This is a genomic window from Maribacter sp. UBA3344, from assembly GCF_002362375.1.
Lineage (GTDB): Bacteria > Bacteroidota > Bacteroidia > Flavobacteriales > Flavobacteriaceae > Maribacter > Maribacter dokdonensis.
In genome coordinates this window covers 1-57,671 of record NZ_DERI01000011.1, presented here as the reverse complement: position 1 = coordinate 57,671, position 57,671 = coordinate 1, and the positions used below count along the sequence as shown (strand labels likewise).

Sequence of the window (57,671 nt, the reverse complement as noted above, 5' to 3'; positions counted from 1 at the left end):
AGCGCATTATACCAGTATTTTAGATATGAGCAATGATGCGTTGTTAGCTTCTGAAAAAGGATTCAATAAACTTATGGAGGCTTTTAATTCGTTGAAATCTTTACAAACGGGCAAAACTACCGATTTTGATGTTAAAGGTTGGAAAGCAACTTGCTATGCCGCCATGAACGATGATTTTAACACGCCTATTTTAATAGCAAAGCTTTTTGATGCTGTTAAGCATATTAACTTAATAAAAGAAGGCACTGAATCTATAACCGAAACAGATAAACAAGAATTAGAACAAACCTTACAAAATTTTGTTTTTGATGTTTTAGGCCTGGAGAACAAAAACAGTTCAGACGCAGATACTGAAAAACTGGGAGGTGTTGTAGAATTATTGATCGAGTTACGCAAAGCGGCAAGGGAAAATAAAGACTTTGCTACTTCAGATAAAATACGAGATCAATTGGCAGAATTGGGTATTCAATTAAAAGACGGTAAAGAAGGTACAACGTATAGCCTTTAATCTAAATATTTTGATTTTTGAATTTTAGACTGGTATTCACCTGGCGCTAAATGCTGTCTTGTTTTAAAAACCCTATTGAAATAAGATCTACTTTCAAATCCGCAGTCAAGATATACGTCTTTTATGCTTCTTTTAGGATCTTGCAATAGACCTACCGCTAATTTTATACGCTCGTTATTGATAAACTCCACGGGAGATATCCCTAACTCTTGCTTAAAAGTCCTATAAAAGTGAGAGGGACTCATACAAGCCATCTTACTAAGGTCATCTACATTTAAAGATTTATGAACGTTATTTCTAATATAACGTATAACCTCGGTCAACCTACTTTCCTTTTTAATGGACAATGTAGTATTACTATAAATTTTACGTTCATTGGTCTGTAAAATACGAATGATCAACTCTCTCAACATATTATCCACAAAAATATCTTTTGATGGGTGGTCTTCTGAAAACAAAAACAACAATCTCTGAATGATTTGGTATATACCCCTATCATTTACAAAATGAAAATTATAGTCCATTAATCCCCATGCCTCTTTGGTACTTTTTGGCATATTCTCATTCATGAACTGTAATACCTTATTTATCTTATCTTCTGAAATAGCCATTGCCAAACATCTTGTAGGATTTTTTGCCATAGCTTCAGGAAAATCAATACACATACTTTCGTTTGCAGGTAGAACCAAAGATTCTCCAGGTAAAAAATCAAATGCCTCATAATCTCGTAAATGCATAATCTTTTTCCCTTGGATCATACTGGCCAAAACTGGCTGTTCAAATTTTAAAAGAACACTAGCTGCTTGTTCATGGGTTTCAAAAACATGCATGGCGGCATTGTTCATTGTGTAAGATGTCTGGTTCTCCACCATGGTCTCTAAACGCCTTCCTTCTAGGAAATTATCTGATAACTTAATCACAACTATTTTGATTTTATTTTAAGGAATTTACAAAAATATATACTTAAAAAAATCATAAAATCAATAATTGATAGGATTGTTCATATTATTCGTAGAATCCGTCAGACAAAAGATATAAGCGTAGGGTACATTTAGAATATCGTATTGACTAGCTACCAATACATACATTTCTAATATTAACTTAAATCATATACTATGAGCACAACAGCAACTGTAGAAAAAGACGTACTTCAAAAACCCAAATTTAAAAATCAATATGAAAATTATATTGGTGGCAAATGGGTAGCCCCAAGTAAAGGAGAATACTTTGAAAATATTTCTCCGGTAGACGGTAAATCGTTTACAAAAATACCGAGATCAACATCTGAAGATATTGAAAAGGCAATTGATGCCGCATGGGAAGCTGCACCTTCATGGAATTCATCTTCTGCGACCGAAAGAAGCAATATGCTATTAAGGATTGCCGATAAAATAGAACAAAACCTTGAGGTGTTGGCTAGAGCCGAAACTTGGGACAACGGTAAAGCCATTAGAGAAACACGCGCTGCAGATTTACCTTTGGCCGTAGACCATTTTAGATATTTTGCAGGTGTCATTAGAGCAGAAGAAGGCTCGGTCAGTGAATTGGATGCTAACACTGTGGCATTGAACGTTACTGAACCATTAGGAGTCGTTGGTCAAATTATCCCTTGGAACTTCCCTCTACTAATGGCTACATGGAAACTGGCTCCGGCTTTAGCTGCAGGTAACTGTGTAGTATTAAAACCAGCAGAGCAAACACCCGTGGGAATCTTAATATTAATGGAAATTATTGAAGGAATATTACCTGACGGAGTACTTAATATTGTAAACGGATTTGGTGCTGAGGCAGGTAAACCTTTGGCATCTAGCCCTAGAATAGACAAAATAGCCTTTACCGGTGAAACAACAACAGGTCAATTAATTATGCAATACGCATCAAAAAACATTACCCCTGTTACTCTTGAACTTGGTGGAAAGTCACCAAACATTTTCTTTGAGAGTATTATGGATGCCGATGATGAATTCTTTGACAAATGTTTGGAAGGTGCCAATATGTTCGCCTTAAACCAAGGCGAAGTCTGTACTTGTCCTTCTAGAATGTTGGTACAAGAAAGTATTTACGAAAAATTTATTGAACGTGTAATTGAGCGCACTAAAGCTATTAAAATGGGGCATCCTTTAGATCCCAATACCATGATGGGCGCACAAGCATCAAACGATCAATTTGAAAAAATACTTAGCTATATCAATATAGGAAAAGAAGAAGGTTGTGAAGTTCTTACAGGAGGCGCACAAGCCTATAATGAAGGCTTGGAAGGTGGATATTACGTACAACCCACAATTCTAAAAGGAAATAACAAAATGCGTGTTTTTCAAGAAGAAATTTTTGGTCCCGTACTTTGTGTAACCACTTTCAAAGATGAAGCAGAGGCCATAGAAATTGCAAATGACACCCTATATGGATTGGGTGCTGGTGTCTGGACACGTGATACCCACCAGGCATACCAGATTTCAAGAGCCATAAAAGCCGGTAGAGTTTGGGTAAATTGCTATCACCTATATCCTGCACATGCACCATTTGGTGGATACAAAAAATCAGGTATCGGTAGGGAAAACCATAAAATGATGTTGGCACACTATCGCCAAACCAAAAACATGCTTATTTCCTACGATAAGAAAAAAATGGGATTCTTCTAAAAACGAAATACGATGAAAACAAAAAGAGTTTTGGTAACTAAAAAAGCCGCAGAAGTAATTGCACAGCTAAAAGAGAAACACGGTGAGCTAATGTTCCACCAAAGTGGCGGTTGCTGTGACGGTTCCTCACCCATGTGTTTTGAAAAAGGCGATTTAATGCTGGATGATAACGATGTTTGGCTTGGCACTATTGAAGGTTGCGACTTTCATATGTCAAAAGATCAGTTTGAATATTGGAAACACACCCAGCTGACTGTTGACGTTACCCCAGGTATTGGCTCTAGTTTTTCATTGGAAATCCCGTTAGGTCTTCGATTTTTAATCAAATCTAGGTTATACTCCGAAGAAGAGGCCGAACATTTAGAACCCATAAGAATAGGAGCCTAAACAAAAACCATTTTAATTTTAGAAGTCCGGATGCAAACCATCCGGGCTTCTTATTTTATATAGTTAATCCTTTTATAGTAAATTTGGGCTATTAATTTATCATCGTGAAAATTTCCTTTAAAAAAATCCTTATTGCTCCTTTCGTATTTCTAGTCCGGTTTTACCAAGTGGTAATTTCCCCTTATACCCCAGCAACATGTAGATACTCCCCTACTTGTTCTCAATACACGTTAGAAGCATTAAAAAAACATGGTCTTTTTAAAGGAGGATGGATGGCAACAAAGCGTATTTTTAGCTGCAATCCTTGGGGCGGAAAAGGCTACGACCCAGTTCCTTAAATAAGGATCAAATTCAAAATTCGAGTTCAAGCTCAAAAAAACTAATAAAATTTAAAGGTTTCGTTGGTCAAAACTTTGACTTAGACAAATCACCAAATATTGCTATTTTCCCACCTCTATATTCCATTTCCTATTCTCCATTTTCTCTCATTTACATACTTAACTCTCTTTTAACTCATAACAAAACCAATTTCCCAAATCTTACGGCTAGGTAGATTTCTATTTTATTATCTTAGCCATTCAAAATTCAACACATGCATTTCTTAGGAATTACTTGGAATCCGAACGAGACACTTTTCAATATTGGTTTCATTCAAATAAAGTATTACAATCTACTTTGGATAACCGCCTTCGCCTTAGGTTGGTTTCTTATGAAAAAGATTTTTCTTAACGAGAAAAAATCGGTAGAACAATTAGATTCCCTATTCATATACACCGTTCTAAGCACCATGCTAGGGGCAAGATTAGGTCATGTGTTTTTTTATGACTGGGCATATTACTCTAATCACCTTATTGAGATTTTAATACCTGTACGGGAAAGTGATACTGGCAGTCTACTTTTTGGCTTAATAGATGGTTATGAATTTACCGGCTTTACTGGTCTAGCCAGTCATGGAGCTACACTTGGTATTATAATTGGCACCTATTTGTATACAAGAAAATATCCTGAATTTAACATGTTATGGATTTTTGACAGAATGGTAATACCTGTTGCCATAGGGGCTTTTTGTGTTCGTTTAGGTAATTTTTTCAACTCTGAGATCAACGGCAAAGTGGTAGATGAAAATTTCATTTTTGCCACAAAGTTTATTCGGGATTCAGATGACTTACACCCATCAAAAGCATTGGGTATTACCCAAGAGAAAACACTGAACGCCGCTTATGCCGCTATAGAAAACAACCCACAGTTTTCTCAATATCTAGCAGAAATTCCATACCGTCATCCAGCACAATTATATGAAGGAATAGGTTATATTTTCATTTTTATTCTGTTGTATTTTCTATATTGGAAAACAGATAAAAAGAACAAAACCGGTTATTTATTCGGGTTGTTCTTCGTATTACTTTGGACAGTTCGTTTCTTGGCTGAATTCGTTAAGAAAAGTCAAGGCGGATTTGAAGAATCGTTAGGTTTACTATCTACCGGTCAATGGTTAAGTATCCCCTTTATACTAGTAGGTTTCTATTTCATGTTCAGAAAAACAAAAACTGCGTAATGTTCAGTAAAATAAATAAAGGCTTGATAGTAGTGGCTACCATAGCTACTTTAGCTTTTTCATGCAAGGAAGAATCTAAAAAGACCATAGCTACAGAAACTATTGATTTTTCACATGAAGGAGATTTAACTATTTTTCTAAACTCCAGTGACACCGTTAAAACCAAATTCAATATTGAATTTGCCGAGACAGATTATGAAACCCAAACCGGACTAATGTACCGAAAAGGTATGGCAATCAATGAAGGTATGTTATTCATTTTTCCTGATGAAAGAATGCATTCTTTTTACATGAAGAACACAGAGTTTCCATTAGATATCATCTATTTAAAAGAAAATTTGAAAATTGCCAGTTTTCAAGAAAATGCACAACCACTAAATGAAGATGGTTTATCTTCACAAGTACCCATAAAATACGTACTAGAGATCAATGCAGGTCTATCACAAGAATTGGGCTTATCTATTGGTGATAGCATTAGTTTTAGCAGAAAGTAATGTCTTAATCCTGCGTTTAATTAAAAGAGAATAATGCCAGCATATGTTTTATTCAATGAAGAATCTGATCGTTTACTTTTTAAAGAAGTTAAACCATTAGATTTTGAACACTGGCTACCATTTCATGAAGAACCATTAAGCAGCCAATACTGGTCTGGACTACCAAACGACCCTAGAGTTGCCTGCGAAGAACAATTTCAAAGAATCTTTGAGAGATATAAGGCAAACCTAGGTGGTTTAAATGCTTTATTTTTAAAAGGCACCAACACCTTGGTTGGACTCTGTGGTGTTCTATTACAACAGGTAGATGGTAAACAAGAGTTTGAAATTGGTTATTCCATTCTACCAGAATATTGGCGAAAAGGTTTCGCCTTTGAGGCTGCAGAAAAGTGCAAACATATAGCATTTGAAAAAAAATGGACAAACAGTTTAATTTCAATTATACAGGTAGATAATATTCCATCGCAAAAAACGGCATTGAAAAATGGTATGATTATAGATTTTACCACCACTTACCATAATAACACAGTTCATATTTATAGAATAAACGCAAAATGAATCATTGGGTAATATATTTAGACAACAACTCAAACAAGAAAGGTTTCATTAAAGATTTTCAACAAGGAAGAACACCTATTGAACTCCAATATTTTAAACAAAAAACAGGAAGACTTTTCTCTCATTTTACCCTAGAAAAATTAATAGACGAGGAAGATAAACATGACATTAAGATAATTAGTAGTTTTGGGCAATCGTTAAAAACCATGTCTAGTGGAGAGCAAAAAAGAGCCTTGTTACATTACTTGCTTAATGAACGGCCAGATTATATAATACTAGATAATCCTTTTGATAATTTGGACATTTCCTTTCAAGAAAATCTTAAAACCATACTTGAAAATCACTCAAAGCATATTTCCTTTATTCAACTGGCCAGTAGAAAAGAAGACACTCTTTCTTTTATCAACCATTATGGCAGTATTATAAAGAACAACTTTCAAGTTATAGAAAATCCGCTTTCTGCCGAAATCCAAATCCCAGAAAGCTTTACAACCATCACCGTTCCACAATCGGGTATTGACTTTATTAACTTGCCTAATATGTTGATCAATTTTAAAGATGTAAGTATTTCCTATGGTGAAAAGAAAATATTGAACAGTATAAATTGGACAGTGAACAAAGGTGACTTTTGGCAACTATCAGGCACCAATGGCAGTGGTAAATCTACTATACTTTCCATGATTTTTGGTGACAACCCAAAAGCCTATGGTCAAAACATTCACCTATTTGGCAGTAAAAAAGGTAGTGGTGAAAGTGTATGGGACATCAAGAAAAAGATAGGTTATTACGCCCCTGCAATGACCGATAAGTTCAGCGGAAGACACTCAATAGAAAATATGCTTATCTCCGGTTTAAATGATTCTGTAGGCTTATATGTAAAACCAACAGCGTTTCAGCAAAGAATAATAAAGCAATGGTTGGCGCTATTAGACCTTAGTGATATTAAAAACACTTTTTTCAATGCTTTATCTACGGGTAAACAAAGACTGGTCATGACGGCACGCGCCATGGTAAAACAACCACCATTATTAATATTAGATGAACCCACAGCAGGTATGGATGATGATTCCGCTGCATTGTTAGTAGCTTTGGTCAACAAATTTGCAGAAGAGACGGACACCGCGATCATCTTTGTTTCCCATAGAAAAGAAAAAGGTCTAAAACCAAAACAAACCTTTTACCTTACCCCACATGAAACTGGTTCAACCGGTAGTATAAAATAGAAAAAGCCGTTCATTTCTGAACGGCTTTTATATTTGAGTTAGTTAAACTCTTGATTACTCTTTACCAGAAGTAATTTTCTTGCTCAACGCATCGAACATTACAGGAGTTGCAATAAATACAGAAGAGTAAGTACCTACAACAACACCTACGATCATTGCGAACATAAATCCTCTTAATGATTCTCCACCAAATATGAAGATGGCCAAAAGTACAATTAAAGTAGTTAAAGAAGTATTCAACGTTCTACTTAACGTACTGTTTATTGCATAGTTAATGCTAGAACCGCCTTTCCAGCCGCGTTCTGCCAAAGTCTCACGAATACGGTCAAATACTACCACCGTATCATTCAATGAGTAACCGATTACTGTCAAAATAGCCGCTATAAATGCTTGGTCAATTTCCATATTAAACGGCATTAGCTTTCCAAATATAGAGAATACACCTAAAACGATCAATACATCATGGAATACCGCAACAACGGCACCCAATGAGAACTGCCATCTTCTAAATCTGAATAAGATGTATAAGAATACTACCGCCAATGAACCCAGAATTGCCAAAAATGCATTATTCTTAATATCATCTGCAATGGTAGGACCAACCTTAACAGATTGTAATATTCCTACTGCCTCATCATCAACACCTCCTAAAACAAAAGCATCTTTACTTATACCGTCTGGCAAGTATTTTTGTAAAGAAGTGTATAACTTATCTTGAATTTCAGTATCTACCTCAATTCCTTCAACATCAACTTTATAAGGAGTAGTTATTTTTACTTGGTTAGACTCTCCGTAAGTTTTCACGTTAGTTCCACTACCAAATACGGTATTTAATTCTGATGCAATTTCAGAAGGGTTAACAGGCTGCTCAAAACGAACAGTGTAGGAACGACCGCCCACAAAGTCAACACCTTGTTGCAATCCAGGACCAAAGAACAAAGAGAATAAGCCTACGGCAACCAATATTCCAGAAACAACATAAGCTATCTTTCTCTTGATCAAGAAATCGATATTGATTCCCTTGAATAGGTTTTTTGTAATTCCGGTTGAGAAATCCAAGCTTCTACCTTTTCCTCCAATATACCAATCAACCAAAAGACGGGTGATGAATATTGCGGTAAATAAAGAAGTTATAATACCGATCAATAACGTTGTTGCAAAACCTTTAATTGGTCCTGATCCAAAAACGAATAATATGATTGCAGTTAAACCTGTAGTAATATTCGCATCTAAGATTGATGACAATGCATTACCAAAACCATCTGCAACGGCTTGACTTTTACCTTTACCTTTTGCCAATTCTTCTTTAATACGCTCAAAGATAAGTACGTTGGCATCAACAGACATACCGATCGTTAATACGATACCTGCAATACCAGGCAAGGTCAACACAGCATTCAAACTGGTTAACACACCAAAGATCAACAAGATGTTCAATAACAAAGCAACATCTGCGAAAGCACCTGCTTTACCATAATATGCAATCATCCATAATAGAACAATTGCCATAGCGATCAAGAAAGACATAAAACCACTATCAATAGCTTCTTGACCTAAAGAAGGACCAACAATCTCTGACTGAATAATTTCTGCAGAAGCAGGAAGTTTACCGGCTCTAAGTACGTTAGAAATATCTTTTGTTTCGTTTACGGTAAAGTCTCCGGTAATTTCTGAACGACCACCAGAGATAGGACCAGAAGAAACACCAGGAGCAGTGTACACTTTGTTATCCAAAACAATAGCTATACCAGTTTGATTGCTATAAGCATCACCCGTTAATTTTTCCCATTCTTTAGCTCCTTTGGTATTCATGGTCATTGAAACTGCAGGCTTACTGAACTGATCAAAATCCGCTCTAGCATCACTTACAACATCACCACTAATTCTTGGCGTACCATCGCGGTTAGATTTTAATGCATATAAATCAATAACCTCGGTATCTTCTGAAGATGGTCTTTCCCATACAAACTTTGTAAACTGGATATCAGCAGGCAACAATCTTCTAATTTCTGGCATTCTAAAATAAGAACCAATAGTAGCAGTATCTTTTATAGCTGCACGAAACATTGCATTTGAACCTGGGTTAGCAGGAATCAATAACTCATACAAAGGATTCACCTGTGTTGCCAAATCCAAAGAATCTGCAGAAACATCGGACAACAAAGAATCTAACTCTGACTCTTCTTTAACTTGCTCTGGTTCTTCTACTTCAACTATTTCTTTTAGCTTTTCATTCGCTTGAATTAAGAATGTACTAAAACTGGTATTGCTTTGCTTATACGTTTCCCAAAACTCCAATTGAGCAGTACTTGATAAAAGATCTTGCGCACGAGCAATATCTCTTGCACCTGGTAACTCTACCAATATACGACCAGAATTACCTTCTCTTTGAATGTTTGGTTGTGTAACACCAAAACCATCAATACGCTCTCTTAACACTTCAAAAGCAGAAACGATGGACTCATCTATTTTTCTACGGATAACAGATTTTGCATCACTATCAGGCATGTTAGGAGTAATTTCATTACCATCAACCAAACTTTTTGTGGCAAAGATATCTGGTGAAGCCAATTTAGTATCTCCCTTTATAGCGTCAAAAGCTTCAAAGAAAAGTTCAATATACGTATCATCGCTATTTTTAGAGGCTGCATCGGCATCTGCCAAAGCCTTGTTGAAAACAGGACTCTTTGTATTATTAGCCAATCCTTTTAGGATGTCCTTTACTGAAATTTGAAGGGTAACATTTATACCCCCTTTAAGGTCAAGACCTTTGTTCAATTCTTTCTTTTTAGCCTCATTATAATTGGTGTAGCCAAAAACGGTATTATTACCGATAGAATCAAGATAGCTTGCCGCTACCATTTCTCGCTTTGCCACGTAACCCTCTTCTTCCTCAGACACACGACTGGCCGCGAAGGTATTCGCTTCTTTTTCTACTTTGCTTGTAACAAAAGTATAGGATAGCTGGTAAATACTAACTAACCCGAATAATAAAGCAAATAGCTTTATAAGTCCCTTATTCTGCATTTTTATTTATTTAATTTATGTTGATTATACTTATTAAGTAGTTTAAAAATCTAGGCGTATTACTTTTTCGCAAAATAATTACGTCTTATTAGATGTTGTAGTTTAGCTATTTCTGATCCAGGTGGGGCCTGCCCTTACCTCTGGAATTTGATGTGAAGTATTATTTGCAACAATAGCAACCTTGCTATTGATTTTAAGAGCCAATTCTACAGTAGCATTGAACTCTAAAGTAAATTTATTGGTTAAAGCCGGTACTACCGGAATAACCTTGGAATCAAAATTATGATCTTGACCAGCAACAAGTGTGGCTTTAATTTGATATCCATTATCGGTATGCTGATGAAGATCTAAAACAACCAAATTATATTGACCAGGTAGTCCATCAGAATCATCTTCGGTTGGAATTTCATCCTCATTCGCTAAAAACCGACCTTCTTGTGAAAGAAACTTTTTAACGCTTTCAGCATCAATATCACTGTAATAACGAATACTTAATTGTGTTTCGTCATTCTCTATTACCTCAATGGTATCGACACCTAAAACCTGTAACTTTTTGGTTATTACAGCCAATATTTCATCATGGGCAGTATTTGAAGCTAATTCCACATCAGCAAATTCCAATGAAATTTGTTGATTAGAAGCTTTCTTTTGCTCTTGACATAACCCTAAAAGGGCTAGAATAATAAATAAAGTACTTACGCACCATTTTGCATTCATGCGGCAAATATAAAAAGAAAAATATGCTAGGTAGTATATTTTTTACAATATATGTACCTGAAGCCTATCTTCTTAGAAAAAGAAACCCTTTGCAACAATGTCACAAAGGGTTCAAATATGATTTAGCGGTATTAACTACAGCTCTAAAAGTCCGTTAGTTTTACTTACACCAGCAGCACTTTCCTTCATTTTAGCTTTTTCAGCATCACTTAAAGGTATATCAACTACTTTCTCTATACCGTCTTTACCTAAAATTACAGGAACACCTATACAGATATCTTTAAGACCGTATTCACCATCAAGTAATGTAGAACAAGGGAACATTTTCTTCTGATCGCAAGCAATTGCTTGTACCATAGAAGAAACTGCTGCACCAGGAGCATACCAAGCGCTAGTACCTAACAACTTGGTCAATGTAGCGCCACCTACTTTAGTATCATCCGCTACTTGTTGTAATCTCTCTTCTGATAAGAATTCAGACACACGTATGCTATTTCTGGTTGCGTGAGATGTTAATGGCACCATACCGGTATCACTATGACCACCAATTACCATACCGTCTATATCAGAAATAGGAGCTTCCATAGCCTCTGCTAAACGATACTTAAAACGTGCGCTGTCTAAAGCACCACCCATACCTATTATTCTGTTCTTTTGTAAACCAGTAGTTTTATGTACCAAGTACGTCATAGTATCCATAGGGTTACTTACTACGATTATGATGACATTAGGAGAATGCTCTAAAAGATTGCTAGAAACCGTTTTTACGATTCCTGCATTAATACCGATCAATTCTTCTCTGGTCATACCTGGTTTTCTTGGAATACCAGATGTAATTACCGCAACATGACTATCGGCCGTTTTAGAATAATCGTTTGTGCTACCTGTTATTTTGGTATCAAAACCGTTTAATGACGCAGTTTGCATTAAATCCATTGCTTTACCTTCCGCATAGCCTTCTTTAATGTCCAAAATAACCACTTCTGATGCAAAATCTTTAATGGCAATGTATTCTGCACAACTAGCACCTACTGCACCAGCACCAACTACTGTAACTTTCATTTATTATTATTTTATGAATTATTATATATAAAATGGAATAGCCATCTTATGTGTATTGAATTTTCACTTCAAAAATAGGTATTTATTGACGAATTATGCTACTAGCCACTTGATTTAATTAACTGAAAAAGTGATTAAAAACATCGATAAAATGCACATTTTGTTAAAAAAAATTGCGCTTTAACGAAGAAATCGTCAAATAGTGACCATACATCGAATTTTAATAATAAGCCGAAACTAGTCACGTTAAATACTATGGATCCCAAATCCACCATAAAATTAACCTACTTATGACTAAGAAGTTCCTCTCTTTGTTGGCCATATGTGCCATTGTGTTTCTTGCGAACTGTTCTCGCATTGAACAAAACACCGATCCCATCATTGGAATTTGGTCACAATCCGATTTGACCGTAACCGAAAGCTCTTCTAAACAAACTATTCGTAAAGAATGGATTTTTAATGATGTCTATCTTGGTAGATATCATGAAATTGAAGGTTCTACCATTACCTTAAAAACAGACTTTAACTGGTCTAAACAAGACGATGTTTATACGGTTGAGTATAAAGGTCTAGAAGGAAAGCCCAATAATATTATCACCATAAAATCTTCTGAAGAGAATGTTTACCTTCAAAAGAAAGATGGTGCCACCTTGGCAATAAGGGAATAAACGATTTTAACAGGGCCATGGGAAAAAGGCTGTCCGGAGGGATCTGGGCAGTCTTTTTTATTCCTATGCGTTCTCTATTTGTTGGTTGTCGGAAAAAGAGAATTCAAGTTCAAGTTTAAAAATCAAGGTATATCAAAGGCCAGATTTATCTCCAAAACATTACTATTTAGCATCTCTTAATACAACGCTAGAGCATGGATGAACCCAAAATTCCCAATACTTGAATTTAAACCTTGATATTATTTACTTCTGATTTACCTAAAACCAAAGTTTATACCTACAGTAGCAGTATTGAATTCTCCTAGATTATATTCAGCATTCAGCCTAAAGAAACCTAATTTTAGTTTCGTTCCCAAAGTACCTGTTACCCCATTTACTTTTTTTACGATCGAAAAAGGATCTTCATAAGTTTCAGATTCAAATGGTCCACTATTAACTCTGTACGTTCCTAAAACATCTGTTACCGACTTACCAGTAATATAATTTACACCTCCATAAAAATTAATGATAGGCAACTTTGTAGATACTACAGCGCCAAATGTCCAACTACTGATTTCCGCCTCTATACGTTGATTTTCACCTTCTATTAACCTGGCATTACTTAAATCATAATCACCATTGATATTCGTATACCCAATAACGGCAGAAATTGCCACTGGTAAAATTTTATCCGCAGGCAACAATTTCGTAAAATCATGTTGTATACCTAAGCCAAATAGTCCTATAGATGCATCTTCATATTGCATTTTAGGCAAAAACCTTGCTTTAATTTCAGTTCCCTTTATAACACCAACACTTGCTTGCAAATAACCCGATGGGACAAAATCGATATTTTCACCTGCCAAGCCCGATGGCAGCTCAAATGTTTCTCTAACGGTTACTCCCAATACCTCACCTTCTACATATACTTGAGTTCCTGAAATATCCCCTAAAGCCGTGGATACTTCCCTAGCCACACCTGGATTCTCTACAAAATCTAAATTCTCATAATCACTGGGATCTAGGATAAAAGATTTCTTATCCTCCTTGTTCTTAAAGCCCGTGATATTACCGATGATAGAAATTTCAAATCCGCTCAAGGGTTTTGCATCCGCAGTATTATACCACCCGGTTGACATACTGTATACCACACTTTCAGAGAGTGGTGCCATATAATCGGTCGTAAATCGTTCTGCATCTTCAACTCCGGCGGCTAGTACATTATTAAAATCTGCCTGAGCAGCAGTAGTTAAACATGCCCCTAGAAAAACACACGTCAATAAATTCTTCATGATTCAAATTTTACCTAAAACTAAAAAACCTGCGCCGTAGACGCAGGTTTTTGTTGTGTAATAGGTATTTTCTATGTGTCAATGTTTGCATAAACAGCATTCTTCTCAATAAATTCTCTTCTAGGTGGTACTTCATCACCCATAAGCATTGAGAAAACACGATCGGTTTCAGTTGCGTTGTCTATCGTTATTTGGCGCAATGTTCTGTACTCAGGATTCATGGTTGTATCCCATAATTGTTCAGCGTTCATTTCACCAAGACCCTTATATCTTTGAATACTTACACCACCACTGTAGCTATCTGCAATTTCATCGCGTTCTTTATCACTCCAAGCATATCTCTTTTTCTGACCTTTTTTAACCAGATAAAGAGGTGGAGTAGCAATATAAATATGCCCATTCTCTACCAATTCTCTCATATAACGGAAGAAGAATGTTAAGATCAAGGTTTCAATATGGCTACCATCAACATCGGCATCACACATGATGACTACCTTATGGTATCTTAACTTCTCTAGATTCAATGCTTTACTATCCTCTTCTGTACCAATGGTTACACCAAGGGCAGTATACATATTCTTAATTTCCTCGTTTTCAAAAACCTTATGTTGCATGGCTTTCTCAACATTCAAAATCTTACCTCGAAGCGGTAGGATCGCTTGGAAATTACGATCACGTCCCATTTTGGCAGTACCACCCGCCGAATCTCCCTCAACTAGGAATATTTCGCACTTTTCTGGGTCCTGCTCAGAGCAATCTGATAGTTTACCTGGCAAACCACCACCACTCATTACATTCTTACGCTGAACCATTTCACGAGCTTTAGAAGCTGCATGTCTAGCCTGCGCCGCAAGAATTACTTTCTGAACAATGGTCTTTGCATCATCTGGATGCTCCTCTAGGTAATCTGTCAGCATTTCAGATACTGCCTGACTTACTGCTGCAGAAACCTCACGGTTTCCTAATTTGGTTTTTGTCTGACCTTCGAATTGCGGCTCAGAAACCTTAACAGACACAATTGCCGTTAAACCTTCACGGAAATCATCACCTTGAATTTCGAATTTTAATTTATCCAACATACCAGAAGCATCGGCATATTTTTTCAGGGTAGAAGTCAAACCTCTTCTAAATCCTGATAAATGTGTACCACCTTCATGAGTATTAATGTTATTTACATACGAGTGAAGATTCTCAGTATAACTGGTGTTATAAATCATAGCAACCTCAACAGGAATATCATTCTTTTCCCCTTCCATTGCTATAACCCCTTGTATTAAAGACTCACGGTTGCCATCTAAGAACTTAACAAATTCCTTTAATCCTTCATTGGAAAAGAATGTTTCACCAACGTATTCCCCTTTTTCGTCTTTCTGACGTTTATCGGTAATACTAATAGTAACCCCTTTATTCAAGAAAGAAAGCTCGCGCATTCTATTTGCCAAGGTTTCATAACTATATTCAATGGTTTGGGTGAATATGGTATTATCCGGATGAAAAGTAACTTCTGTACCCCTATCTTCGGTCTCCCCTATTCTTTTTACTGGATATAAAGCCTTACCACGCTCATATTCTTGTTGCCAAATTACACCGTCCCTAAAAACCGTAGCGGTCAAATGATCAGAAAGAGCGTTTACACACGAAACACCAACACCGTGAAGACCACCCGATACTTTATAAGAATCTTTATCGAACTTACCACCGGCACCGATCTTGGTCATTACAACCTCAAGTGCAGAAACACCTTCCTTTTTATGTAAATCTACAGGAATACCCCTACCGTTATCCCTTGTAGTTATGGAATTATCTTCATTTATGATAACACTAATGTTGTCACAATGACCTCCCATAGCCTCATCAATAGAGTTATCGACTACTTCATATACTAAATGGTGCAAACCACGGACCCCAACATCACCTATATACATGGATGGACGCATACGTACGTGCTCCATACCTTCCAAGGCCTGAATACTATCTGCCGAATAATTTTTCTTATTTGCTTCTTCGCTCATAAAATTAAGGTTGTTTTACTTCAAATTTTGCAATCTTACAAATATACGCAATACCCCATGAAATATAGCCTTCCTAGTAATTGGGCAATGGCAAGTTATCAACAATTATTGTGGAAAATTAGAGATTCTATCCTAAAAAACAGAGCTCCCTAAAGTATCAATGTTAGGTAAGGTTGTATTGAAAACATTAAATAATACAACCAAGACCTCATTTATAGATATGAAATGACCGGAACTACCACTTAAATGTGCAAAATGCCTTAGAAATGATACACCCGGTCAACAAAACTTCTCAAAATTAACGGTAAAAAAATCAATGTTTGCGTTATTGATCATTATGGAGATTTATTAAGATTTCCTTTACATGTGGTCATTAACTTAGAGGTATAATCTTAAAAACAATATATCATGAATGAAGAACAATTTAAAGGAAAGTGGAATATAGCAAAAGGGAAACTTAAGCAAAAGTATGGTGACCTTACAGATGATGACCTAACATATGCTGAAGGTAAGTCAGATGAATTACTGGGAAGAATACAAGAAAAAACCGGTGAATCAAAAGAAAAGCTAAAGCAGATGATCAATGACATCTAAGCAATGATGAAACAATTCACAAAAAAACAAACCCGTCTAAAGAATTAGACGGGTTCTTACAATAAGTATTAATGACTAATTCAAACCCTATTGCTTAACGTATGCATCATCATGAACAAATGCAACCGCTCTACCAGACGGATCGTTCATGTTCTTGAATGCTTCATCCCATTCTAGAGCAATTTGAGTACTACAAGCTACAGAAGCTTCTTGTGGCACGCATAACGCAGCAGCATCTGAAGGAAAATGCTCTTCAAATATGGAACGGTAATAAAATTCTTCTTTTGATGTAGGTGTCTGTAATGGAAATCTAAATTTAGCGTTCGCCAATTGCTCATCGCTCACCTCTTGGTTTACCACTTCTTTCAAAGTATCTATCCAACTATACCCAACTCCATCAGAAAATTGCTCTTTTTGTCTCCATGCAACACTTTCTGGTAACATATCTTCAAAAGCCTTTCTTACGACCCACTTCTCCATACGCTCACCGTTGATCATCTTATCCTGAGGGTTGATACGCATGGCAACATCCATAAATTCTTTATCCAAGAAAGGAACTCTACCTTCTATTCCCCATGAAGCCAAAGACTTGTTCGCCCTTAAGCAATCATACATATGCAGCTTACTTAACTTACGTACGGTTTCTTCATGAAATTCTTGTGCATTAGGTGCTTTGTGGAAATATAGATATCCGCCAAACAACTCATCTGCACCCTCACCGGAAAGTACCATTTTAATACCCATAGATTTTATGACACGCGCCATTAAGTACATAGGCGTAGAAGCTCTAATGGTGGTAATATCATAAGTTTCTAGGTTATAAACAACATCTTTTATAGCGTCTAAACCTTCTTGTATAGTAAATTTAATTTCATGGTGTACGGTTCCAATATGATCAGCTACTTTTTGTGCAGCAGCCAAATCTGGAGATCCCTCTAGACCCACCGAGAATGAATGTAATTGTGGATACCAAGCATCTGCAGTATCTCCACTCTCAATACGCTTTTGCGCATATTTCTTAGCTATTGCGGAAGTAACCGAAGAATCCAACCCACCAGACAATAATACACCGTAAGGCACATCAGACATTAATTGTCTATGAACGGCAGCTTCTAAGGCTTCTTTAATTTCCTTAATACTGGTTTCGTTTTCCTTAACCGCATCATACTCCATCCAATCTCTGGAATACCATTTCTTAAGTTCACCGTCTGAACTATGCAAATAATGCCCCGGAGGAAATAACTCTATTTTAGTACATGTACCTTCTAATGCTTTTAATTCTGATGCTACATAGAAAGTACCATTTTTATCCCATCCCATGTATAATGGAATAATTCCCATATGATCACGAGCTACAAAATATTCGTCCTTTTCCGCATCATAAATTGTGAAACCAAAAATTCCGTTCATTTCATCAATAAAATCAACACCTTTTTCTTGATAAAGCGCTAATATAACTTCACAGTCAGACTCCGTTTTAAAATCATACTTACCTTCAAACTGCTTACGTAATTCTCTATGATTATATATTTCACCATTGGCAGCCAATATCAATTTACCATTAGGACTCAATAATGGTTGTTTTCCAGAAGCTGGATCTACAATTGCCAAACGCTCATGAGCTAAAATGGCTTTATCATCAGCATAGATACCACTCCAATCCGGACCTCTATGTCTAATCTTTTTTGACATTTCTAAAAGTTGAGGTCTAAGTACTTCAGTACTTTCCTTAACATCAAATGCACATACTATTCCACACATAATCTAATTATTATATCAATTATGATACAAATATCTAGTTAAAGTTTCAATTAACAAACATATATCTCAAATATGCTTACAAATTGTAATTATAAAATTCATTTTATATTATATATGACAGGTTTTAGAAGCAATTAACGTTCTAAATATGGCGAAATGTAACTTTCCAAAATTTAACTTCTTTTTATAAATATCACTGTAAGGAACTGCTTAGTTTTATGACCTAGAAAAAAACTAAACAATTATTATGAAAAAAGTATTTACACTCGCAACATTAATGTTAGCTGTAGTGATGACCACTTCGGTATCTGCTCAAGATTTCTCTGGTATTGACAAAAGCCCTATGGACATGGCTGCTTACCCAACAGATTACAAAGTTTCTGAAAAAGCGGTACGTATTATTTACGGTAGACCTCAATTAAAAGGTCGTTCTATGGACGAATTGGCTCCTACTGGAAAGGTATGGAGAACTGGTGCCAACGAAGCCCCGGAAATTACTTTCTACAAGGATGTTAATTTTGGAGGTAAAGATATCAAAGCTGGTACTTATTCATTGTTCACCATACCTGGTGAAGAAGAGTGGACCGTAATATTAAATAAGAATTTAAACCAATGGGGTTCATATTTTTATGATGAATCTGCAGATGTTGCTCGTGTAAAAGTACCTAATGGTTCTGATAGCGCTTCATTAGAAGAATTCTCGATTGCATTTAAAGATGCAAAAGGTGGTACATCTTTAGTAATGGGCTGGGATAAGACAAGAGTTGCAGTACCAATTACAATGTAATTTTAAAGTACACAGTATTAAAACAAAAACCTCGGTCTAGGACCGAGGTTTTTTTATGCTTCTTTATTATCTAACAATACCATCTATAAACGTTTGTTCTGCCTTTATAGTGGGAATTTCATTTAATGGTATGGTCATCATATCTTTATCATAGATAACAAAATCGGCAGATTTACCAGGTTCTATACTTCCCTTCTCTTCTTCTTCAAAATTTGAATAAGCTGCCCAAATTGTCATTCCTTTTAAAGTCTCTTCCCTTGTCAAGGCTTCTTCCATTTGAAAACCTCCTTTTGGATATCCACTCGTATCTTGTCTGGCCACTGCTGCATAAAAAGTTAAAAACGGACTAACATCCTCTACCGGAAAGTCTGTTCCCAACGCTATAGTACCTGCCTTGTTCAACAAGGTCTTAAAAGCATAAGCCCCTTTTACCCTGTCTCCCAAACGATCTTCCGCCCAATACATATCACTAGTAGCGTGTGTAGGTTGTACTGATGGAATTATTCCGCTTTCAAAAAAATCAAAATCGTTATCGGTCAATACTTGGGCATGCTCAATTTTCCAACGTCTATCCTCTTTGCCCTGTAACACTTTTTTATAAGCTCTCAACACAGCAACGTTTGCAGAATCACCTATTGCATGGGTATTCATTTGGTATTCCGACCGTGCCAATTTTTCCGCCAGAGCTTCAATTTCATTTACAGGGGTTATCATAGCACCAAAATGATTGGGCAAATCACTATACTCTTCTTTTAGCGCCGCGCCTCTAGAACCCAATGCCCCATCACCATAAACCTTAACAGACCTAACGTTCAATCGGTCGGTTTTAATTGGTCCTTTGTTTATATAATAATCAACATCTTCCTTATTATTACTGACCATTGCATAGATCTTTATGGATAGCTCACCGGCCTGCTGCAAACTATCAATAAGCTCTATGGTACTTCTATCCAAACCTGCATCGTTGACAGTAGTTAGACCGTGGTTTAAACTAATTCTTTCAGCATCTTTCAATGCCTTAATTTTATCATTTAAACTTGGTGAAGGCATAATACTATCGATCAGTTGCATAGGGTTATCAACCAAAACTCCGGTAATACCAGAATAGCCATTCTCCCATTTCTTCACGATTTCACCACCTTCCACTTTGGTACTCCAATCAATACCCGCCATGTCCAATGCTTTTTGATTCACCAAGTAAGCATGACCGTCTACACGTTCCAATGCAACAGGAATATCAGGAAAAATAGTATCTAATTCGGCTTTAGTAGGGAATTCTTTAACCTCCCAATCATTCTGATCCCAGCCTCTGCCCCTCAAAAATGATTTAGGATTTGCTGCATGAAACTCCTTAATACGTTCCAATACCTCATCAAAACTCTTGGTACCTACTAAATTTACAAGCTGTTGATTAAGCCCTAACCCATAAAAGTGGCAATGTGCATCAATTAATCCAGGCGTAATTGCCCTACCATCAGCATCTATTAACTGATCAGAGGTATACACATCCCTAATTTCATCTGTAGTACCCACAGCAATAAACTTACCGTCTTGAACGGCAAAAGCTTGGGCTTCTGAGAAAGAATCATCAACAGTATAGACCTTGGCATTTACAATAACCAGATCAACTTTTTCTTTCATGAGTTCGCAACCTGTTAAAATAACAAGTAGGATTGGAAGTAGTTTTTTCAAAACGATATAGTTAGTTAGCAACATTACAAAGCAAACATGAATAAGCATGCTTCAAATAATATTGAAAACTAAGTATTTTTTCCTAAAGTTCTAAATATTTATTGTCCAGGTAGTTGACGAACGCCAAAAATTTCACTGGTACCTATTGCAGAATAACTTTCTCCTACAATTTTATCATTCTCTACGACCAATACAAACGACACACGTTTTAGCCCTTCAAAATTTACATTGAAATTAATACCATTATCCTTAACCACCACATCTTGACCTGTAAGCATACCGGTTCCAAGTTTTAAGGCAACATCATAGGAATCACCTTTTTGGGTAATAAAGAACATACCTTTCTCATAAGGTGCATCCACATTTGTCATAGTATATTTCCAAACTCCCAAAACAGAATCTGTACTTATTAAAGCTTTCATTTCTTTTGCAACAGAATTTTTATACGGATAATTTTCCGTAGTTGTAAAAGAGCACAAAACAACGCAAAGCGCTATCACTTGAACTATAAATTTAATGGTCTTCATTAATGGCTATGTTAAACTATAATTTCTAAACGTTGATTCTCATTGATTATTACACCTTAATTGGTCTTTAAGCACCTTGCATTTCTTGTTGTGCGATCCAATTATCTATCTTCTCTTCTAATAATACCAAAGGCAAACTCCCAGAATTTAATATCTGACTATGAAAATCCCTTATATTAAAATTGTCTCCCAATGCTTTTTCTGCCTTAGTTCTCAATTGTCTAATCTTTAATTGACCCATTTTATAAGATAAGGCTTGCCCCGGTGTTGCCATATACCGTTCAATTTCAGCAATTATGCTTTCTTCAGATTCTGCCTCGTTATCCAAAGAATATTGTATGGCTTTCTCCCTACTCCAGCCTTTTGCATGAATACCGGTATCTACCACTAATCTTATAGCTCTATGCATCTCCATACTCAACATACCAAAATATTGATAAGGGTCAGTATAAATTCCCAATTCCTTGCCTAACGACTCTGCATAGAGAGCCCAACCTTCTACAAACACACCCATACTTTCAGGATGTAAAAACTCTGGAAGACTATTGTTCTCTTGCTGTAAGCTTAGTTGAAAATGGTGGCCCGGTATGGCCTCATGTAAAAACAATGCCTCATCATGAACCATATTATACGCCTTTACATCTGGAATTGGCACATAAAAAATACCTGCCCTAGAACCATCTTTTGATCCGGGCACATACTCGGCACTGGCAGATGCTTCTCTAAACGCTTCCGTTCTTCGTACATTGAAACCTGCCTTAGGGGTTACATTAAATAATGAATCTATACGCACGGCTATGCGGTCATTAATGGCATTAAAATTTTCTATAACCTCTTCTGGTTTAGAAAAAGGCATTAATTCTTTCTTATTTCTAAGAGAATTGAAAAAAGACTTTAAATCCCCCGTAAACCCAATCTCATTTTTAATAGCTTCCATCTCTTTGGAAATACGGTCTACTTCAGACAAACCCAATTCATGAATTTCATCTGCGCTCATATTCGTAGTCGTATGTAATTTAATTAAATACTTGTATGTCTCCTTACCATTTGGCAAATCTAGCAAGCCGCTAGAAGCTCTACATTTAGGCAAGTACTCATTCGTTAAAAAATCATTTAATTCCACATATTTGGGTGTCAACTTCTCTTGAATGAAATCTTCATAGTTACTTTTTAGAATATCCATATCTACGTCAGATATACCATCTGGAAAATTCAAAACGGGTTTAAAGAATAAATTATCCTCTAATGGAACATCTATAAAAGAACGAACTTGCGGCAACATTTTTAATGTCAATACCTTGGGCAATACTATACCTTTGTCCATGCCCACCTTCATCTTTGCTATTGACGTATTTAAAAAAATAAGGTAATCCTCTAATCTACTGAGCCAGTTATTATAATCTTCTATGCTTTTAAAAGGCTGAACACTGGTACCACCTGCCAATTGCGCCACGTACAAATGCAACGATTGAATTTGAAAAAGGGGCATTAACTCAAAACTGGGCAGATCATAAATTGGTGAAGCCACAGTAACCATAGGATTCATGACACCTTCTAGTTTTACATTACAATCCCATTGCATTACACGTAGACTCATGTAGTCTTCCGCACTGATTTGAGTGGAATCATACTTACCTAACTCCTCTAAGAAGTAGGTATACCGATCTTTTAAATGTAAAATATAGTCGTCTGAAATGTAATTGGCTATGGTGTCATTATACTCATAATAACCAGCTTTGGTAGCCTCTATAGGATTAATTCCTTTTTTGAATTCATAAAACTCAGCAAACACCTCAGCAATTGGTCTTGCTAAATTTCCTTGCTCTTTTTTTGAGGATTCTTTACATGACCCCAAAATAATAACAACAGCCAAAAACCACAGCTTACGATACATAGCATTTTAATTTATACTGAAAAATACAAACTAATATGATCGTTTTAAAACAATAGTAATGAAATACAGTTTTGTTTTACTTTTTTGCCTTTGAAGAAACCTTTTCCTTAATTTTTACGTAAATTAATTTTTTACGCCCTTTGGAGTCCTCACGTCTTTCAATTTCAAAATGGGGGATGGAATTGATCAAAGGCGTCAATTTTTGAAAACCATAATTACGAGAATCAAAATTGGGTTGCTTTTTCTGAAGCAAACTACCAACATCACCTAAAAAAGCCCATCCGTCATCATCGGCTACATCATCAATAGTGGTGGCAATAAAGCGTAATGCCTTTGGGGTAATTTTATCAACGGTATTTTTTTCAGTAGGGGTCTTATTGTTATCGGCAGCTTCTTCTTCGCTTCTACTTTTAAGAATTTCAATATAGATGAACTTATCGCAAGCCACAATAAATGGATTGGGTGTTTTGCGTTCACCAATTCCAAAAACCTGCATACCTGCTTCTCGCAATCTTGTTGCCAGTCTCGTAAAATCACTATCACTACTTACAATACAAAATCCGTTTACCTTACCAGAATATAAGATATCCATAGCATCGATAATCATAGCAGAATCGGTTGCATTCTTACCTTGGGTATACCCATATTGTTGAATAGGTGTTATGGCATTCTCCAGCAGTACGTTTTTCCATTTTCCCAAACGCGGATTGGTCCAATCGCCATAAATACGTTTAATGGTAGGGTTGCCATATTTGGCAATTTCTTCCATCATTTCTTTTACATAGGCAGAAGGTATATTATCCCCATCTATCAGTACCGCTAAATTCAAATCCATTTGTAGTGTTTTTGTAAAGATAGATTGATTTCTACTTGAACCACAATATGTTGACCGATAAAGTTAAAAATGATTTTTTTACTGCGGATTATTGGCTTTCAAGGATCCAATAACCAGAAAGAGCAAGAATGCCAAACCCAAATAACCAACCATTTCATAAGATCCAAAGGTTGATAAACAAAGGCTAAATATACTAGGCGCCAAGGCACTTGCCAGTATTAAAAAACTCATTATTTTACCGGTTATGCTCCCCAAATGTGCCCTCCCGAAAAACCTTGGCCAAGCTACGGCATTCAAAACGGCAAAGAATCCGCCCAGGATACCAAAACCGGCAATTAACATAGGTACGCCAGCAGCTGTAGACAACAATAAAAACCCCAAAGAAGCAAGAAAACCACCCAATAACATTAGATACAAATACAATTTCAAAGGTAGATAATCACTTAAAAAATTGAATATAGTAGAGACGGTAACCGCTACTACAGATCCTGGCAAGAAAATAGAAATGGCATCTTCCTTGGCAAAACCTTCATGTGTAAAAATAGACACCACATGAAAGGTAAGTCCCGTAATAAAAAAGCTGTTAAAGGCAAGTGTAAGTCCGTACATCCAAAAAGCCCTTTCCTTTTTAGCTTCGGTAAGGGTAAACTGCTTTGTAACTACTTTTTGTTTTTCGTCTTCGGTTGAAAGCGACTTTGCACCATCTGGCAATAGACCATGCTTCTCTGGAGATATTTTATAGAAAGTGTAAATAAATATGCTGAACAGCAAAAGCCCAATAGCTAAAAATTGCCAAGTACTTTCCCATCCATAACCTTCAATAAGCGAATTTACCCACAAGGGCGAAGAAGAAAACCCAAAGGAAAGTGCCACACTACTAAATGAGTTGACTTTACCTCTATTTTTATCGAACCATATCATAATTACATTTCTAGATGCCATGGTCAAAACCCCTTGACCCGCAAAACGAAGCATAAAGAACAATACGGTCATTAATACAAAGGGCACCATCCAAGTATCTACCGATAACAAATCTTTTATATAAGAACTCATTATTGCAGACCAAGAACACAAGAATAAGGTAACACCCAAAGTTATGGCAGCAAAGAAAGCTACATAACGCGCCCCATAGGTATCAAACCAAACACCTGCCCTCCCAATGACCAAGGAACTGACAATGGTACCGATCATATAGGCATTACTAAATTGATTACGGCTAAGCCCCAAGGCATCTTTCACGGGATCGGTAAAGACAGAGACACCAATAGTTTGCCCGGGTATACTACAATAAATCCCAATAGTACCTATGAAAAGAATAACGTAGCCATAAAACACAGGGCTCTTGGCTGGATCAATAAGCGGTTTTTGAAAAATATTGGCCATAGAAACTATACTGGCACAAAAGTACAGCATCGTAATCGTTCATTTTATCATTAACTTGTTGTTTTAATCCAAATTCAAATTTCATGAAGTATAGGTTTACGCTATCAATCGTTTTATTGTTTTTTATCACTTGCGGCTCATTTACAAGTTTTGCACAAGAACAGGAATATTACCAACTAAAAACATATACCATAAAAAACGATACTCAAGAAAATATGGTAGACCATTACCTAAAAAATGCCTACCTACCAGCTTTAAAAAGAATGGAAATCAACAATATTGGTGTCTTTAAGGTAATACCCGGCAATTTTACAATAAGCAATAAAATCTACGTATTAATTCCGTTTCAATCCTTGGCGGAGTTCAATAAATTAGAAGCTATGCTTGCGGTAGATAAAACCCATTTATCCGCGGGTGATGCATACATTAATGCCGCGCACGACAACAAACCTTATGAACGTATTAGTTCAGTGTTGTTACGTGCATTTTCCGATATGCCAAAAATGAGACCCAGCACGGTAGATGGTCCACGAGCAAACCGAGTATATGAACTTAGAAGTTACGAAGGACCAACAGAAGCCATGTACCGTAGAAAAGTAGATATGTTCAACGAGGGCGGCGAAGTGAAACTTTTTGAAAGTTTAGGTTTTAATGCGGTTTTTTATGCCGATGTCATTTCTGGAGATAAGATGCCCAATCTCATGTATATGACAACATTTAACAACATGAAAGAAAGAGATGCTCTTTGGAAAGATTTTGGATCGTCCGATAAATGGAAGGAAATCTCTGTGTTAGACAAATACCAAAACACTGTTAGTCACGCAGATATTCACCTATTATACCCAACAGAATATTCAGATTATTAATTAGGATTACGAAGTACAAATTCTACACGCCGGTTGAGAAATCTTCCGGCTTCCGTTTTATTGGTGGCTATTGGCATTGAACTACCCAAACCTATGGAGGATATCCTATTTATGCCTATTCCGTTTTCAGTCAAATAGCCAACGATTTCGCTTGCACGTCTTACTGACAATTTTTGATTAAAACTATCAGAGCCAATATCATCCGTATGTCCACGTATTTCAATATGAACAGTAGAATTTTTCTTTAAGTAAGACAGCAATAGTTCCATTTCCAGTTGATGGTCTCCTCTTATCTTAGCTTTGTTAGAATTGAAATACACATCTTTAAAAACATGAATACTGTCTAACTCGTATTCTTTTAATTGAATATCGTCACTCAACGGTTCTGAGTTCACATTATACACAGAGACCATATCTAAATAATAGTAAGAACCTTTAGTTATTTCCCTTTTGGTCTGATATTTCTGTGTGCGCCTATTGTTTTTAAAATTACCGATGACCATAAAATTTTCGGTTCCGTTGGCTTCATAGGTGGTGGTCAATTTCACCCACTTAATTTCATCGGAATAGTATTTGGAATAGGATATTACTAGCTCTTTGGATTTCTCTCCTTTTAGTTGAGCATAATGTAAGCCAGACAAAACCTTGCTCGTAGCAACTTCAACAGGAAGCTCGGTAAAACGGATACCAAATTCCTTGACCGCAAAGTCTGATCGTTCCGCCAGGCTAACATAAAAAGAAATTGTGTAGCGTTCGCCTTTTATCAACGTAGCGCTTAATTGTGCTTCAATATACTCACGATAGTCATTGGGGGCGTACATATAAAATCCGACATAGCCTTCACCGAAATCTGCAGGTTGTTTACCATTAAAATTCTCTGGAGTACCCATGGCTATACTACAACCATTGAAATAATCCGTAGTCCCTTTAGTGGGCATTTTCCAATGTATAACATCTTTTTCCAAATTGCCCAATGCAACGGGACATTGCTTATAGTTTTCAAAACTAGGGTTCAATACCAAATTCTGACTCGCTAAAAAAAATGGTATGCACAGCGCAAGCAAAAGCAGAAGATTTAGATATGGTCTTATAGTTAACATGCGCATTAAATAGTTTCCCTAAATTACAGAAAAGATAAAATATGGCCGTTTTGCCAAATTTTACGCATAAAAAAAGCCCTTCTCATCTCAAAGAAGGGCCTTACTAACAATAAAAACCAAACCTTACTTTAACCTTTAATTGTTGTATAAGTAAATTGATGCAGCAGAAGCAAGATCATTACTAACCGCTGGTGCAACATTACCACTAGCATTTAAAGCATCTGAGAAGGAAAGCACCTTACCATTACCTATCTCTGCAATGAACACTGTTTTTGTTTTGTGGTCGTAAGCTACATCTATTGGGTTACCCATTTCAGTTAAAGAACCGGCAACTCTTGTTTGCTCGGACAAGGCCAATGAACCGCCGTCATTTATTGCTGCCAATTTAGCCGCAAAATCTTGGGTTATTTGAAAACCACCATCTGTATTGGCATCTGCAGCATCTCCTATATCCGTCATCACCAACACATCATCAGCTTCGCTATAATCTATACCGTGTGTTCTTACAATACCTTCAACCGTAATTCTTTTAGTTGGTGTAATAGCACCATCAGCGGAAAAAGCGGTCAAGAAATTGTCATACACCGCTAAATCACTTGTGTTATCTACTACAGCCAATAAGCTATTGCCCATAAAAGTAATTCCCCAAGTGTTAAAACCGGCATCAAAAGTATTCAACAAACTAAAACTAGAACCGTTATATTCATATACGTAGAACTTATTTTCCGAATTACTTGACACTACCACCTTATTACCAAAAACAGCAATTTCCCTTGGGCTGGCCAACTCCGCACTACCTGAAAAATCCGCAGCAATATTTGCAAGATCGGTTACAGCAGAAAAACTACCATAAAACTCCAACGCCAAGCCAGATCTTGAAGCCTGTATTATAGCATCATTAAAAGCATCATAATAAATACCTTCTGTAGCATCAGATCCTGTGGCAACAGTTTTAGTTAGCATACCAGAACCGTCATAAATACTTACATCACCATTGGCAGTACTCGTCGCATATAATCTTGTTGCCCTAGCGTCACTAGAATCTCCTGTGTTACCATCTGTTTCATCACTACTGAAATAAATAGATGAAGCCATTGCCAAATCTTTGTTGAAAGACGGAGACACATCGCCACCAGAACCTATAGAGGTAAATCCTAATACTTTTCCATTTCCTATTTCAGAAACATATACTGCATCGGTTTCAGAGTCGTAGGCAACATCAATAGGGTTACCCATTAAAGTTGATGAACCCGCTACTCTTACCTGCATTCCTATGGGTAATAATTCACCATCTGATAATGCATCGAACTTTGATGAGAATTCTGAAATTACATGAAAACCACCATCTGTGTTTGCATCTGTAGCATCACCAATATCGGTCAATACCATAACATCGTCCGTACCATCATAAGTAATACCGTGTGTTCTTACAATACCTTCAATAGTAACTCTTTTAGAAGGTCTTAAAATAGCCGAGTTGGCGTTAGAAAGAAAATCATAATAAACTGCCAAGTCGCCCGTTGTATCAACAACAGCGTATAAATCATCACCTTTAAAAGTAATGCCCCAAACCGGGAACGGTACTTCAACGGTATTCATCAGTGTAAATCCGCTGCCTGTATTTTCATATACAAAGAATTTGTTAGACCCATTATCGGCCACTACAAAAGAACTTCCGTTTACCGCTAATTCTCTTGGGCTTTCTAAATCTGCCGCTCCTGTGAAGGAAGAAGTAATGGCATCACCATCAATTAATGTATTAATGTCCGCAAATGCTTCTAATTGTAAGTCGCTTCTAGATGCCTGATAGACCATATCGGCCGTAGCATCATAATAAATACCCTCTGCAGCCGTAGTTGTGGTCATATATGTAACCAAAGAATCTCCGGTAACGCTATATCTTGATATGTTTCCGTTTTCGTTATTGGTAACAAAAAGATCAGTTCTACGTCCTAAAACGGTCATTCCATCTCCACAAGGTTCGCACATAGAACCACCACAATCAATACCGGTTTCATCACCGTTCATTACACCATCATCACAGGTGGCATCTGGATTCATATCTACGATGGCGTCATCATCATCACTGCAAGAAGCAATGAAAAGGGCTCCGATAAGTATTGCTAAATAAAAAATAGATTTCTTCATAATTTATATTGGGTTTAATAGTTGAATTGCCCATACTTACGAAGTGAACTATTTGAGGTTTGTTTTAAAGTGTTAAAAATATTCTAAAACCAAAAACGCCTAAGTATCAGAAGCATCCGACACTTAGGCGTTGTCATTTATAAATGAATTGTTGTTAAAAATCGAACTTATAGGTTGCGCCTCCTAAAATTTGAATTCCTTGTACCTGAAAGTTAGACCAACGTTGATAATCGTTATTTGAAAGGTTGGCTCCCTTTATAAAGAACGACCATTGATCTGTATAACGATATCCAACATGGGCGTTGGCATCAAAATACCCATCTAAAGTAATAAGGGTTGCGGGAAATTCACTTGGTTGTGCATTTTGTACTACCGTGGATGAAAAATCTTCACGCTCACCAACATAGAACAAGTTAACACCTGCATACCATTTTTCACCTATTTGGTAATCCATAAACAAAGAAGCCTGTAAATTTGGAAGGTTCCATGCAGGGTTGCCCGTTTCCGTATTATAATCGTAAACCTCAATATTTGCACCTGCGGTAAAATTACGGTTAACATCTACATTCAACTCCCCAAAAATACCCAAGGTCTTTATATCATCATAAAACAAACCAAATGAATTACCATAGTAATATCCTTTATCATCTGACCTAAAATCGTTTCTCGGATTTAAAGTATATAAAGGTTTATTGTTCTCGGCGGTATATGACCCTTTAACATTATAGCTTAAATTAGGTAATAACTGCCCTTTAAAACCTACATAGGCATTGTACTGGCTATCTGTTGGCGCAATGGTCAACGTTGGCGAAACAAAAGGGTTACCTTCTACAAAATCATAATACGAATTTTGTTTTAACTCCCCCGTTACCCCACCATAAGCGATTACGGTTTCATCTAACAGCCTATACGAAGCCGTTACAGCCGGATAGATATAGAAATTACTTTCACTGTTCTCCAAGTCCATTCCGTAGACCAAATTTACTCCCAAATTCAAGGAAAGATCATCACGCAACATGGTCAAAGACGGATTTATACCTACTTGCAAATTGCCATAAGAAATACCATTATCATTGTCAGCACTACTAACACTGGCATTTTCAAATGTACCACCAACATAATCCAACTTCACTTTAGCATTAAAGGTTTCTTCGTTCATTGGGAACTCAAATCCGGTATTGAAAATTGCCCTGTTTTCACCGGAACTTACGGCATCAAAAAATCTTCTATACTTTAAATCGGCCCTTTTAAAATAAGCATCTTCCACGTTTATATGACCACTTACTTCGCCCATGTAATAATTTTGACGTTCATCAATACTATTAATAACCGTTTCACTGAACACACCGGGTTCAATACCGTACCAATTATACAGTTGATGTTGCAACCCAATGGCCGCACCCCATTCTAAATCCCTATCTCTTTTTGCATACGATGCATCTAACTTGGTATCATAAAAGGTATCGTTAAGTTCTACACCGTTGATTCCACCACGAGAAGACAAATGGTTGAATCCAATATCAAAATTCTCATCTCTATTTATAGTTCTACTCGTATAAAATTCGCCCAGAACATTACCATACAATCCGGCGCCCAATGAAGCATAAGAATTATATAACACCGGAGGAGGTAATTTTTCTACTTTAGATGCCGTTCCTTTAGAAGGCGTAAACGTAGATGCTACCGGAACGGAAAATATGCTGTAATTGATTGGTTTTTTCTGAAGAACGATAGAATCGTTCATGTTTGGTACCGATTTAATTTTAAAAGCATCTGAAACGGTTGGCGTGTAGGCTTTGGTCACCGTTACGGTTTCCGTACCCAAATCTTTCTCTTCCTCTTCTTGAGCAAAGGTAACTTGAAAGCCAAGCGTTAAAAATATAAGCGTAAATATATGTTTGTTGTACATAGGTGTTCTTTTACTGGTGTACGTGAATCTTTTAATTAGGATCTACAGATGAATTGCTCTTGGCCTCTTTTGACTTTATGATGGTCAATTCCGCTCTAGCCTCGGCAACAATTTCCGGGTATTGCGTAAAGTTGGTTATTACGCTCTCTAAAATATAGGTTGCTTGGTAGGCATCGTTTAAGGCATAATAGTTTTTAGCCATTAACACCAAACCTTTACCGCCCCATTCTTTGTACGCCGCATAATCTTTAGCCAATTTTTGAACCGCTACGTTTGAATTTTCGTAAGCACCGTCTTTATGCTCAAAATAAGCATCATAATACAATGCTTCTGCAGCAGTGGCACCAGAAGCTATTTTTAAAACTTCTGCATAGGCCGCTTTAGCCTTTGCCTCATCATTTGTAGCAATGGCCGATCTGGCGATCATAATATGCGCATCGCTCTTTATTCTGTCGTCAATACTTGGGGTAGACAATACCTTATCCGCGTATTCCAATGTCTTTGGATAGTTCTTTTGCTTGTAATACCCTTTCATTAAATTGGAACGTGCAAAAGTTCTGTTCTGCTGAATATTCGCCTGACTCTCCAATTTTAACAAATATGGCAATGCAATCTGGTAATCGTCCTTAGAGATATAAACTTCACATACACGTGTTAATGCCTGTTCTGCATACTCGCTCGTGCTTCTATCCGCCACATATTTGTAATACTGTAAAGCAGCTTCCTTATCTCCTTTTCCAAAATATAATTGAGCTAAACTGAAGTTGGCATCTACGGCATGTAAACCAGTTGGGAACTGCTGAATGTAATTCTTATACCCTTTAATAGCGGCATCAACATTACCCTCCAAGTTCTGTTTTTGGGCAGCGTCAAAAGTAGCATTATCCAATTCGGCATCGGTTACCTCAACAAAATCCAATCCTCGTACCCACTCGGCATACTCGTTTACCTGCCCCATATCCACATAGACCAATTTTGCCGTAGCAACCGCCTGTATAGCCTCCTGCGTTTTTGGGAAATCTCTAACCACGGTTTTAAATTTAGCCAATGCAGCCTCATTTCTGCTGGCGTTATAATTGACCAAACCTTGTCTCATTAATGCCTGTGGCACCAATGAACTAGCCCTATATTCACTGATCAAACGATCATAAGCCTCTAGCCCTTTGCTCTCTTGGCCTTGGGCTACGTACGTATTACCCAGTTCAAACAAAGCATCGTCCCTAAAGCTTGATCTAGGAAATTTGCTTACAAATTCCTCAAGGTTTTCAATTTTGCTAGCACCTCTGTCCACGTAACCATAGCTCATTGCTTTTTGGTAGAAGGCATAATCTTTTTCAGGTCCTGTTAAAGCCAAAGCTTTATTGTATGTTTCTATGGCAGGCCAGTATTTACTGGTCGCATAATAACTATCGCCCAAACGTAGGTAACCATCATTTAATTTTTCTACATCAGCATTTCCGTTAGACGTAAATGCGTTGAAATAGGTAATGGCCTCATTATAATTTTTCTGCTTAAAATAACCGTATGCCAAATTATAATCAACATCGGTATACATTTCCGTACTTTGTGCAGACGGGTTGTTCTTAAATGCCGTATACCCTTTTACCGCATCATCAAAACGGTTGGACAAATAATCGGACTCCGCTTTCCAATAATCGGCACGGGCCTTGAACAACATGTCTTCCGCACCGCCCAATGATTTGGAAAAATTCTCTGAAGCCGCATTATAATCGCCTTCCATAAAAAGCTCAATACCTCTATAATAAGCTACTTTTTGGTATACCGATTTACTGGCGTAGTTTTTATTCTCCTCCAACAATTGCATGGCACCTTCAAAGTTCTTTGAGGTAATGTATGAATCTACCAATAAGGTCTGCATCTCTTCTTGATGCTCATCTTTAGGATAGGTTTTTAAATAATTGGTAATTACTTGCGGTACTGGCTCATAAGCATTACCCACCTCATAACTTAAACGCGCATAATTTAAGAATGCATCTTTTTGAATTTCCGCACTGTAATCCATTTGAGATGCATTACGGAAAGCGTTCAGAGCTTCCTGCTTTTTATCCAACTTTAAATAACATTCTGCCAAATGGTAGTATGCATTTTGCGCAACACTATTAGTACCTCCAATAATTTTGTTGAATTGGGCAATGGCATTCGCATAATCACCACCTTTATAATAGGCATAGCCCAAATAGTAATAATCGGTATTGCTCCATTTACCGCCTTTACCATTATACTCCGTAAGGTAAGGTATGGCGTTTTCATACTGCTTTAGGTTAAAGTAACTTTCCCCAATGATCTTGTTCAATTCAGATACTTCACGTCGGTCAGATTTTGGCAATTGCTTTTTTGCCAATGCAATAGCCTCTTCAAACTTACCCAGCTTAAAGTTCATATCAGCCTGGTAATAACTCAACTTTTCCTCTAACACATCTTGATCCGTAATTTGATCAAAACGCTGGTTTGCGGTTTCATAGTCATCTTGTTGATAAGAAATATAACCTAAGTAATATTTTGCCTGTGAACCGTAAACCTGAGAGGTCGTTACTTTCTCCAAATATTTTTCAGCCTCTTTTGTTTTGCGAGACGAAAATAAAGAATACCCATAATTGAAGTTGAACTTATCCATCTCTCCACGAGAAAGAGAACTTTGATCTACTTTGTTGTACCATTTTAAGGCGTACGGATATTTTCCTGTTTGAAAATAGTACTCCGCCACATCGGCATAAGCAGAATTACGTTTAGTGGACGTAGGGTATTTTTCAACGAAATCTTCCATCAACCTATCGGCACCGATCTGGTTTAAGCGCACTGCCGCGTTGGCAGAATAATAGGCGCTATTGGCAGCGGTTTCCTCATCTTTTGTTGACACTTTGACCTTATCAAAAATAGTCTGTGCCGCTTGATATTGTTCGTTGTTGTATAGCGCTAGCGCGTCTTGAAATGCTTTCTGTTCATGGGTATAGATCTTTGTCTCTTGGGCCGTGCCCAAAGCTACCAAACCCAATACCATTGGAATAAAAGCGGTGAATTGTTTAAGCATAGTGTTCTGTTACTATTTAGAATTACCGTTATCACATGTGATAACGGCAAAAATTGTACCTAAGTATGTGCAATACCCATACAAAAGAAAAGAATTTGAACATGGGGACTCTAATATCTAATGGAACTTATTACTTTTATATCAACATTTGCGTTATGGAAGAGATTGTTTTAGAACTTAAAGATGCGGCTATCTTTCAAAAGGAGAGCTTGGTACTTAGTGAAGTTAGTTTAAAAATCGCTAAAGGTGAATTTGTTTACCTCATTGGTAAGACCGGTAGCGGTAAAAGTAGCTTTATGAAGACCCTGTATGGCGATTTGCCTTTGCAAAAAGGCGAAGGGCATGTGGTGGAGTTCGATCTTAAGACGCTAAAGGAAAAGGATATTCCATTTTTACGCAGAAAACTGGGTATTGTCTTTCAGGATTTTAAATTATTGCCAGACCGCAATATTAACCAGAACATGTTCTTTGTTTTGAAAGCGACCGGATGGACGGATAAAGCCGAGATGGATGCAAGGGTAGCAAACGTACTAGAAAAAGTAGGTATGAAAACCAAGGGCTTTAAATTTCCGCACGAGCTTTCTGGTGGAGAACAACAACGTATTGCCATTGCACGTGCTTTATTGAACGACCCCGAGCTGATCATTGCCGATGAGCCAACCGGAAACCTTGATCCACAAACCAGTGTAGAGGTCATGAAGGTTTTACAGGAAATCAATAAATCCGGGAGAACCATTCTAATGGCCACCCATGATTACGCCTTAATATTAAAATTCCCTTCTAAAACTATCAAGTGCGATGCCAATAAGGTTTTTGAAGTAGTGCAAAGGGCGGTTTAAATTTAATATAATAAGTTATTGATTTTATATACATTTGCTTATGTGACGTTTATGTGACTAAAACTGAAACACAACAACTAAACTCCCTCATTTTCAACTCATTAACATAAACAATCAATGTGACTGAATCCGATTTAAATATCCTTTTAAGTGAATTGCGTGCTGAACCTGAAGAAACAGAATGGCTTGAATTCAAAGAAAACAATGGTCAAGAATTAGGAGAATATATTTCTGCTCTTTCTAATGCTGCCTGCTTACATAATAAGGATTATGCTTATTTAGTTTTTGGAATAAATGACAACAACCATAGAATAGTTGGTACAAATTTTAATTTAAATCAAAAAATAAAAGGGAATGAAAATCTTATTCCATGGCTTACAAGACTTTTAAATCCAAAAATTCACTTCGAGACACATGATTTTATAGCAGAAGGTCTACGTGTTATACTTTTTAAAATTCAAGCTACATTTAATACACCAGTAAAATTTTCAGGAATCTCATATATACGTATTGGTTCTTATAAAAAAAGATTAGATGAGCATCCTGAAAAACAAAGGATTATTTGGAATAAAAAACCAGGTTCAGCATTTGAAAAAGGAATTGCCCTCCACGCAGTAGTGCCAGACAAAATTCTTACTTTATTGGACTATCCATCATACTTTGATTTGATGAGAATACCATTACCAGATAATCGAAAAGCTATTTTTGAAAAACTTGAGCAAGAAAAAATAATTGAATCGAAAGGAACTAAATTTGATATCACAAATTTAGGAGCTATTCTTTTTGCCAAAAGACTAGACGATTTCGACGTTTTGGAGAGAAAAGCCATAAGAGTTATAATATATCAAGGCAAAAACAAGCTTAACACAAAAAAGGAACAAATAGGACAGAAAGGTTATGCTGCAGGATTCAATGGTCTTGTCAATTACATTAATGATCAATTACCAGTAAATGAAGAAATTGGAAAAGCTTTTAGAAAGGAGGTGAAAATGTTTCCAGAATTAGCTGTAAGAGAACTTGTAGCAAATGCACTCATTCATCAAGACTTTTCAATTACGGGTACAGGTCCAATGATAGAAATTTTTGATGATAGAATAGAAATTTCTAACCCTGGAAAGCCAATAATTAGCACAATGAGATTTGTAGACCACAATCCACAATCAAGAAATGAAAAACTTGCAGGTTTTATGAGACGTATGAATATTTGTGAGGAAAGAGGTAGTGGCATAGATAAAGTTATATTTCAATGTGAATATTATCAATTACCAGCTCCCAAATTTATAGAAGGAGAAAACTTTACAAGAATTATATTATACTCTTATAAAACTTTACGTCAAATGAACAAGGACGACAAAACAAGAGCTTGTTACATGCATGCTGCATTAAAATATGTTTCTGGAGAAAACATGACTAACCAAACCTTAAGGGAAAGATTTGGAATTGAAGAAAGAAATTACTCTATTGCTTCCAGAATTATTGCAATGACAATTCAAGAAAAATTAATAAAAGATTTGGATCCAGAAAGCAATTCAAAAAAACATGCCAAGTATGGTCCATACTGGGCTTAATTTTATGTGACGGTTATGTGACCAGGAGTAGCTATCATCACAACTAAAACTAAATATCAGGCACTTACCATGTGATTTAATACTTTACAACAATTAAAATTATACGATAGTAAAATATCGTAATAAAAAACAACTAATAGATTTTCCTAAAAAAGTATCTCACTTTGAAGTTTAATTTATTTATCACAGCACCCCAATGAAAAACCCTGAAAAAATCCGCTTATCACAACAACAAAAAGAAGAAAAAGACTGGTTAAAATGGGGACCGTATTTAAGTGAACGCCAATGGGGAACGGTACGTGAAGATTATAGTGCCGGTGGCGATGCCTGGAACTATTTTCCGCATGACCATGCCAGAAGTCGCGCATTCCGTTGGGGAGAAGATGGTATTGCAGGTATTAGTGACCGCTATTGCAACATGTGTTTTAGCATAGGATTATGGAACGGAAAAGATCCCATTATAAAAGAACGTCTATTTGGGTTAACGGGTCCGCAAGGTAATCATGGCGAAGACGTAAAAGAACTGTACTATTATTTAGAGAATACACCGTCTCACTCGTATATGAAGTATTTGTACAAGTATTCGCAGAAGTCGTATCCATACAACCAACTCATAACCGAGAACCAAAAACGAAATCGTAAAGAGCTGGAATATGAACTTTTGGATACCGGTATTTTTGACGACAACACCTATTTTGATGTCAGTACCGAATATGCAAAGGGAGACGAAACCGATATCCTCATAAAAATTACCATTACCAACAGAAGCAACCAAGCAGCGCCCATAACACTATTACCACAAATGGTAATGCGAAATCACTGGACATTTAAAGAAATGTCCAGAAAGCCTGTTATCACTAAAAAAGGGACCAAAACAAACCCCTTTGTGCACATAGACCACCCTTATGTGGGCAGCTACAATCTGTATTTTCAAAAAGCGGCACAGTTGTTCTTTACCGAAAATGAAACGAACAGAAAAAAAGTATATAGCGATACAAACGACCATCCTTTTAAAAAGGATTTATTTAATGATGCCGTTTGCAACAATGATTTTGAATTGGCCACCAAAAATAGCTCCGGGACCAAATTTGCACCGCTATATCAAGAAATTATAGGTGGCGGTGAATCTAAAACCTTTCAACTACGTTTGACCGAAGATACTTTGGATACACCTTTTTCAGATTTTGATGCCATTTTTAAAGCACGACAAGAAGAATGTACCCAATTTTATGAAGAAATAGCTCCTAAAGCAACCGATGATCGAAAGGCGATTTTAAAACAAGCCTTTGCCGGTTTACTATGGACCAAGCAATACTACAACTACGAGGTTGAAAAATGGCTGGAAGGCGATTACAAGACCACCACACCACCAGAGCAGCGTAAAAACGGAAGAAACAGCAATTGGAAAACATTGAGAAACCACGATGTACTTTCTATGCCCGATGCTTGGGAATATCCGTGGTACGCGGCGTGGGACTCTGCCTTTCACTGTACCTCTTTTGCATCTATAGATCCTGAATTTGCCAAAGATCAATTATTGCTGTTCACCAAAGAATGGTATATGGCACCTAATGGTCAAATTCCCGCATACGAATGGAATTTCAGTGATGTAAATCCGCCAGTACAGGCATGGGCAACATTACAGATTTACGGCACCGATAAGTCTATAACAGGTGTACCAGATATTAAGTTCCTAAAACGCATGTTCAACAAACTTTCTTTGAACTTCAATTGGTGGGTAAATCGTCAAGACAGAAATGACAATAATGTCTTTCAAGGCGGATTTTTGGGCTTGGATAATATTGGGGTCTTTGATCGTAGCCATGGTGTGCCCGGCGGTGGATTCTTGGATCAAGTTGACGGTACCGCTTGGATGGCCCTATATAGTTTAAACATGCTAGAAATAAGTCTTCGTATTGCGGAACATGACGATACCTATGAAGACATGGCGACAAAATATTTTGGGCATTTTGTATTCATAGCAGAAGCCCTGAACAAAATGGATACCGATAAGGCAAATGTTTGGGATGATGTAGAAGGTTTCTTCTATGATAGGTTGACCTTACCTAATGGGCAATCTACCACCATTAAAGTGCGCTCCATTGCAGGTATGCTGTCCCTAGCGGCAGTACTTACCATTAAAAAAAGTGTGTTGGATAAATTCCCTAAGTTTAAGGCCAGTGTTCTTTGGTTTAAAAAATACCGTGCAGAAAACTTAAAATATGAGGTAATACAGCAATACGAAGCAGATGGCGACCTACTGCTTTCATTGGTACCTAAGGATAGAATGCAAAAACTGGTCACCGCACTTCTAGATGAGAAAGAATTTTTAAGTGAATATGGTATACGATCATTATCTAAAGTACATGAGAAAGCCTATCAAATTCATATTGACGGCATAGAATATTCCATTGATTATGAGCCGGCGGAATCTACCGTACCCTTATTCGGTGGAAATTCTAACTGGCGCGGACCTATTTGGATGCCGATGAACTATCTGTTCATTCAAGCACTACGGGAATACCAATGGTATGACGGTAATGACTTCCTTTTTGAATACCCAACCGGGAGCAACAAACTCCTGAACCTTAAACAAGTGAGCGATGAGTTGAGCAAACGCCTGATCCACATGTTCGAGAAAGATGAAAAAGGTAATAGGGCAATCAACAAGAACTACGAAAAATACTACCAAGACCCTCATTTTAAGGACTTGATATTATTCTATGAATATTTTCACGGAGAAAACGGTCGTGGTCTGGGAGCATCGCATCAAACAGGTTGGACAGCCTTAGTTGCCAACCTTATTGAGCAATTGGAAAAATAGTTACATTAGTTCACCAACATAAAAGTTAAAACACCTGCTATGTAGCCTAATATGGCAAGTAATGAAATATGCTTTAAATACCACATAAAATCTATTTTTAAGATTCCCATGATGGCTACACCGGCAGCTGATCCAATTATTAAAATACTACCGCCTGTTCCTGCACAGAAAGCAAGTAATTCCCAAAAATCAGAATCTGGTGGGTAAGTATCTAAACTATACATACCCATGGTACCCGCTACCAATGGCACGTTATCCACAATAGAAGATAATACGCCAATAATAGAGTTTACCGCATAGATACTCTCAAAATTATCATCAAGTAAACGAGACATATCTGCTAAATGTCCCGCGGATTGCAAAGCTCCTACTGCCACCAAAATTCCTAAAAAGAATAAAATACTTGGGGTATCTATTCTTCTTAGTACGTTAGAAATGGCTAAAGTTTTCTTCTCTTCTACCGATTTGTTCCTGTGTAATATTTCGGTAGTTATCCATACCACACTTAATCCCAATAACACACCCATAAATGGAGGTAAATGGGTTATGGTCTTAAAAACAGGTACAAACAATAATGCGCCTATTCCAATTGCAAAAACGAGATTTTTGTCAAAATTACCGACTTCAAAATTTTGGGTGTGAGAGCAGTTTTCATCTTTAGGCTTAACAATATTGCCTTTGAATTTAAATGAAACCATTGTCAATGGCACTAATAAACAGACCAAGCTTGGCAAAAAGATTTCCTTGATAATATGCATTGCGGTTACCTGCCCACCGATCCAAAGCATAATAGTGGTCACATCGCCTATAGGAGACCATGCTCCACCGGCATTCGCCGCAATTATCAGCAGACCGGCAAACATCCACAGATCTTGTTTGTCATGAATTAACTTACGCAACAAGGCAGACATTACTATTGCGGTGGTCAGGTTATCCAATGCAGCTGACAAAAAGAATGTGAGTATAGATAAAATCCACAATAACCTAACCCGGTTCGTAGTCGTAATTTTATCTGTGATTACGGAAAACCCTTCATGCGCATCAATAATCTCAACAATAGTCATTGCTCCTAAAAGAAAGAATAGGATTTCTGAGATTTCCCCTAAATTTTCCCTTAAACTTTCTACCACAAAGTGAACGGATTCTTCCGCCGGTATATTCAGAACAAAGGCATCTCTGCCCAAAATATAAATAACCCAACAAAGCGTTCCTGTAAGTAAGGCCGTAGCGGCTTTATCAATTTTAACGGTATGCTCCAATGCAATAAAAAGATACCCAACGATAAAAATGGCAAGTAAAATTATATACATGATGACGTATTATAAATGAGATTCAGTAAAACCCAGACCGTGTTTTTCGGTCGGATATAAAATTCCCTTTTCCAATTTAAAAATGGAATGATAGGGATCATCGATTATATCTAAATGACCATCTAAATCGGCATACTTAATATTAGGTCTAGATAGGGCAAAGTGCAAACCTGCGGCAATACCCAGTCCGCATTCATCTATACAACCCACCATAGCATCCAATTTAGCTGCCTTGGCTACGGAATTGATATGCATACCCACCCAAATACCACCTACTTTCTGGAGCTTGATATTCACCATATCTACCCGTTCATTTTGTGCCAATCTAAATGCATCGGTCAATGTTTTTAGACTTTCATCTGCCATAATAGGCACATTTACCTGATCCATTACTTCGCCCAAGCGTTCTTCAGCCTCCACTTTGGTGGGTTGCTCAAAAATTTCTACCCCAATTGCGGCAGTAGCCTTCACAAATGCAACCGATTCTTTTACAGAATAGCCTTGGTTACCATCAAACCGTAATTCAATATTAGGGTACTTTTCGTGGATCATTCGCATTTTAGCAATATCCTCTTCAAGGTTAGAACCGCCTTTAACCTTTAAAATGCCAAATCCTTGCTTTACAAATTCACTAGCTTGAGCCAAGGTCTCGTCTACACCCATAATACCAATGGTAATACTGGTAGCAATTTGATTGCGATAGCCCCCTAAAAACTTGTACAAAGGCACCTCGGCTTTTTTAGACATGATATCAAATAATGCCAAATCTACCATAGCCAATGCAGAAGACCGTTTGCCCAATACTTGTTTAAGTTCTAAAAGCAATAGCGCGTAGGTAAATGGATCTTTGCCTTTTAAATAGGGTATAATAATGCTATCTATGGCATGTGCAACATCATCAGGAGTTTCATTGGTAACTACAGGATCTGGCGCTGCGCAACCATAACCTATAATTTTACCATCGGTTTCAACTTTTAGAATAAAATTACTGGTACGATCTATAGTCTCATAAGCGATCGTGTAAGGATCATAGAGTTTTAAATCTAAGCGCTCAAAAGAAATGTTCGTTATTCTCATTTCAATTTTGACATCAAAATGGCTATTAAATCATCTGCACCGTACTCCAACACATCAAAAGCCGGTAATTTAGTTTCAAGGGTAATTGCTTTGCATACCTCTAGAATTTCACTTTTCTCCATGCCTTCATGATTTACGGTAATGGCTATTACTTCTTTACCCGAAATCACTTGTATGGCTTTGATCTGCTCTTCTAATGAATGCATTTTATATCCCGGAAACCCATCATACTCCAAACGTTTTGGTGCATGCTGCAGAATAACATAGTCCGGTCTACCTGCAGCCAGAATTTCAAATCCGCCCGGGTAAGCAGGATTCATTAAGCTCCCCTGCCCTTCTATGACAATAACATCTGGATCTTCATTTTTATAGGCACTGACCACGGCATGTTCAATTTCACCCGATACAAAATCATTGATACAACTATCCATCACCATACTATATTTAGCGCCTTGCATCCATCCGGTTTGTCCGGTACCTATCATTTCCGCCTTTTTACCGGCATTACGAAATGCATGTACCAAAATCCAAGCAGTAGTACGTTTACCTAGGGCAGAATCCGTTCCTAAAACCGCTAATTTTAAACAGTCTACTTTTTCGATATCTCCCGTAAAAAAGTGCAATTGATCGCGATCCGGTGTTTTTCTGATATCCCTGATCTTTACATTCTTTTCATTGGCCAATGCTACCAATGCTGCATCGTTCGTTAAAAAATCATGCAAACCACTGTCAACGTTCCAGCCTTGTTGCAACGCAGCTTTTATAGTGGCTTTTGCAACTTGTGGCAACCTACCACCATCTGGTGCAAGCCCTATTACCAAATAACTTGGCAAGTTGTCGCTGGCCGTCAATGCTATAATAGCAGCTTCCAGATCTTTAAAAACCGGTATTCCGTTTGGTCTGCCATCTAAAACATCACCGGCATCTCTACCGGCATATTTAGCATCTAGCACACCAACTACCTCATAACGTTCGGTAAAGCGAACCAACCCATGTGCCGTTTTACCGTTAGGCGTATTAAATGCTCCCTCACAATACACCAGTGCCTTACCGTCAATAACTTTTTTCATTTTTATATTTAATTTTTTGCAGTGAGCACCGCCACAAATCGGTCAGGCTCAAAATTCATTTTTTCGTCTAATTCTAAGAGTCCGATCAAACCCGCTGTCGATGCAGGTAAAATTCGGAACCCTTCCTTTTTATGTAAAAGAGAAGTCATCTCCTTTAGTTTTTTGTCGCTAATGTTGAAGGCATGCCCTTCAGATTCCTTAAGTGCATACAATGCCTCTTCCCCATCAAAACTGTGCCAGTTGATCAATGGCTCATTGTATTTGGTTTCTTTTATTGCGGCAGGATTAAGATCCTTACAATGATCCAAACCTTGCAAATAGGATTCTACAATAGGGTTCTTATGCGAAGAAGAAGCCGCGATCATTTTAGGAATACGCGAGGTCTTCCCTCTTTTGTAAAGATTTACAAAGCCCCTATAAATACCTGCAAACAACGTTCCGTTAGAAACGGGTACCGCACAGTATTTTGGGGCGTCGCCCAAATCTTCAAAAATCTCTTGTGCGATCTGCGCATAGGCAGAAATCTGCAGCGGCGTATTGGCACCGCCCGGATTTGCGTCATACCAGCCATGTTCTGCCGCCAACCTTGAACTTTCCGTAACCACATCTTCATAACTACCGGGTATACGAATAATCTCTGCGCCTAGGCTTTCCATTTCTATCACTCGATCGGTATGGTAACTTTCCGGTATATAAATCTTACAAGCTATACCCGCCAAGTCTGATGCCAACGCCATTGCTACACCATAGTTACCGCAGGTAGCCAAGCTTACCACGCTAAACTCGCGACGTAGCGCATCATACAATTGTGCAAAAGCAATACGGTCTTTTTGGGTTCCGGTAGGGTTATCACCTTCGTATTTTAAATAAAGCTGACGAACATCGAACTCACGTTCTAAAGTCTTGGCACGGTGCAAACCGGTATCGCCTACTTCCAAACTTATAATATCTTCAAAGCACTCTAAGCGATCTACCAAAGATTTACGTTTATCCTTGACCATATCGCTAAGCCTTCGTGCCTCTGTAGACACCTTGTTCTCAGCCGTTTTTACGCCATCTTTAAGATTCATAAGTCTGTATAAATTCCATTTTTTAAGATACAGTTATTTTATTGAAATTAGATATAAATTTTTAACCCATTTGCCCTCAAAAAAAGGGACGCATAGGTACTATATATTCCGAAATTATTTTAAAAATTAACACCCTATTTTATGCGATATATGTCTTTATATTGATTTTACGGTGTTTTTAAAAAATGTACTAACCATAAAAATTAACATATAGCCAATGAGTGCTTTACCTAATTTTGACTACATTTTTAAATAAGCGAACGTCAATGAGATCAACCCCTGTTATTTTTCTTTTTTTCCTTCTATGCTGTACCGCAGTACAAGCACAAAATGAGCTACCACTTCGTATGGACAATTCGAAGATCAAACCCCTGCAAAAATTGTTAGACAGTTCTCTGCAAACCAATTTAAGGGATGAACTGGCTTCTCACCAAGAATGGAACGATCTTATCGTGCAAAAGAAAATGGCAGTTGGACTAGTTGATCTGAGCAATCCGGAAAAGGTGAGATTTGCAAGGGTCAACGGCAACCATATGATGTATGCTGCCAGCCTGCCTAAAATTGCCATTCTATTGGCGGCCATGGATGCTATTGAAAAAGGCGAACTAAAGGAAACTGCAGAAGTAAAGAAAGACATGCGTTTAATGATCAGTAAATCTGACAATGCCGCATCTACCAGAATGATCGATCGCGTGGGGTATGAAAAATTAGAATCGGTGATGTGCGATCCCAAGTATGCCTTTTATGATGAACAAAAAGGAGGTGGTCTTTGGGTAGGCAAACGTTATGGCAGTGGTGGAGAAACCAACAGAGAGCCCTTAAAAAATCTGAGTCACGCCGCATCTGTTACCCAGGTATGTAGATATTACTATCTGTTGGCGAACGGTAAGTTGGTCAATGAAAAGCGATCCAAACAAATGCTAGATATTATGGAAGATCCAGAACTGCACCATAAGTTTGTAAATACGCTGGATAAGATCGCTCCCAATGCCAGGTTATTCAGAAAATCGGGCTCTTGGCGTACCTATCATTCCGATTCCATATTGGTTTGGGGCGAAGACAGCAATAGAAGATACATTCTGGTTGCGTTGATAGATGATGCCAATGGCGAACAAATAATCAGAGATTTAGTAAAACCAATTGAAAAGGTGTTAAAAAAGCCAGTACTTTAGGTCTTGGAATACAGATGCCCATTTCTTGATGGTAGAAAGACTGATTAAAAAAATATTCGATGTACGTGAAGGCGAGTTCAAAGTATCTCTTTGGATGCTCGCCTACATTTTTTTGGTCATAGCCGTATTACTGATCATAAAACCTACGGTAAACGCTCTTTTTCTTTCTGAACTAGGTGTTGAACAATTGCCTTTTGCTTTTTTATTGGTTGCCGTTACGGCGGTAGCCACCTCCTATTTTTACTCAAAGGCGGTATCAAAATACCCGCTTAAAAAAGTAATTGAGATTACCCTGATCAGTTCCATTATTATCATGATCGGTTTAGGAATTCTATTGTCATTTGAGGTAGTAAGTGGCGTTCTGCTGTATTTCTTCTACATCTGGGTAGCCATTTATGCCGTTTTATCCGCCTCTCAGTTTTGGGTACTGGCAAATTTGGTGTTCAATATTCGTGAGGCTAAAAGACTGTTTGGCTTTATAGGATCGGGAGCTATTATTGGTGGAATTTTTGGTGGATACTTAACTTCTATTCTAGCCCCTATAATCGGCAATGAAAACTTAATGTTCGTAGCCGCCCTGCTTTTATTTTTTTGCATTCCCCTTCTGCGAAATATTTGGAACATCCGCGTTAAAAAAAATGGTAGTGTAAAAAAACATAAATCTGCGACCAACCTTAGTGAACCGCCTTTAAAACTTATATTAAAATCCAAACATCTCACCTATATTGCCAGCATTGTAGCCGTGAGTGTCGTAGTCGCTAAATTGGTAGATTATTTGTTCAGTGATTTTGCATCGTCGTCTTTTACGGATGCCGATGAGCTTACCGCATTTTTTGCTTTTTGGTTTTCTACGTTCAATCTACTTTCGCTGATAATTCAGCTATTTTTCACCCATAGAATTGTGGGCATTTGGGGTGTAGGGTTTTCACTTTTATTATTGCCCATTGGTATATTTGGTGGTAGTATTTTGTTTTTAATGCTTCCTGAACTTTCTGCTGTTGTAGTCATTAAAGCGATGGATGGCATATTAAAACAATCCATACACAAAAGTGCCTCTGAACTGTTGACCTTGCCCTTACCTTTTGAGCTAAAAAACAAGACCAAATCATTTATTGATGTGGTGGTGGATAGTTTGGCTACAGGAATTGCCGGATGCCTTTTAATATTCGTTGTACGTGGGCTGGACCTACCCTCTTTTTACATAGGCATTCTTATAATTGCTTTGGTATGTCTTTGGCTCTATTTTATTTATAAAGTACGTATTGAATATTACAAAACGTTTAGAAACAATTTAGAAGTACTGACCGACTCTTATAAGAAAACCAAGAAGGTCACGGACACCAAAGTATCTGTAGTTGCAGGCATGCGCACCGTTTTTAAGAAAGGTACAGAAGAGCAAATTCTATTTATGTTGGATAAATTGATGGAAATCAATGACAAGAGATTCGCAGATGATGTAGAGTTGCTGTTAGAGCACCCAAGTAATAAAGTGAAGTTATCGGCTATACAGAATCTATACTTTTTAAATTCTAAAAGTATGACGGCAGAGGTTTCAGAATTATTAAAAATTGATGACCGTGAATTGACTATTGCCACTTTGGCCTATATTCTAAGTTTTGCCCATAAAGACAAATCTTTCATATTTGATGCGTATCTAGAACACTCAAACGAGCGTATTGCGACCGCTGCTCTATATTGCTTGGCTAGAGCGGCAAAAAACAACTATTCTTTAAAACAGCGCTACTCACTATTGGACCGTATTTCTTTAGCACTGAAAACCATAGCATCTGACCAAAAAGACCTGCCATACGTTGCATCTGTAATTGAAATATTGGGAGTAGCCAACTTGCCCATTTTCCACAACAGGTTGGTTGCATTTTTACAACATGAAAATGAAGAAATCGTAAAAACCACCATAAAGGCTATAGGTACGGCAACCGATCTAGAAATGGTACAGCACATTATTCCCTTTTTGGCAGAAAAGGCATTTAGACCAACAGTACTGGAAGCCTTTAATGTATATGGTCAGCAAATTTTGCCTATACTGAAGAACCACGTTGCAGAGCGCCGGCAACCTTTATCGGTATTACGATTTATACCGGCCGCAATGCAAGCTTTTTATTCCAAGGAGGCCGTACATCAATTATTGGGTATTTTAAACCATGAAGACCTTACGGTTCGTTTAGAAGTAGTGAGGGCATTAAGTGCTATACGGGCAACGCACCCGCAATTAAAATTTAATAAGTACAAGGTGGTATCGGTCATTTTTGACGAATGCAAACTGCATCACCAAACCTTATCCGCCATGCACACGCAAATCATTATTTCATATCGAAATAGAAATAAATCCAAAAAGGAAATTGGTGATGCAGAAAGAGATGCGCGCACCAGTCTTTTAGAGCTATTGGAACGCAGACTGGATTCTGGATTAGAACGGATTTTTAAACTTTTGGGATTACGTTATCAACAAAAAGATGTAGCTATTGCCTATGAAGGTTTATTGAGTCAGAAACAAGAAGCGCAACATAATGCCATAGAGTTTTTGGACAATCTTTTAACCGGTGAGCTAAAACGTAGATTGCTACCCATCATTGAGGAATCTGCCCTGGATATTTCTTCTGAAGAGGAGCTTCAAAAGATCAAACATAAAATACCAACGGAATTAGAATGTTTTAAACTTCTTTTACAGGGCAATGACCTTAAGATCAAACTTGCCGTATTGTATCTTATCGCACAACAAAAAGAACCAAGATATCTACATATAGTTGCCCAATATCTTGATGACCCGGACCCTAAAATTAAGAGTTTTGCACACATAGCCCATGAGGCCATGAATTCGGACAAATAATGCCATTACACAAAGGTAATACCTTGTTTAGCACAAATTTCCGCAACTTTCTCAAAATCCGGTGGTCCGGCAGGTAGTTCTGATAATTCTTGAAACATTATCTCTATTCCCGCAGGCAACGCCGAGGTAATCATTTTTGCCTTTTGGCTACCCACTACTTTCCATGTATGCGGTACTCCTTTTGGCGCAAATGCAATATCACCCGCTTTTAAGACCGTACTCTCTCCATCAATCGCGATTTCTACTTCGCCTTTAACAACCCTAAAAATTTCATCTTCCTTTGTATGTACATGAGGCGGAATACCTACACCGGGTTCAACGTTATCTACCCACTCAAAGATTTGATCATTGGTTTCGCTGCCCAAAAGTTTATGGGTCTGTATATCTCCTATCACATTGAGCACCTCTCCATCGGCATCTCGTATAACCTTTGGGTCATTATAATTTAAAGTACCTACTTCATCATCTTGACTTTTACAGAAAATGAATCCTGAGAATAAAGCATAACTAATACCTGCGCCTGATTTTTTAATAAAACTTTGTCTATCCATGATTCTATTTTTATGCCAAATTAGGCATAAACCACTGTGCCTAAAATGTGAAAATCACGGTATAAACCTTGAAATTAAGAACCAACGGACTTTCTTAATACCGAAGGCTTACTGCCTGTCTGTATTTTAAAGAAATAACTAAAATAATCTGGTGTAGAAAAACCTAACTCGTAACTAATTTCCTTTATAGTCTTGTTCGAGAATTTTAACGCATGTCTGGAACGAATCAATAATTGCTCAGTTATAATGCTCTTAGAACTTACATTAAGCACTTCTTGAACGCATTAGTTCAAATACTTTGTAGAAATATTTAAGCGTGAGGCATAATAACCCACCTCATGAGAGACTTCTATATTTTGATCTATCAATTGTTTATAGGAGTATACAATGTTTGACTTGGTATGATTTTTTTCAATGATGGATTTAATGTTGCATTGACCATCACAGTATACAAAAAAGGTATTCAACAAAGAAATGAGGGCATCTTCTTTATTGTTCAAATGAGAACCCAAGAGTTCATCGATCATCTCTAAAATGGCTTGGGTACGTTTTTCAATACCGGGGCTTAATTTAAATAATGGCACCGAACCCGTATTAAATAGCCTTACCTTATTGATATGTAACTTACTTAGTAAAGGGTGACTTAATACTTCTTGCGACAATTGCAACAAGTACCCCGTATTGGAAGCTCCGTCTTTAATATGCAATTTCCAATGTACTTTTTTGTCCAAGAAGAAAATGGAGTTGGAAATATTGGCATAAAGGACACCATCTATTTCTATCCCTTTTATTTCATCTTTGATCCAGCAAACAGTATAGTCAGAAACATTTGAAGTGTGGGAAACATTTTTGACTATTTTCGATATATGTATAGTATCGGTTTTCATCAGTAAAATGTTGAATAATTAAAAAGGCTATGCAAAACACATAGCCAATACTCTAATATACAATATTTTAAATAAATAAACCTATGTATTCTGCTCCAGTTCCATAATTAGGTTTGCAATTAATGCTGTCCAACCTGTTTGGTGAGAAGCTCCAAGACCTTTACCTGAGTCGCCATCAAAAAACTCATAGAAGAAATGTTCATTTTTAAATTGCTCATTTTTCGTAAATAATTGCTGCTCATCTTCTGAGTGGTAGACAAATTTACCGTTCTCATTGGGCTCAAATAACTTAATAAGCCTTTTAGAAATCTCATTGGCAATTTCGTTCAAGTTCAGTTTTACACCTGATCCCGTTGGAAATTCATATACATATTGATCTCCGTAATACGAATAATACTTACGTAAAGATTGAACGATCATATAATTCAAAGGCAACCAAATTGGTCCGCGCCAATTAGAATTACCACCGAACATATTAGAACGACTTTCCCCAGATTCGTACGAAATTTGATGATGTCCGTTGTGTTGGAAAACATAGGGATGTTCTTCATGATATTTAGAAAGTGAGCGTATACCATAATCAGATAAGAATTCATTCTCATCCAATAAACGGAACAATAATTTCTCCAATCTAAACCCACGCATAATGGAGAACAGATAATTACCGTCTGAGTTGAACTCTTCAATATTGGAAATTAAAGAAGCTAGATCAGGTCTGGTCCTAACAATTTCCGCAGCCCTCACTTTAAAATGTTTAAGCTCATCGAACAAATCCTTGTGAATAATCTCTACCGCGAACATTGGAATAATACCAACTAAAGATCTCACTTTTAAACGGTCTGTTTTACCATTGGCCATTTCTACCACATCATAGTAAAAATTATCTTCGTCATCCCAAAGTGAAATATCTTTTTGACCTATATGGTGCATTGCCCAGGCAATATTTAAAAAGTGTCTAAAAAACTTGGCAACACTATCCTCATAATTAGGGTTCACCGCTGCAAGTTCTAACGACATACGCAACATGTTTAAAGTAAACATGGCCATCCAGCTGGTTGCATCTGCCTGTTGCATACGTGTAATACCTTCTGGCATGTGGTTGCGATCAAATACACCAATATTATCCAGCCCTAAGAAACCGCCTTCAAAAAGGTTGGTTCCGCTTTTATCTTTTTGGTTGACCCACCACGTAAAATTGACCAGTAACTTTTGATATGCTTTCTCTAGAAAGTTCACATCCCCTTTGCCATTGCGTTTTTTATCCTTTTCATAAACCGTCCAAACGGCCCAAGAATGCACTGGCGGATTTACATCACTGAAATTCCATTCGTAAGCGGGAATTTGTCCGTTGGGATGCATGTAACTTTCTTTCAGCACCAAAAGCAGTTGTTCTTTGGCAAAATAAGGGTCTATTTCTACAAATGATGCCATATGAAAAGCTAGGTCCCAAGCGGCATACCAAGGATACTCCCACTTATCTGGCATTGAAATAACATGCCTATTTGTCAAATGTTCCCAGCGAGAGTTACGAGAATCCGTTCTATAAGGTTTTGGTTCTCCCGGACCACCAAAAAGCCATTTATATACATCATAGTAATAAAATTGCTTGGTCCATAATAAACCCGAAAAAGCTTTTCTGGCTATTTCTTGTTGCCCGGCCGGAAGTTCTTTCTTTAAGATATCACCATAGAAATCTTCACATTCTTTAATTCTTTTATCAAAGATAGCATCAAAACTACTCCAAGGGTCATCAAGCTTTTTCTTGCTTAGGCGTACTTTAATAGTTTTTTCTTCTCCAGATTTTAATCGAAGTTTGTGCCAAACGGCAAATTTTGATCCTTTTTTATCTGGGTTTACGGTTGGCATACCATCTACTACATGATTATTAATACCGTCTTTTACATATTTTACCTCATTAGGTACATTATAAATACGCTCGTTATTGGTCTCATTCTCACAAAATAGCTGCTCTCCCTTTTCATGATAAAAATAATAGCGCCCATTTCTAGTGCTACGCGATTGAACGGAATTATCTGAAATAGCCTTCATTTCAGGGCGCTCAAACCTACGGTTGTGCTTCCAAAAATTACGAAACCACAAATGCGGAAGTACATGGATATTTGCAGCTCTTGGTCCTCTATTAATAACGGTAACCTTCATTAAAATATCACCAACATCTTCTTTAGCGTATTCTATAAAACAGTCAAAATATGTATTATTGGCAAATGCCTTGGTGTCTAATATTTCAAATTCTGGTTGTTCCCTATTTCTATTTCTGTTCTTTCTAACCAGCTCTGCATACGGAAACTTTTTATGTGGATACTTATAAAGGTATTTGGCATATGAGTGCGTGGGTGTAGAAACTTGATGAAAATAAAGCTCCTTAACATCTTCACCATGGTTACCTTCGTCATTGGTCAACCCGAAAAGGCGTTCTTTTAAAATGGTATCTTTACCGTTCCAGAATGCAGGTGCCAAGCATAATATTTCTCTAGAATCACAGAAACCTCCAATACCTTCTTCTCCCCACCTATACGCATTACTTCTGGCTTTATCGTGACCAACAAAACTCCACGCATGCCCTTGCGGACTATAATCTTCCCTAACAGTACCCCATTGCCGTTCAGCTAAATAAGGACCCCATCTTTTCCAATTTTTATAATTATCCGCTACGGCTAACCTTTCTTCCTCGGCGTTTTTAAAATTCATAGGGTTTTTTCAATTTTACTATTCCTTGATCTAAATGATTTAGTTTAGAATTAAATAGATGAATTAAGTTCTAAAATACTATTTGTTATAACATTTGAATGATTAACGTAGACATCAAATGAATAGTATTGTTCAATTATTACAATTACAGCACTATCAATGTCAACTTACTAAAAACAACTTGAATTATCTAACAACTACATAATGAAACATTAAGGACTCCTTTTGATATATACAACACATTGTTATAATTATCCAATTTTATATGGTTTTATAAATTCAAAGGCAGTTCCTATTTGCTGAATTCAATGCTTTAATTAACTCTCCATGGCGGATTTAGCCTGTTTTCACCACCAAAGAACAAAATAAGCTGGTTGCCATCCGGGTCTTTTAATCTTGCCTCTTTCCATAACCACCTCTCATCGGTAGGTTCTTTTTCAAATTGAATACCGTTCTCTTTAAGTGAAGCTACATGAGCATCTAGATCTTCACATTCAAAATAAACATAGACTCCATCTCCCTGTGGCAATGTTTCTGTTAGGTGAATGGAAAAAGTGGCATTACCATCCGGACACTCAAACCTTGCATAATTGGGAAGCGATTTTACTATTAATTTTAATCCTAGTTTTTCATAAAAACGAATAGCATTTTCAACATTTAAGGAAGGAACGGTTACCTGATTTAAATTCATAATTGTTCAATGTCTTTATCGGCTTCTAAAATAACGCATTCAAAACGATATGACCAACCGAGTTTCAGGGGAGCAATCTACCATGCATTATTGTACGGGTAAGTAAATAATAAAAGTAGCACCTTCCCCTTTTTTACTCACGGCATGAATATAACCATTGTGTTTTTCAACTATTTTTTTACAGATAGACAAACCTATACCCGTACCCGAATATTCGTTCTTAGAATGTAGTCTTTGAAAAACCTCAAAAATATTACTAGCAAATTCAGGATCAAAACCGATACCATTATCTCGCAGGGAAATTTTATAATAATACTCGGCGTTCTTTACAAAGTTTTCGGCAATGGTATCACTTCTTAATTTCTCCGATACAATATGTACTTGGGGCGCAATATCTTTATTTCTATACTTGATGGAGTTACTGATCAAATTGGTAAATAATTGTTCAATTTTGAAAGGAATACCATATAACAGCGGTAAGCCGGAATAGGAGATTTCTGTTTTTGTATCTTTTATCAATTGCGAAAGCTCGTCTTCAACTTTTTCAATTGTATCGTTTAATTCTATTTGCTCAAATTTAGAATTGATCTTATCTATCCGTGAATACGATAATAGGTTTTGAATGAGCTCTCTCATTCTAAATGTAGCTGCCTTAATTTTATTGAAATAAGCTGAACCTGCATTGGGTGTCTTACCTTCTTCATCATCCTCTATGCGAGAAATAAACATCTGTATTTTCCTTAATGGCTCTTGTAGATCGTGGCTGGCTACCCTATTAAAAGACTCCAATTCTTCATTACTTTGTTTGAGCTTTTCATAGCTCTCAATAAGTTCCCTATCTTTTTCAATTCTACTTGTGATGTCTTGTACAATACCCACGGAAACCGGTCTATTGTCAATTTCCAAATTTCTCCCTTTTAGATCCAGATATCTAATTCCCTTATTTTTAGTGAAAACCCTATAAGTGAAAACCGTTGATTTACCGCTATCTTCAGTATTGGTCCCTAGAGATTCAAATATGGAAATATCATCTGCATGTACATACTCCTTATAGGCATCAAAAGTTACTTCAAAACTATTGGGCTTAACCCCAAGTATTCTGTAGAAATTATCTGAAACCGTAGCACTACCGTCATCCAGGTACCAGATAAAACTACCCACACCTGCTACATTTTCCGCTTCTTTAAAAATGGTATTCTGCAGGCTAAGGTCCTCATTTAATTTTTGTAGAACCTTTTCAGCTTCTTTGACCTTGGTAGTATCCCATGCGGTGTTGGTGATACCATTGGCAGATTTTACAACGGTATTATGAATGTATTTCGTTTGGTTCTCGAACGTGTAAACACTTTCATGTTCTTGTGTATCTCCATTCAGGTAACAATCTTTCATTAATGAAAAAAGTCCATTCTCGCTTACCATAGGGTACTTGTCTAAAAGCGAGCTACCTATAATATCTTCTTGTTCCGTGCCTGTTACTTTTTCAATAGCGTCTGAGGTATATTTAAACTGAAAATCTACAATGTTCTTTTCACCATCCATTATAGGCTCAAAATGACTAATAACATTGTTAGAACTTTTATATACCCCTTTTAAAAACTCTTCAGTTTCCTGTAATTTTTTATTCTGATTAAAAACCTGATTGTTAACCTCTTGAATCTCTCCTTTTTGCTTGTAAATACTAATAAAGCCAATTAGAAAAATACCTAAAGCGGTAATAGCTACCAATAATGATGACATAGGTGTCAAAAATGATTGAGAAGTGTATTCCTCTTTACGGGCCACCATTAAATAATTCTCTTCGGATAGCATTCTCTCTTTAAGAATCTGAGATTCCTCTACAATTTTAGAGATTCTACCAATACGCTGATACCTTTTGCTTGCCAAGTTGATCTCCACACTATCCTTAGCTTCTATACTATCAATGACTGCAATACTATCTGTAGACTCTACCGTATTTACCTCACTACGAATTTTATCGCACAATTGCTCCAAGACCTTTACACGCTCTTGTTGGGCCTGGTTATCTGAAGTTAGCTGCTTTAACCTCTCTAAAGTCTGCTCCATTTCTGAAACTACAATACCACTTAAGTTGCTACTATCCTCTTTTAAAAGAACCTTTAGTTGTAAAGATTCCAGCTCTTGAAATTTAGCCGAAAGTTCTACAATAGTACGCTGCACCTCCAATGTATGTGCAACCATATCTCCGGTTTCATGAAGTCTATTTACCTGCTTGTAACCTACGCTCACCGTATACAATAGAAGCCCTATAGCCAAAATTAATAGTACAACATATGTTTTTGCGGAAGCGATTAGGGCTTTCAACTTCATCATGGTCTCTTTTGAGAATAAGGTTGTCATTTTTAGCATCAGTTTAAAAGGGGGTATTACCGACCATTAAAATTTCAATCAATGAATATAGCTTATTTTAATACCAACATAAGGTCTTCAGTACAAAAAAATAAAAAGATTTTTTAACCGCGAAATACTAATAGTTCCGCTGAAGAAAACAATGGGATACTATATCTTTCAATAGTCTAAAATTGCCTTATAAGGGTCTCCTTCTAAGCCTAGTAAATCTGCAAAAGCAGGCTCGGTTTTAATGCCCCGTAGTTTAAGCGCGATGATCTGTTTCCTAAATTCTTCCCCTTTTTCCAGTAAAATCGTATGCTCTTTGATCATATGTCTATAAGCATTCTGCTCTTCAGTAGGCAGGTTTTGCCCAAAGATTTCAAAAACAAATGACCCAAATTCAAATTCACATATAGTCGCCTTTAGGTTATTGGCGTAGGCTGTAGAAATTTTAAAATTGTGCAATGACCCAAATTCATGGGCCAATACCTCTGCAAAAGCATTATGATCAACACACTCGCAAATAATATCTAGATCACTACTAGGTATATCAATACCTATGGGTAAAGTACCCGTTAACACCGGGTCAAATGGTTGTAAGGTCTTAAAAATCTGAAGCCTATTCATTTCTTCAAACGCCAATCTATGACGTTCATTTCCATGAAGTAAATATTCTAAACTTTTAAAATTGTGTTTTGACATTTTAAAATATGTAGGCTAATAAATAAGTGAAAATCTTCCTTACAATTAATTATGCAACACGTAAAATTTTTTCCATTTTACGCCCTTTTGCCAACTCATCAATTAGCTTTTCCATTTGCCTGCATAGTTTGTAGACTTCAAACTCATCCTCTATTTCCTCAATGCGATAACCACATACCACACCTTTGATCAAATGTGCATTAGGGTGAATTTTAGCTTTTTGAAAAAACACTTCAAAAGTCACTTTTTCATCAATAAACGTCTGAACCATTTTGTTATCAAAACCGGTAAGCCATCCTATTACTTGATCAAGTTCTTCTTTTGTTCGTCCGTTCTTTTCTAATCTAGCCAAATAAAGAGGGTAAATAGATGCAAAAATCATATTTGCAACCTTTTCATTTTTCTCTGCAGTAACTTTCATTCTCTTATGCAATTCATGTTACTATTATCTTTTATAATTCTGTAAAGTTTAAAGTTAATTAAATCAGCTTTGTAATAAAGTTGATTAGTTTATTTTTTAATACCCTTTCTTATATGAGTGAACTTTGGAAATAGCTACTAACTAGCATTCCTGACTAATAGTTTTTTTTTGCACTCATCAATTCCAATTGAAAGTGCTCTGTCATGAAGAACGATTTTACTTAACATAAAATGGATTTTCAATGTCTTCATCATTACATTCCATTTTTAAAATCCAACGACCATATTTTGAGAACTCTCTATAAATTACATCACCCACATTTACTCTTTTAAAATCTTTTTTCAACAGACTATATTTATCAAAATCCGGGTTCTGTTCAAATTCTATTTCATAATGATGGAAGTTATCCGAATCTCTTCTTTTGTATTTTACTTTTAGCTCGGTAGAAACTTTAATTTTCTCATCTAAATCTTTCTCAGTTGGACTTTTATAAAAGAAACGGAAGTATGGAATAAATGAAACAGCAAAAAAGAAACAAGCTAAAAATTCAATAAATCCAAAGCCTGGCTGTTTTAATAACCCTATAGCAATAACACCTAAAACTATGTTAACAATAAACCATGCCACATTAGATTTTTTGCTTTTAGAGCGAATAATTTTCAAGTCATCTTCCGTAAATGGAGCTTCGTATTTTTTAGACTGCTTCAATTTTTAATGAAATGATTTGTAAAAGTTTGGCTTAAAAAAACATTAGTGAAAATTGCACTTAATTCTTTTCATTTTATATAAAATTAAAACGGTTTGTATATGGTTTGTTGCGTGGTTTACACGTCATTTAGCAAATAAAAACCGAATAGAAAATCCGAGAGGATTTTCGTAAGTAGACTAGAACTAGCAATAAATTATATACGGCTTAA

General features: G+C 36.9%; 46 protein-coding genes (1 of these 46 running past the window's edge). 17 read left to right on the top strand and 29 right to left on the bottom strand.

The window, feature by feature from the left end:
- On the top strand, nt 1–508 hold the final stretch of the coding sequence (gene cysS / locus B2Z27_RS07825; protein WP_099189388.1) for a cysteine--tRNA ligase. Its footprint begins 971 nt before the window's first position; 508 of the gene's 1,479 nt are visible here — the last part of the coding sequence; the start codon falls outside the window, past its left edge; its stop codon occupies nt 506–508.
- On the opposite strand, the gene B2Z27_RS07820 is transcribed toward cysS, so the two are convergent.
- Entirely contained in the window at nt 505–1,428 is a 924-nt protein-coding gene (locus B2Z27_RS07820) for an AraC family transcriptional regulator (protein ID WP_244745008.1), read from the bottom strand. The two genes, cysS and B2Z27_RS07820, sit on opposite strands and share 4 nt — an antisense overlap.
- A gap of 195 nt (nt 1,429–1,623) precedes the next feature.
- On the opposite strand from B2Z27_RS07820, the gene B2Z27_RS07815 reads away from it, so the two are divergent.
- The 7 genes from B2Z27_RS07815 to B2Z27_RS07785 all read left to right on the top strand — a co-directional run bounded on the left by B2Z27_RS07815 (nt 1,624) and on the right by B2Z27_RS07785 (nt 7,364).
- Nucleotides 1,624–3,147, top strand: a complete 1,524-nt coding sequence (locus tag B2Z27_RS07815) for an aldehyde dehydrogenase family protein (RefSeq protein ID WP_074672528.1) — start codon at nt 1,624–1,626, stop codon at nt 3,145–3,147.
- A gap of 12 nt (nt 3,148–3,159) precedes the next feature.
- Nucleotides 3,160–3,534, top strand: a complete 375-nt coding sequence (locus tag B2Z27_RS07810; RefSeq protein ID WP_058103656.1) for a DUF779 domain-containing protein — start codon at nt 3,160–3,162, stop codon at nt 3,532–3,534.
- Nucleotides 3,535–3,638: 104 nt separating this feature from the next.
- On the top strand, nt 3,639–3,872 hold the full coding sequence (gene yidD, locus B2Z27_RS07805; protein WP_414673604.1) for a membrane protein insertion efficiency factor YidD: 234 nt from the start codon (nt 3,639–3,641) through the stop codon (nt 3,870–3,872).
- Between the two features lie 254 nt (nt 3,873–4,126).
- The gene (lgt, locus tag B2Z27_RS07800; RefSeq protein ID WP_286813252.1) at nt 4,127–5,089 is read left to right on the top strand and encodes a prolipoprotein diacylglyceryl transferase; all 963 of its coding nucleotides are present in this window, start codon (nt 4,127–4,129) and stop codon (nt 5,087–5,089) included.
- Nucleotides 5,089–5,583, top strand: coding sequence for a DUF192 domain-containing protein (locus tag B2Z27_RS07795; RefSeq protein WP_286813251.1), 495 nt, complete (start codon nt 5,089–5,091; stop codon nt 5,581–5,583). The genes lgt and B2Z27_RS07795 overlap by 1 nt, the downstream gene beginning before the upstream one ends.
- A 33-nt stretch (nt 5,584–5,616) precedes the next feature.
- A complete protein-coding gene (locus tag B2Z27_RS07790; protein ID WP_286813250.1) occupies nt 5,617–6,141 on the top strand; it encodes a GNAT family N-acetyltransferase in 525 nt (174 codons plus the stop codon).
- On the top strand, nt 6,138–7,364 hold the full coding sequence (locus B2Z27_RS07785; protein WP_286813249.1) for an ATP-binding cassette domain-containing protein: 1,227 nt from the start codon (nt 6,138–6,140) through the stop codon (nt 7,362–7,364). The genes B2Z27_RS07790 and B2Z27_RS07785 overlap by 4 nt, the downstream gene beginning before the upstream one ends.
- Before the next feature lie 54 nt (nt 7,365–7,418).
- On the opposite strand, the gene secDF is transcribed toward B2Z27_RS07785, so the two are convergent.
- The 3 genes from secDF to B2Z27_RS07770 all read right to left on the bottom strand — a co-directional run bounded on the left by secDF (nt 7,419) and on the right by B2Z27_RS07770 (nt 12,170).
- Nucleotides 7,419–10,391, bottom strand: a complete 2,973-nt coding sequence (gene secDF / locus B2Z27_RS07780) for a protein translocase subunit SecDF (protein ID WP_286813248.1) — start codon at nt 10,389–10,391, stop codon at nt 7,419–7,421.
- A gap of 102 nt (nt 10,392–10,493) precedes the next feature.
- Nucleotides 10,494–11,108: a hypothetical protein gene (locus B2Z27_RS07775; protein ID WP_286813247.1), complete on the bottom strand. Its 615-nt coding sequence runs from the start codon at nt 11,106–11,108 to the stop codon at nt 10,494–10,496.
- A gap of 135 nt (nt 11,109–11,243) precedes the next feature.
- Nucleotides 11,244–12,170: a malate dehydrogenase gene (locus B2Z27_RS07770; protein ID WP_286813246.1), complete on the bottom strand. Its 927-nt coding sequence runs from the start codon at nt 12,168–12,170 to the stop codon at nt 11,244–11,246.
- Nucleotides 12,171–12,460: 290 nt separating this feature from the next.
- Here B2Z27_RS07770 and B2Z27_RS07765 point away from each other — a divergent pair, with 290 nt between their 5' ends.
- Nucleotides 12,461–12,838: a hypothetical protein gene (locus tag B2Z27_RS07765; RefSeq protein WP_139254388.1), complete on the top strand. Its 378-nt coding sequence runs from the start codon at nt 12,461–12,463 to the stop codon at nt 12,836–12,838.
- 254 nt (nt 12,839–13,092) lie between these two features.
- Here B2Z27_RS07765 and B2Z27_RS07760 read toward each other — a convergent pair whose 3' ends face one another.
- Nucleotides 13,093–14,109, bottom strand: a complete 1,017-nt coding sequence (locus tag B2Z27_RS07760) for a DUF6588 family protein (protein ID WP_286813245.1) — start codon at nt 14,107–14,109, stop codon at nt 13,093–13,095.
- Between the two features lie 71 nt (nt 14,110–14,180).
- Nucleotides 14,181–16,121 carry a DNA topoisomerase (ATP-hydrolyzing) subunit B gene (gyrB, locus tag B2Z27_RS07755; RefSeq protein WP_091606230.1) on the bottom strand — a complete coding sequence of 647 codons (1,941 nt, stop codon included), beginning with the start codon at nt 16,119–16,121 and terminating at the stop codon, nt 14,181–14,183.
- Nucleotides 16,122–16,529: 408 nt separating this feature from the next.
- On the opposite strand from gyrB, the gene B2Z27_RS07750 reads away from it, so the two are divergent.
- Nucleotides 16,530–16,715, top strand: coding sequence for a CsbD family protein (locus B2Z27_RS07750; protein ID WP_058103667.1), 186 nt, complete (start codon nt 16,530–16,532; stop codon nt 16,713–16,715).
- An 87-nt stretch (nt 16,716–16,802) separates the two neighbouring features.
- Here B2Z27_RS07750 and asnB read toward each other — a convergent pair whose 3' ends face one another.
- Entirely contained in the window at nt 16,803–18,476 is a 1,674-nt protein-coding gene (gene asnB, locus B2Z27_RS07745; protein WP_058103668.1) for an asparagine synthase B, read from the bottom strand.
- A gap of 247 nt (nt 18,477–18,723) precedes the next feature.
- On the opposite strand from asnB, the gene B2Z27_RS07740 reads away from it, so the two are divergent.
- Nucleotides 18,724–19,263 (top strand): DUF2911 domain-containing protein, encoded by a 540-nt coding sequence (locus B2Z27_RS07740; RefSeq protein WP_058103669.1) that lies wholly within the window; start codon nt 18,724–18,726, stop codon nt 19,261–19,263.
- A 66-nt stretch (nt 19,264–19,329) separates the two neighbouring features.
- Here the strand turns inward: B2Z27_RS07740 and B2Z27_RS07735 are convergent, their stop codons facing one another.
- The 5 genes from B2Z27_RS07735 to B2Z27_RS07715 form a co-directional block, all read right to left on the bottom strand.
- Nucleotides 19,330–20,904 carry an amidohydrolase gene (locus B2Z27_RS07735; RefSeq protein ID WP_286813244.1) on the bottom strand — a complete coding sequence of 525 codons (1,575 nt, stop codon included), beginning with the start codon at nt 20,902–20,904 and terminating at the stop codon, nt 19,330–19,332.
- 149 nt (nt 20,905–21,053) lie between these two features.
- A complete protein-coding gene (locus tag B2Z27_RS07730) occupies nt 21,054–21,482 on the bottom strand; it encodes a hypothetical protein (protein WP_286813243.1) in 429 nt (142 codons plus the stop codon).
- Nucleotides 21,483–21,549: 67 nt separating this feature from the next.
- On the bottom strand, nt 21,550–23,376 hold the full coding sequence (locus B2Z27_RS07725; RefSeq protein ID WP_286813242.1) for a DUF885 domain-containing protein: 1,827 nt from the start codon (nt 23,374–23,376) through the stop codon (nt 21,550–21,552).
- 76 nt (nt 23,377–23,452) lie between these two features.
- Nucleotides 23,453–24,211: an NYN domain-containing protein gene (locus B2Z27_RS07720; protein ID WP_058103672.1), complete on the bottom strand. Its 759-nt coding sequence runs from the start codon at nt 24,209–24,211 to the stop codon at nt 23,453–23,455.
- A gap of 78 nt (nt 24,212–24,289) precedes the next feature.
- On the bottom strand, nt 24,290–25,624 hold the full coding sequence (locus B2Z27_RS07715; RefSeq protein ID WP_286813241.1) for an MFS transporter: 1,335 nt from the start codon (nt 25,622–25,624) through the stop codon (nt 24,290–24,292).
- 53 nt (nt 25,625–25,677) lie between these two features.
- Between B2Z27_RS07715 and B2Z27_RS07710 the strand changes: the two genes are divergently transcribed.
- Nucleotides 25,678–26,460 carry an NIPSNAP family protein gene (locus tag B2Z27_RS07710; RefSeq protein ID WP_286813240.1) on the top strand — a complete coding sequence of 261 codons (783 nt, stop codon included), beginning with the start codon at nt 25,678–25,680 and terminating at the stop codon, nt 26,458–26,460.
- Here B2Z27_RS07710 and B2Z27_RS07705 read toward each other — a convergent pair.
- The 4 genes from B2Z27_RS07705 to B2Z27_RS07690 form a co-directional block, all read right to left on the bottom strand.
- Nucleotides 26,457–27,560, bottom strand: a complete 1,104-nt coding sequence (locus B2Z27_RS07705; RefSeq protein ID WP_286813239.1) for an OmpA family protein — start codon at nt 27,558–27,560, stop codon at nt 26,457–26,459. The two genes, B2Z27_RS07710 and B2Z27_RS07705, sit on opposite strands and share 4 nt — an antisense overlap.
- 135 nt (nt 27,561–27,695) lie before the next feature.
- The gene (locus B2Z27_RS07700) at nt 27,696–29,708 is read right to left on the bottom strand and encodes a hypothetical protein (protein WP_286813238.1); all 2,013 of its coding nucleotides are present in this window, start codon (nt 29,706–29,708) and stop codon (nt 27,696–27,698) included.
- 154 nt (nt 29,709–29,862) lie between these two features.
- Nucleotides 29,863–31,617 carry a TonB-dependent receptor gene (locus tag B2Z27_RS07695; RefSeq protein WP_286813237.1) on the bottom strand — a complete coding sequence of 585 codons (1,755 nt, stop codon included), beginning with the start codon at nt 31,615–31,617 and terminating at the stop codon, nt 29,863–29,865.
- A gap of 31 nt (nt 31,618–31,648) precedes the next feature.
- The gene (locus B2Z27_RS07690) at nt 31,649–34,666 is read right to left on the bottom strand and encodes a tetratricopeptide repeat protein (protein ID WP_286813236.1); all 3,018 of its coding nucleotides are present in this window, start codon (nt 34,664–34,666) and stop codon (nt 31,649–31,651) included.
- Nucleotides 34,667–34,821: 155 nt separating this feature from the next.
- Here B2Z27_RS07690 and B2Z27_RS07685 point away from each other — a divergent pair, with 155 nt between their 5' ends.
- The 3 genes from B2Z27_RS07685 to B2Z27_RS07675 all read left to right on the top strand — a co-directional run bounded on the left by B2Z27_RS07685 (nt 34,822) and on the right by B2Z27_RS07675 (nt 39,897).
- Nucleotides 34,822–35,505 (top strand): cell division ATP-binding protein FtsE, encoded by a 684-nt coding sequence (locus B2Z27_RS07685; RefSeq protein ID WP_058103679.1) that lies wholly within the window; start codon nt 34,822–34,824, stop codon nt 35,503–35,505.
- 119 nt (nt 35,506–35,624) lie between these two features.
- Nucleotides 35,625–37,073, top strand: a complete 1,449-nt coding sequence (locus B2Z27_RS07680; protein WP_286813235.1) for an ATP-binding protein — start codon at nt 35,625–35,627, stop codon at nt 37,071–37,073.
- Between the two features lie 196 nt (nt 37,074–37,269).
- Nucleotides 37,270–39,897 (top strand): MGH1-like glycoside hydrolase domain-containing protein, encoded by a 2,628-nt coding sequence (locus B2Z27_RS07675; protein WP_286813234.1) that lies wholly within the window; start codon nt 37,270–37,272, stop codon nt 39,895–39,897.
- A gap of 5 nt (nt 39,898–39,902) precedes the next feature.
- Here the strand turns inward: B2Z27_RS07675 and nhaD are convergent, their stop codons facing one another.
- The 4 genes from nhaD to B2Z27_RS07655 are packed head-to-tail and all read right to left on the bottom strand — an operon-like array spanning nt 39,903 to nt 44,424.
- Nucleotides 39,903–41,207 carry a sodium:proton antiporter NhaD gene (gene nhaD / locus B2Z27_RS07670; protein WP_286813233.1) on the bottom strand — a complete coding sequence of 435 codons (1,305 nt, stop codon included), beginning with the start codon at nt 41,205–41,207 and terminating at the stop codon, nt 39,903–39,905.
- Nucleotides 41,208–41,216: 9 nt separating this feature from the next.
- Nucleotides 41,217–42,284, bottom strand: a complete 1,068-nt coding sequence (locus B2Z27_RS07665) for a mandelate racemase/muconate lactonizing enzyme family protein (protein ID WP_286813232.1) — start codon at nt 42,282–42,284, stop codon at nt 41,217–41,219.
- Entirely contained in the window at nt 42,281–43,354 is a 1,074-nt protein-coding gene (locus B2Z27_RS07660) for a DUF1611 domain-containing protein (protein WP_286813231.1), read from the bottom strand. Before B2Z27_RS07660 ends, B2Z27_RS07665 begins: the two co-directional genes overlap by 4 nt.
- An 8-nt stretch (nt 43,355–43,362) precedes the next feature.
- The gene (locus tag B2Z27_RS07655; RefSeq protein ID WP_286813230.1) at nt 43,363–44,424 is read right to left on the bottom strand and encodes a pyridoxal-phosphate dependent enzyme; all 1,062 of its coding nucleotides are present in this window, start codon (nt 44,422–44,424) and stop codon (nt 43,363–43,365) included.
- A 266-nt stretch (nt 44,425–44,690) separates the two neighbouring features.
- Between B2Z27_RS07655 and B2Z27_RS07650 the strand changes: the two genes are divergently transcribed.
- Both B2Z27_RS07650 and B2Z27_RS07645 read left to right on the top strand, forming a co-directional pair.
- Complete coding sequence (locus B2Z27_RS07650; RefSeq protein ID WP_058103685.1) at nt 44,691–45,596, top strand: serine hydrolase; 906 nt, start codon at nt 44,691–44,693, stop codon at nt 45,594–45,596.
- Between the two features lie 28 nt (nt 45,597–45,624).
- Entirely contained in the window at nt 45,625–48,444 is a 2,820-nt protein-coding gene (locus tag B2Z27_RS07645) for an Npt1/Npt2 family nucleotide transporter (RefSeq protein ID WP_286813228.1), read from the top strand.
- A gap of 5 nt (nt 48,445–48,449) precedes the next feature.
- Here B2Z27_RS07645 and B2Z27_RS07640 read toward each other — a convergent pair whose 3' ends face one another.
- From B2Z27_RS07640 to B2Z27_RS07600, 9 genes are all read right to left on the bottom strand, one after another.
- Nucleotides 48,450–48,995 (bottom strand): cupin domain-containing protein, encoded by a 546-nt coding sequence (locus tag B2Z27_RS07640; protein WP_286813227.1) that lies wholly within the window; start codon nt 48,993–48,995, stop codon nt 48,450–48,452.
- Nucleotides 48,996–49,069: 74 nt separating this feature from the next.
- The gene (locus B2Z27_RS07635) at nt 49,070–49,267 is read right to left on the bottom strand and encodes a helix-turn-helix domain-containing protein (protein WP_286813226.1); all 198 of its coding nucleotides are present in this window, start codon (nt 49,265–49,267) and stop codon (nt 49,070–49,072) included.
- 12 nt (nt 49,268–49,279) lie between these two features.
- Complete coding sequence (locus B2Z27_RS07630) at nt 49,280–49,882, bottom strand: AraC family transcriptional regulator (protein ID WP_286813225.1); 603 nt, start codon at nt 49,880–49,882, stop codon at nt 49,280–49,282.
- 81 nt (nt 49,883–49,963) lie between these two features.
- Complete coding sequence (locus B2Z27_RS07625; RefSeq protein ID WP_286813224.1) at nt 49,964–52,591, bottom strand: MGH1-like glycoside hydrolase domain-containing protein; 2,628 nt, start codon at nt 52,589–52,591, stop codon at nt 49,964–49,966.
- A 313-nt stretch (nt 52,592–52,904) separates the two neighbouring features.
- Entirely contained in the window at nt 52,905–53,282 is a 378-nt protein-coding gene (locus B2Z27_RS07620; protein ID WP_286813223.1) for a VOC family protein, read from the bottom strand.
- An 87-nt stretch (nt 53,283–53,369) separates the two neighbouring features.
- A complete protein-coding gene (locus B2Z27_RS07615; protein WP_286813221.1) occupies nt 53,370–55,640 on the bottom strand; it encodes an ATP-binding protein in 2,271 nt (756 codons plus the stop codon).
- 168 nt (nt 55,641–55,808) lie between these two features.
- Nucleotides 55,809–56,333: a DUF4269 domain-containing protein gene (locus B2Z27_RS07610; protein WP_286813220.1), complete on the bottom strand. Its 525-nt coding sequence runs from the start codon at nt 56,331–56,333 to the stop codon at nt 55,809–55,811.
- Nucleotides 56,334–56,382: 49 nt separating this feature from the next.
- Nucleotides 56,383–56,754, bottom strand: coding sequence for a DUF2200 domain-containing protein (locus tag B2Z27_RS07605; RefSeq protein ID WP_286813219.1), 372 nt, complete (start codon nt 56,752–56,754; stop codon nt 56,383–56,385).
- Between the two features lie 216 nt (nt 56,755–56,970).
- On the bottom strand, nt 56,971–57,462 hold the full coding sequence (locus B2Z27_RS07600) for a hypothetical protein (protein WP_286813218.1): 492 nt from the start codon (nt 57,460–57,462) through the stop codon (nt 56,971–56,973).
- Nucleotides 57,463–57,671 lie beyond the last annotated feature (209 nt).

Excerpts from the sequence above, each read along its gene's own strand:
- B2Z27_RS07625 (WP_286813224.1), bottom strand. The coding sequence starts at position 52,591 with ATGAATTTTAAAAACGCCGAGGAAGAAAGGTTAGCCGTAGCGGATAAT.
- B2Z27_RS07750 (WP_058103667.1), top strand. The coding sequence starts at position 16,530 with ATGAATGAAGAACAATTTAAAGGAAAGTGGAATATAGCAAAAGGGAAA.
- B2Z27_RS07710 (WP_286813240.1), top strand. The coding sequence starts at position 25,678 with ATGAAGTATAGGTTTACGCTATCAATCGTTTTATTGTTTTTTATCACT.
- B2Z27_RS07610 (WP_286813220.1), bottom strand. The coding sequence starts at position 56,333 with ATGTCAAAACACAATTTTAAAAGTTTAGAATATTTACTTCATGGAAAT.
- nhaD (WP_286813233.1), bottom strand. The coding sequence starts at position 41,207 with ATGTATATAATTTTACTTGCCATTTTTATCGTTGGGTATCTTTTTATT.
- B2Z27_RS07765 (WP_139254388.1), top strand. The coding sequence starts at position 12,461 with ATGACTAAGAAGTTCCTCTCTTTGTTGGCCATATGTGCCATTGTGTTT.
- B2Z27_RS07605 (WP_286813219.1), bottom strand. The coding sequence starts at position 56,754 with ATGAAAGTTACTGCAGAGAAAAATGAAAAGGTTGCAAATATGATTTTT.
- B2Z27_RS07690 (WP_286813236.1), bottom strand. The coding sequence starts at position 34,666 with ATGCTTAAACAATTCACCGCTTTTATTCCAATGGTATTGGGTTTGGTA.
- B2Z27_RS07735 (WP_286813244.1), bottom strand. The coding sequence starts at position 20,904 with ATGAAAGAAAAAGTTGATCTGGTTATTGTAAATGCCAAGGTCTATACT.
- B2Z27_RS07705 (WP_286813239.1), bottom strand. The coding sequence starts at position 27,560 with ATGTTAACTATAAGACCATATCTAAATCTTCTGCTTTTGCTTGCGCTG.
- B2Z27_RS07675 (WP_286813234.1), top strand. The coding sequence starts at position 37,270 with ATGAAAAACCCTGAAAAAATCCGCTTATCACAACAACAAAAAGAAGAA.
- B2Z27_RS07725 (WP_286813242.1), bottom strand. The coding sequence starts at position 23,376 with ATGTATCGTAAGCTGTGGTTTTTGGCTGTTGTTATTATTTTGGGGTCA.
- B2Z27_RS07775 (WP_286813247.1), bottom strand. The coding sequence starts at position 11,108 with ATGAATGCAAAATGGTGCGTAAGTACTTTATTTATTATTCTAGCCCTT.
- B2Z27_RS07715 (WP_286813241.1), bottom strand. The coding sequence starts at position 25,624 with ATGCTGTACTTTTGTGCCAGTATAGTTTCTATGGCCAATATTTTTCAA.
- B2Z27_RS07770 (WP_286813246.1), bottom strand. The coding sequence starts at position 12,170 with ATGAAAGTTACAGTAGTTGGTGCTGGTGCAGTAGGTGCTAGTTGTGCA.
- B2Z27_RS07740 (WP_058103669.1), top strand. The coding sequence starts at position 18,724 with ATGAAAAAAGTATTTACACTCGCAACATTAATGTTAGCTGTAGTGATG.
- B2Z27_RS07795 (WP_286813251.1), top strand. The coding sequence starts at position 5,089 with ATGTTCAGTAAAATAAATAAAGGCTTGATAGTAGTGGCTACCATAGCT.
- B2Z27_RS07655 (WP_286813230.1), bottom strand. The coding sequence starts at position 44,424 with ATGAATCTTAAAGATGGCGTAAAAACGGCTGAGAACAAGGTGTCTACA.
- B2Z27_RS07660 (WP_286813231.1), bottom strand. The coding sequence starts at position 43,354 with ATGAAAAAAGTTATTGACGGTAAGGCACTGGTGTATTGTGAGGGAGCA.
- B2Z27_RS07700 (WP_286813238.1), bottom strand. The coding sequence starts at position 29,708 with ATGAAGAAATCTATTTTTTATTTAGCAATACTTATCGGAGCCCTTTTC.
- B2Z27_RS07665 (WP_286813232.1), bottom strand. The coding sequence starts at position 42,284 with ATGAGAATAACGAACATTTCTTTTGAGCGCTTAGATTTAAAACTCTAT.
- B2Z27_RS07640 (WP_286813227.1), bottom strand. The coding sequence starts at position 48,995 with ATGGATAGACAAAGTTTTATTAAAAAATCAGGCGCAGGTATTAGTTAT.
- lgt (WP_286813252.1), top strand. The coding sequence starts at position 4,127 with ATGCATTTCTTAGGAATTACTTGGAATCCGAACGAGACACTTTTCAAT.
- B2Z27_RS07620 (WP_286813223.1), bottom strand. The coding sequence starts at position 53,282 with ATGAATTTAAATCAGGTAACCGTTCCTTCCTTAAATGTTGAAAATGCT.
- B2Z27_RS07630 (WP_286813225.1), bottom strand. The coding sequence starts at position 49,882 with ATGAAAACCGATACTATACATATATCGAAAATAGTCAAAAATGTTTCC.
- secDF (WP_286813248.1), bottom strand. The coding sequence starts at position 10,391 with ATGCAGAATAAGGGACTTATAAAGCTATTTGCTTTATTATTCGGGTTA.
- B2Z27_RS07615 (WP_286813221.1), bottom strand. The coding sequence starts at position 55,640 with ATGACAACCTTATTCTCAAAAGAGACCATGATGAAGTTGAAAGCCCTA.
- B2Z27_RS07720 (WP_058103672.1), bottom strand. The coding sequence starts at position 24,211 with ATGGATTTGAATTTAGCGGTACTGATAGATGGGGATAATATACCTTCT.
- B2Z27_RS07790 (WP_286813250.1), top strand. The coding sequence starts at position 5,617 with ATGCCAGCATATGTTTTATTCAATGAAGAATCTGATCGTTTACTTTTT.
- B2Z27_RS07785 (WP_286813249.1), top strand. The coding sequence starts at position 6,138 with ATGAATCATTGGGTAATATATTTAGACAACAACTCAAACAAGAAAGGT.
- B2Z27_RS07815 (WP_074672528.1), top strand. The coding sequence starts at position 1,624 with ATGAGCACAACAGCAACTGTAGAAAAAGACGTACTTCAAAAACCCAAA.
- B2Z27_RS07650 (WP_058103685.1), top strand. The coding sequence starts at position 44,691 with ATGAGATCAACCCCTGTTATTTTTCTTTTTTTCCTTCTATGCTGTACC.
- B2Z27_RS07730 (WP_286813243.1), bottom strand. The coding sequence starts at position 21,482 with ATGAAGACCATTAAATTTATAGTTCAAGTGATAGCGCTTTGCGTTGTT.
- asnB (WP_058103668.1), bottom strand. The coding sequence starts at position 18,476 with ATGTGTGGAATAGTATGTGCATTTGATGTTAAGGAAAGTACTGAAGTA.
- B2Z27_RS07645 (WP_286813228.1), top strand. The coding sequence starts at position 45,625 with ATGGTAGAAAGACTGATTAAAAAAATATTCGATGTACGTGAAGGCGAG.
- gyrB (WP_091606230.1), bottom strand. The coding sequence starts at position 16,121 with ATGAGCGAAGAAGCAAATAAGAAAAATTATTCGGCAGATAGTATTCAG.
- B2Z27_RS07810 (WP_058103656.1), top strand. The coding sequence starts at position 3,160 with ATGAAAACAAAAAGAGTTTTGGTAACTAAAAAAGCCGCAGAAGTAATT.
- B2Z27_RS07685 (WP_058103679.1), top strand. The coding sequence starts at position 34,822 with ATGGAAGAGATTGTTTTAGAACTTAAAGATGCGGCTATCTTTCAAAAG.
- B2Z27_RS07760 (WP_286813245.1), bottom strand. The coding sequence starts at position 14,109 with ATGAAGAATTTATTGACGTGTGTTTTTCTAGGGGCATGTTTAACTACT.
- B2Z27_RS07695 (WP_286813237.1), bottom strand. The coding sequence starts at position 31,617 with ATGTACAACAAACATATATTTACGCTTATATTTTTAACGCTTGGCTTT.